52 protein-coding genes, 3 tRNA genes and 2 pseudogenes (1 of these 57 running past the window's edge) are annotated in these 53,423 nt (G+C 70.1%); 19 read left to right on the forward strand and 38 right to left on the reverse strand.

All coding sequences use genetic code 11. From position 1 onward, the window contains the following. Nucleotides 1-207, forward strand: partial view of a glutamate racemase gene (locus D473_RS0115915; protein ID WP_017610053.1) — the end only. 576 nt of this gene lie to the left of the window's left edge; 207 of the gene's 783 nt are visible here — the last part of the coding sequence; its start codon lies off the left edge, out of view; the stop codon is at nt 205-207. A 35-nt stretch (nt 208-242) separates the two neighbouring features. Here D473_RS0115915 and D473_RS0115920 read toward each other — a convergent pair whose 3' ends face one another. Further along, nucleotides 243-1,784 carry a COG5 family protein gene (locus D473_RS0115920; RefSeq protein WP_017610054.1) on the reverse strand — a complete coding sequence of 514 codons (1,542 nt, stop codon included), beginning with the start codon at nt 1,782-1,784 and terminating at the stop codon, nt 243-245. A 215-nt stretch (nt 1,785-1,999) separates the two neighbouring features. On the opposite strand from D473_RS0115920, the gene D473_RS0115925 reads away from it, so the two are divergent. Together D473_RS0115925 and D473_RS0115930 are read left to right on the forward strand one after the other, a co-directional pair. Then, a complete protein-coding gene (locus tag D473_RS0115925; protein WP_017610055.1) occupies nt 2,000-2,341 on the forward strand; it encodes a hypothetical protein in 342 nt (113 codons plus the stop codon). Nucleotides 2,342-2,505: 164 nt separating this feature from the next. Next, on the forward strand, nt 2,506-3,030 hold the full coding sequence (locus tag D473_RS0115930) for a DUF6315 family protein (protein ID WP_017610056.1): 525 nt from the start codon (nt 2,506-2,508) through the stop codon (nt 3,028-3,030). Between the two features lie 143 nt (nt 3,031-3,173). Here D473_RS0115930 and D473_RS0115935 read toward each other — a convergent pair whose 3' ends face one another. The 4 genes from D473_RS0115935 to glsA all read right to left on the reverse strand — a co-directional run bounded on the left by D473_RS0115935 (nt 3,174) and on the right by glsA (nt 7,672). Beyond that, nucleotides 3,174-5,267, reverse strand: coding sequence for an ATP-dependent DNA helicase (locus D473_RS0115935; protein WP_026127014.1), 2,094 nt, complete (start codon nt 5,265-5,267; stop codon nt 3,174-3,176). 196 nt (nt 5,268-5,463) lie between these two features. Beyond that, the gene (locus tag D473_RS0115940) at nt 5,464-5,937 is read right to left on the reverse strand and encodes an SRPBCC family protein (RefSeq protein ID WP_017610058.1); all 474 of its coding nucleotides are present in this window, start codon (nt 5,935-5,937) and stop codon (nt 5,464-5,466) included. Further along, nucleotides 5,930-6,280 carry an ArsR/SmtB family transcription factor gene (locus D473_RS0115945; protein ID WP_017610059.1) on the reverse strand — a complete coding sequence of 117 codons (351 nt, stop codon included), beginning with the start codon at nt 6,278-6,280 and terminating at the stop codon, nt 5,930-5,932. The genes D473_RS0115940 and D473_RS0115945 overlap by 8 nt, the downstream gene beginning before the upstream one ends. A 141-nt stretch (nt 6,281-6,421) precedes the next feature. Beyond that, nucleotides 6,422-7,672, reverse strand: coding sequence for a glutaminase A (glsA, locus tag D473_RS0115950; protein WP_017610060.1), 1,251 nt, complete (start codon nt 7,670-7,672; stop codon nt 6,422-6,424). A gap of 228 nt (nt 7,673-7,900) precedes the next feature. On the opposite strand from glsA, the gene D473_RS0115955 reads away from it, so the two are divergent. The 3 genes from D473_RS0115955 (at nt 7,901) to D473_RS0115965 (ending at nt 9,299) form a co-directional block, all read left to right on the forward strand. Then, the gene (locus tag D473_RS0115955; protein ID WP_026127015.1) at nt 7,901-8,122 is read left to right on the forward strand and encodes a hypervirulence associated TUDOR domain-containing protein; all 222 of its coding nucleotides are present in this window, start codon (nt 7,901-7,903) and stop codon (nt 8,120-8,122) included. Further along, nucleotides 8,119-8,691: a DUF488 domain-containing protein gene (locus D473_RS0115960; protein WP_017610062.1), complete on the forward strand. Its 573-nt coding sequence runs from the start codon at nt 8,119-8,121 to the stop codon at nt 8,689-8,691. The genes D473_RS0115955 and D473_RS0115960 overlap by 4 nt, the downstream gene beginning before the upstream one ends. A gap of 92 nt (nt 8,692-8,783) precedes the next feature. After that, nucleotides 8,784-9,299 carry a YdcF family protein gene (locus D473_RS0115965; RefSeq protein WP_241474805.1) on the forward strand — a complete coding sequence of 172 codons (516 nt, stop codon included), beginning with the start codon at nt 8,784-8,786 and terminating at the stop codon, nt 9,297-9,299. A 233-nt stretch (nt 9,300-9,532) separates the two neighbouring features. On the opposite strand, the gene D473_RS0115970 is transcribed toward D473_RS0115965, so the two are convergent. Continuing rightward, nucleotides 9,533-9,605, reverse strand: a tRNA-Ala gene (locus D473_RS0115970). A gap of 100 nt (nt 9,606-9,705) precedes the next feature. On the opposite strand from D473_RS0115970, the gene D473_RS0115975 reads away from it, so the two are divergent. After that, on the forward strand, nt 9,706-9,894 hold the full coding sequence (locus tag D473_RS0115975) for a hypothetical protein (RefSeq protein ID WP_017610064.1): 189 nt from the start codon (nt 9,706-9,708) through the stop codon (nt 9,892-9,894). Here D473_RS0115975 and D473_RS0115980 read toward each other — a convergent pair. Together D473_RS0115980 and D473_RS0115985 are read right to left on the reverse strand one after the other, a co-directional pair. After that, nucleotides 9,869-10,180 (reverse strand): ArsR/SmtB family transcription factor, encoded by a 312-nt coding sequence (locus tag D473_RS0115980; RefSeq protein ID WP_017610065.1) that lies wholly within the window; start codon nt 10,178-10,180, stop codon nt 9,869-9,871. The two genes, D473_RS0115975 and D473_RS0115980, sit on opposite strands and share 26 nt — an antisense overlap. Further along, nucleotides 10,177-10,983, reverse strand: coding sequence for an SRPBCC domain-containing protein (locus D473_RS0115985; protein WP_017610066.1), 807 nt, complete (start codon nt 10,981-10,983; stop codon nt 10,177-10,179). Before D473_RS0115985 ends, D473_RS0115980 begins: the two co-directional genes overlap by 4 nt. A gap of 94 nt (nt 10,984-11,077) precedes the next feature. Here D473_RS0115985 and D473_RS0115990 point away from each other — a divergent pair, with 94 nt between their 5' ends. The 3 genes from D473_RS0115990 (at nt 11,078) to D473_RS0116000 (ending at nt 12,928) form a co-directional block, all read left to right on the forward strand. After that, nucleotides 11,078-11,668: a GNAT family N-acetyltransferase gene (locus D473_RS0115990; protein ID WP_017610067.1), complete on the forward strand. Its 591-nt coding sequence runs from the start codon at nt 11,078-11,080 to the stop codon at nt 11,666-11,668. Between the two features lie 30 nt (nt 11,669-11,698). After that, entirely contained in the window at nt 11,699-12,304 is a 606-nt protein-coding gene (locus tag D473_RS0115995; protein ID WP_017610068.1) for a DUF998 domain-containing protein, read from the forward strand. A 153-nt stretch (nt 12,305-12,457) separates the two neighbouring features. Beyond that, nucleotides 12,458-12,928, forward strand: a complete 471-nt coding sequence (locus D473_RS0116000) for a hemerythrin domain-containing protein (RefSeq protein ID WP_017610069.1) — start codon at nt 12,458-12,460, stop codon at nt 12,926-12,928. A 266-nt stretch (nt 12,929-13,194) separates the two neighbouring features. Here the strand turns inward: D473_RS0116000 and D473_RS0116005 are convergent. Continuing rightward, nucleotides 13,195-13,267, reverse strand: a tRNA-Ala gene (locus tag D473_RS0116005). 268 nt (nt 13,268-13,535) lie between these two features. Between D473_RS0116005 and D473_RS0116010 the strand changes: the two genes are divergently transcribed. Continuing rightward, entirely contained in the window at nt 13,536-14,702 is a 1,167-nt protein-coding gene (locus tag D473_RS0116010; RefSeq protein WP_017610070.1) for an alpha-hydroxy-acid oxidizing protein, read from the forward strand. 21 nt (nt 14,703-14,723) lie between these two features. On the opposite strand, the gene D473_RS0116015 is transcribed toward D473_RS0116010, so the two are convergent. Next, a complete protein-coding gene (locus D473_RS0116015; protein WP_017610071.1) occupies nt 14,724-15,785 on the reverse strand; it encodes an FAD-dependent monooxygenase in 1,062 nt (353 codons plus the stop codon). 53 nt (nt 15,786-15,838) lie between these two features. Here D473_RS0116015 and D473_RS0116020 point away from each other — a divergent pair, with 53 nt between their 5' ends. Next, the gene (locus tag D473_RS0116020) at nt 15,839-16,390 is read left to right on the forward strand and encodes a TetR/AcrR family transcriptional regulator (protein ID WP_017610072.1); all 552 of its coding nucleotides are present in this window, start codon (nt 15,839-15,841) and stop codon (nt 16,388-16,390) included. On the opposite strand, the gene D473_RS0116025 is transcribed toward D473_RS0116020, so the two are convergent. The 3 genes from D473_RS0116025 to D473_RS0116035 all read right to left on the reverse strand — a co-directional run bounded on the left by D473_RS0116025 (nt 16,380) and on the right by D473_RS0116035 (nt 19,516). After that, on the reverse strand, nt 16,380-17,291 hold the full coding sequence (locus tag D473_RS0116025; RefSeq protein ID WP_017610073.1) for a carbohydrate ABC transporter permease: 912 nt from the start codon (nt 17,289-17,291) through the stop codon (nt 16,380-16,382). The two genes, D473_RS0116020 and D473_RS0116025, sit on opposite strands and share 11 nt — an antisense overlap. Then, complete coding sequence (locus D473_RS0116030; RefSeq protein ID WP_026127016.1) at nt 17,288-18,139, reverse strand: carbohydrate ABC transporter permease; 852 nt, start codon at nt 18,137-18,139, stop codon at nt 17,288-17,290. Before D473_RS0116030 ends, D473_RS0116025 begins: the two co-directional genes overlap by 4 nt. Nucleotides 18,140-18,208: 69 nt before the next feature. Then, nucleotides 18,209-19,516: an ABC transporter substrate-binding protein gene (locus D473_RS0116035; RefSeq protein WP_017610075.1), complete on the reverse strand. Its 1,308-nt coding sequence runs from the start codon at nt 19,514-19,516 to the stop codon at nt 18,209-18,211. Between the two features lie 237 nt (nt 19,517-19,753). On the opposite strand from D473_RS0116035, the gene D473_RS0116040 reads away from it, so the two are divergent. From D473_RS0116040 to D473_RS28720, 4 genes and pseudogenes are all read left to right on the forward strand, one after another. Continuing rightward, on the forward strand, nt 19,754-20,764 hold the full coding sequence (locus D473_RS0116040; RefSeq protein WP_033353471.1) for a LacI family DNA-binding transcriptional regulator: 1,011 nt from the start codon (nt 19,754-19,756) through the stop codon (nt 20,762-20,764). 22 nt (nt 20,765-20,786) lie between these two features. Continuing rightward, nucleotides 20,787-21,731 (forward strand): annotated as a pseudogene (locus D473_RS28775) (alpha-amylase family glycosyl hydrolase); the annotation flags it as partial. Between the two features lie 86 nt (nt 21,732-21,817). Then, nucleotides 21,818-22,186, forward strand: a pseudogene (locus tag D473_RS28780) (alpha-amylase family glycosyl hydrolase); the annotation flags it as partial. 81 nt (nt 22,187-22,267) lie between these two features. Continuing rightward, a complete protein-coding gene (locus D473_RS28720; RefSeq protein ID WP_394296770.1) occupies nt 22,268-22,459 on the forward strand; it encodes a DUF3459 domain-containing protein in 192 nt (63 codons plus the stop codon). Between the two features lie 369 nt (nt 22,460-22,828). Here D473_RS28720 and D473_RS0116050 read toward each other — a convergent pair. The 4 genes from D473_RS0116050 to nadD all read right to left on the reverse strand — a co-directional run bounded on the left by D473_RS0116050 (nt 22,829) and on the right by nadD (nt 24,669). After that, a tRNA-Ala gene (locus tag D473_RS0116050) sits at nt 22,829-22,901 on the reverse strand. An 83-nt stretch (nt 22,902-22,984) separates the two neighbouring features. Then, nucleotides 22,985-23,608, reverse strand: a complete 624-nt coding sequence (locus tag D473_RS0116055) for a histidine phosphatase family protein (protein WP_017610078.1) — start codon at nt 23,606-23,608, stop codon at nt 22,985-22,987. A 27-nt stretch (nt 23,609-23,635) separates the two neighbouring features. After that, entirely contained in the window at nt 23,636-24,034 is a 399-nt protein-coding gene (rsfS, locus tag D473_RS0116060) for a ribosome silencing factor (protein WP_017610079.1), read from the reverse strand. A gap of 17 nt (nt 24,035-24,051) precedes the next feature. Continuing rightward, nucleotides 24,052-24,669 (reverse strand): nicotinate-nucleotide adenylyltransferase, encoded by a 618-nt coding sequence (gene nadD / locus D473_RS0116065; protein WP_275040656.1) that lies wholly within the window; start codon nt 24,667-24,669, stop codon nt 24,052-24,054. Nucleotides 24,670-24,935: 266 nt separating this feature from the next. On the opposite strand from nadD, the gene D473_RS0116070 reads away from it, so the two are divergent. Then, a complete protein-coding gene (locus D473_RS0116070) occupies nt 24,936-26,015 on the forward strand; it encodes a M48 family metallopeptidase (protein ID WP_026127017.1) in 1,080 nt (359 codons plus the stop codon). Between the two features lie 258 nt (nt 26,016-26,273). Here the strand turns inward: D473_RS0116070 and D473_RS0116075 are convergent, their stop codons facing one another. After that, a complete protein-coding gene (locus D473_RS0116075; protein ID WP_026127018.1) occupies nt 26,274-27,239 on the reverse strand; it encodes a hypothetical protein in 966 nt (321 codons plus the stop codon). Between the two features lie 242 nt (nt 27,240-27,481). Beyond that, nucleotides 27,482-28,750 (reverse strand): glutamate-5-semialdehyde dehydrogenase, encoded by a 1,269-nt coding sequence (locus D473_RS0116085; protein WP_017610083.1) that lies wholly within the window; start codon nt 28,748-28,750, stop codon nt 27,482-27,484. A gap of 283 nt (nt 28,751-29,033) precedes the next feature. Between D473_RS0116085 and D473_RS0116090 the strand changes: the two genes are divergently transcribed. Beyond that, nucleotides 29,034-29,783 (forward strand): SDR family oxidoreductase, encoded by a 750-nt coding sequence (locus tag D473_RS0116090; RefSeq protein WP_017610084.1) that lies wholly within the window; start codon nt 29,034-29,036, stop codon nt 29,781-29,783. Nucleotides 29,784-29,792: 9 nt separating this feature from the next. Here D473_RS0116090 and D473_RS0116095 read toward each other — a convergent pair whose 3' ends face one another. From D473_RS0116095 to D473_RS0116180, 18 genes are all read right to left on the reverse strand, one after another. Beyond that, complete coding sequence (locus tag D473_RS0116095; RefSeq protein ID WP_026127019.1) at nt 29,793-30,680, reverse strand: alpha/beta hydrolase fold domain-containing protein; 888 nt, start codon at nt 30,678-30,680, stop codon at nt 29,793-29,795. 60 nt (nt 30,681-30,740) lie between these two features. Then, nucleotides 30,741-31,079 carry a MoaD/ThiS family protein gene (locus D473_RS0116100; RefSeq protein WP_017610086.1) on the reverse strand — a complete coding sequence of 113 codons (339 nt, stop codon included), beginning with the start codon at nt 31,077-31,079 and terminating at the stop codon, nt 30,741-30,743. A gap of 11 nt (nt 31,080-31,090) precedes the next feature. Further along, complete coding sequence (locus D473_RS0116105; RefSeq protein ID WP_017610087.1) at nt 31,091-32,206, reverse strand: WD40/YVTN/BNR-like repeat-containing protein; 1,116 nt, start codon at nt 32,204-32,206, stop codon at nt 31,091-31,093. A 147-nt stretch (nt 32,207-32,353) separates the two neighbouring features. Further along, entirely contained in the window at nt 32,354-33,517 is a 1,164-nt protein-coding gene (gene proB, locus D473_RS0116110; RefSeq protein WP_017610088.1) for a glutamate 5-kinase, read from the reverse strand. Nucleotides 33,518-33,615: 98 nt separating this feature from the next. Next, nucleotides 33,616-34,980: a GTPase ObgE gene (gene obgE / locus D473_RS0116115; protein ID WP_017610089.1), complete on the reverse strand. Its 1,365-nt coding sequence runs from the start codon at nt 34,978-34,980 to the stop codon at nt 33,616-33,618. 126 nt (nt 34,981-35,106) lie between these two features. After that, the gene (rpmA, locus tag D473_RS0116120; RefSeq protein ID WP_017610090.1) at nt 35,107-35,361 is read right to left on the reverse strand and encodes a 50S ribosomal protein L27; all 255 of its coding nucleotides are present in this window, start codon (nt 35,359-35,361) and stop codon (nt 35,107-35,109) included. A gap of 12 nt (nt 35,362-35,373) precedes the next feature. Then, nucleotides 35,374-35,685, reverse strand: coding sequence for a 50S ribosomal protein L21 (rplU, locus tag D473_RS0116125; RefSeq protein WP_026127021.1), 312 nt, complete (start codon nt 35,683-35,685; stop codon nt 35,374-35,376). A 376-nt stretch (nt 35,686-36,061) separates the two neighbouring features. Further along, nucleotides 36,062-39,214 carry a ribonuclease E/G gene (locus D473_RS26140; RefSeq protein WP_017610092.1) on the reverse strand — a complete coding sequence of 1,051 codons (3,153 nt, stop codon included), beginning with the start codon at nt 39,212-39,214 and terminating at the stop codon, nt 36,062-36,064. A 158-nt stretch (nt 39,215-39,372) separates the two neighbouring features. After that, a complete protein-coding gene (locus D473_RS0116135) occupies nt 39,373-40,335 on the reverse strand; it encodes a TIGR03936 family radical SAM-associated protein (protein ID WP_017610093.1) in 963 nt (320 codons plus the stop codon). 352 nt (nt 40,336-40,687) lie between these two features. Beyond that, nucleotides 40,688-42,625: a TIGR03960 family B12-binding radical SAM protein gene (locus D473_RS0116140; protein ID WP_017610094.1), complete on the reverse strand. Its 1,938-nt coding sequence runs from the start codon at nt 42,623-42,625 to the stop codon at nt 40,688-40,690. A gap of 117 nt (nt 42,626-42,742) precedes the next feature. Beyond that, nucleotides 42,743-43,924, reverse strand: coding sequence for a rod shape-determining protein RodA (rodA, locus tag D473_RS0116145; protein WP_017610095.1), 1,182 nt, complete (start codon nt 43,922-43,924; stop codon nt 42,743-42,745). Then, nucleotides 43,924-46,050: a penicillin-binding protein 2 gene (gene mrdA, locus D473_RS0116150; protein WP_017610096.1), complete on the reverse strand. Its 2,127-nt coding sequence runs from the start codon at nt 46,048-46,050 to the stop codon at nt 43,924-43,926. Before mrdA ends, rodA begins: the two co-directional genes overlap by 1 nt. 3 nt (nt 46,051-46,053) lie before the next feature. Continuing rightward, nucleotides 46,054-46,614, reverse strand: a complete 561-nt coding sequence (gene mreD, locus D473_RS0116155) for a rod shape-determining protein MreD (RefSeq protein WP_017610097.1) — start codon at nt 46,612-46,614, stop codon at nt 46,054-46,056. Then, nucleotides 46,611-47,510 (reverse strand): rod shape-determining protein MreC, encoded by a 900-nt coding sequence (gene mreC / locus D473_RS0116160; protein ID WP_017610098.1) that lies wholly within the window; start codon nt 47,508-47,510, stop codon nt 46,611-46,613. The genes mreD and mreC overlap by 4 nt, the downstream gene beginning before the upstream one ends. Nucleotide 47,511: 1 nt before the next feature. Further along, complete coding sequence (gene mreB / locus D473_RS0116165) at nt 47,512-48,546, reverse strand: rod shape-determining protein (protein WP_017610099.1); 1,035 nt, start codon at nt 48,544-48,546, stop codon at nt 47,512-47,514. A 273-nt stretch (nt 48,547-48,819) separates the two neighbouring features. Next, on the reverse strand, nt 48,820-49,224 hold the full coding sequence (ndk, locus tag D473_RS0116170; RefSeq protein WP_017610100.1) for a nucleoside-diphosphate kinase: 405 nt from the start codon (nt 49,222-49,224) through the stop codon (nt 48,820-48,822). Between the two features lie 186 nt (nt 49,225-49,410). Beyond that, the gene (locus D473_RS0116175; RefSeq protein WP_017610101.1) at nt 49,411-49,782 is read right to left on the reverse strand and encodes a DUF4233 domain-containing protein; all 372 of its coding nucleotides are present in this window, start codon (nt 49,780-49,782) and stop codon (nt 49,411-49,413) included. Nucleotides 49,783-49,813: 31 nt separating this feature from the next. Continuing rightward, a complete protein-coding gene (locus D473_RS0116180) occupies nt 49,814-51,202 on the reverse strand; it encodes a bifunctional folylpolyglutamate synthase/dihydrofolate synthase (RefSeq protein WP_017610102.1) in 1,389 nt (462 codons plus the stop codon). Between the two features lie 112 nt (nt 51,203-51,314). Between D473_RS0116180 and D473_RS0116185 the strand changes: the two genes are divergently transcribed. Beyond that, nucleotides 51,315-52,565 (forward strand): folylpolyglutamate synthase/dihydrofolate synthase family protein, encoded by a 1,251-nt coding sequence (locus D473_RS0116185; protein WP_026127023.1) that lies wholly within the window; start codon nt 51,315-51,317, stop codon nt 52,563-52,565. Between the two features lie 30 nt (nt 52,566-52,595). Here D473_RS0116185 and D473_RS0116190 read toward each other — a convergent pair. After that, nucleotides 52,596-53,423, reverse strand: an 828-nt coding sequence (locus D473_RS0116190; RefSeq protein ID WP_017610104.1) for an LVIVD repeat-containing protein, incomplete at its 5' end; no start/stop codon positions are given.

A 53,423-nucleotide genomic window follows, 5' to 3' on the forward strand; every position in this document is an offset into this window, starting at 1 on the left:
CTGGGTGAGGGCGTCGCACTCCACACGGCCGCCCACGCGGTGGCCGCCCAGACCCTGCGGCGGGTCGGCGACCTGCCCCATCAGGGACGCCCGGGCCGGGTGCGGGTCCTGGCCGGTGGACGCCCCGCAGAGCTGCCCGCGGCCGCCCTGACGTATCCGGCCGGGCGTGCCCTCGTGGCGCAGGAGAGCCCCGCCCGGTCGCTCTGAGGCCGCGCCTCGGCACGGTGGCCGGTTCCGGCCGTCTACCCCGGAGCCGGGGCCGAAGCTGCGGATGTGACGGCCGGGGCCGCAGGGGCGAGGTGTGCGGCGGCCGACGCGTCGCTCAGGGCACCGGCGGCCAGGGTACGCACCAAGGTCCGGACCCCTGCGGTGTCGTTGTCGTGCAGGAGGGTCTCCAGGAGCGACAACGCCGCCTTCTGATCGCCGGGGGCCTCGCGCACATGCCGCCACTGGGGTTCGGTGGCCGCGTCGGAGAGCATGAGCGTGCGCCCGACCTGCCCCAGCGCCGTCAGGAGCGGGGTGTCGTGCGGCAGGCTCGCCAGGGCGACATTGACCTGTTCGGCCTGGTGCTCGGGGTCGACACGGTCATGGGGCAGCGAACGCAGGTGGGTCAGGATCCGGTCGGCCGGGGCCTCGGGCGCCACCGGACGCATCGCCGCGATCATCGAACGCACCTCGCCCAGGTCACCGCGGATCTCCGCGGTCTTTCCCAGGTGGGCGATGAGCTCCTCGGCCCGCTGCGCCGAGCAGGCGGCCACCCAACGGGCGCCCCTGGCCGCGGCCAGACGGGCCGCGGCCAGGGCCAGTTCCGCGCCCCGCCCGGGCGCACCGACCCGCTCGAAGTAACGCGACCAGGTGGTGACCCGCACACCCAGGCGCCAGTCGTTGCGCACCGCACCCAGGCTCACCAGGTTCTCGGCCGCTTCCACCCAGGCCGGACGCAGGTTCGGGACCGCCTCGGCCTCCTCGACCGTGGGCAGGGTCTCGATCGCCTCGTTGGGCGAGCACACCCCCAGCCGGGCCAGCCAGGACAGCAGCCGAGCCTGCTCGAACCGCACACGGCGCCGCAGCGCGGGCTCTCGGGCCCCGCCGCGCCGTGCGCTCAGATCGGCGCCCAGACGGTCGATCTCGACCAGGGCCTCACGGTGCCGGTCCTGGTGGCGCAGGGCACGGGCGAGCGTGAAGACCCCGCCGGTGCCCAGGATCGCCGTTCCGGTGGCGGTGTGTTCGTAACGGCGCAGTTCGGCCTCGGCGCGGTCGGGTGTGCCCTCGTCGACGAGCAGGTCGACGCGGGCAAGGGTGAACCCCGGCCAGGCGGGGGTGCGTTCCCACCCGGCCAACCGCCGACTGGAGAGGAGTTCACGGCGCAGCCCGGTGGTCCCGCGTGCGTCGACGTTGGCGTGGCAGCGCACCGCATTGGCCAGTGCCGAGACCGGCAGCGGTCCCCGCGATTCGGGCCCGGGTTCGTCGGCGGCGGCCGCCTCGGCCTGCTTCAGGGCACGTTTGCCTTCCGCGAGCGCCCCGACCCGCACGGCCATGGGCCAGTGGGCCAAGAAGAACAGCATGGGTGGGCCGAAGAGTCCGGGAACCTCCGGTTCCCCGGTCCCGGCCTCGGTCACCAGTCGTCGTGCCACCCGCAATGCTGAGCGCGCCCTCGCCTCCACCCGCACCGAGTCACCCGACTCGCTCAGTACCGGCAGATCGGCCACGGCTTCGGCCAGCTCCTCCTGGCCGGCCTCGCGCAGCCTGCGTGCGGCTTCCCCCGTCCATGTCCACATCGGCATGTCATCTCCCCCTGTATGCGCCGCGTGAGCACCGAAGGTAGCAGCGCAATCACGGACACGTCCTGGGAATGCGCAAACCCGAGCCCTGTAACGCTTCGGCCCCCTGCTGAAGAACAGGAACGCCCGATACACTCGAAGCTCCCGGGTCCGATCGGCAGGACCGTCGGCCCCGGGCCGCTCCGGAACCGACAGAGTGTGAGGGGACGCGACCTCCGATGGGATGGCGAGACCGTTTCGGGCTCCGCAAGGCCAACCGCAAGAGCAAGGCCCGGTTCGACCGGGACTCGGAGGACGCCGACATGAAGGCCCTCATGGAGTTCGCCGAGTCCCGTGTGGGGGTGGAGTTCTTCGTCGAGCCGGAGACCTTCGCGACCCAGACGACGGCGGTCGCGGTGGCCACCGACGGTGAGTGGACCCGGCGCCGGTGCGGCTCCCCGGAGTCGATCCGCAAGCTCGCCAAGAAACTCGCCCTGCCCGCCTACGACGTGCAGATCGTCGGTTACCCGCAGCGGATGCGCGACTGGAACGCCCGCAACAAGGGTGACCGCTCCCTCTGAACCGGGTGTTTCCGACCACCCCGAAATACCGCGCGCAGGCACGGAAAGGCTGCTTCGCCCGCCGTTTGGGTCATTGATGACGACTCCTTGCCGCGACTTCCCGTCCCAACGGGTTCCCTAACCGCCTCGGTTCGTCGCATACTCACCTCGGAGGGGGGACTCTGATGAAGCAGGATCTCACGGCTTTGTGCTGCGAGTGCGGCACGATTCGCGGGGTGAGCGATTACCAGAGTGTCGGCGAGGCACAATCGGCCTACGGGTTGGCCCGCTGTGTCGTCCGGCGCAAGTGCCGGACCTGCGGATACCGCACCTACCATGCCTATCTCCGCGTCGACGAGGAACGCGACGAGTTGGAGGACGCCCTCAGGCTGGACGGTGCGCTCGCCGCCGAGGCCTTGGACGAAGAGGTGGATCAGCTACGCCTGTGCGGGGTGGAGATCGGGCACGCGCCCGTCCCCGCGATCTGGGACGGGCAGTCCGTGGGCATGGTGACCCAGCGCCTGACCGACCACACCTACTCGATCGTGCTCGATCCCGAGGCCTCGGTGGTCTCGCGGCTCAAGCTCATCGACATGATGTGGAACGAGCTGCTCGTGGGCGAGAACGAGGACCGCTGGTTCATCCAGGAATCGGAGGACGACTCCCCCGGTTACGCCGTCCGCCTCTTCGGTTACCGCAGCCGCGGCTGAGCACCCTCCTCGAACTTCGGAGCGTCCGAGCGTTCCGGGACGCGCGGGGACCGACGGACCTGGCCCGCCGGTCCCGGCGCGTTCGTCTGTGCACGGCCCCGGCTGCCGAGCGGGCTCCTGGTGCGCACGGGCCGGGGGCGGGTTCAGCCGATCGCCGCGGCCGCGGGTTCGGCGGAGGCCACGGCCAGCCGGCGCAGCGCGGACCGGGCCACCTCGGGATCGCTGGTGCCCCAGTACGGCGGGAGCGAGGCCCTCAGGAAACCGCCGTAACGGGCCTTGGCCAGGCGGGGATCGAGCACGGCGATCACACCCCGGTCCTCGGTGGTGCGCAACAGGCGCCCTGTGCCCTGGGCCAGCAGCAGCGCGGCGTGGGTGGCGGCCACCGAGAGGAAACCGTTGCCGCCGTGGGCGCTGACCGAGCGCTGGCGGGCCGAGGCGAGCGGGTCGTCGGGGCGCGGGAAGGGGATGCGGTCCACGATCACCAGGGACAGGGACGGCCCCGGCACGTCGACCCCCTGCCACAGCGACAGGGTGCCGAACAGGCAGGAGCGCTCCTCCTCGGCGAAGCGGCTCACGAGCCGTCCGGTGGAGTCCTCGCCCTGGCACAGGATCGGGTGGTCCAGTCGTTCGCGCAGCTCCTCGGTGGCCTGCTGGGCGGCGCGCATCGAGGAGAACAGGCACAGCGCCCGTCCGTCGGCGGCCTCGACGAGTTCGGCGATCTCGTCGAGGTAGGCGGGGTCGAGCCCCTCGCGGCCCGGCTGGGGCAAGTGGGTGGCGACATAGAGGATGCCGCGGCGTGCGTGCTCGAACGGGGAACCCACGTCCAGAGCACGCCATCGGGGTTCGCCCTCGGCGCGGTGGGGACCGTCCTCGTCCTCGCCCACGCCCTCGGTGCCCGTGCTGGGAACGGGATCGAGGCCGCGGGCGCCGCGGGCGGCGGCCTCCTCGGTGACCTCGCGGCCCAGCCCCCACTGCCCGGCCAGGGCACGGAAGTCACCGCCCAGGGTGAGGGTGGCCGAGGTCAACACGACCGTCCGGTCACCGAAGAGTTTGTCGCGCAGCAAGCCGCCGATGCTGAGCGGGGCGACGTTGAGCGAGGGCGGACGGGAGGGCGCCTTGGTGAGCCAGACGACCTCGGTGCGCTCACGCAGCGCCTTGTCGTAGGTCTGCAGAACCGAGACGGCTGCGTCGTGGACCTCGTTGAGGGCGGCCAGGGCCATACGGCGGTCACCGGCGGTATCGGGGTCCAGGTCGCCGGGTGAGGGGCCGATGGCGGTCACACACGTGGAGGCGGCGTCACGGATGGCGGCCACCGCACCGGCCAGCCCGTCGTCGATCTGGTCCAGGCGCCCGTCGGCAACCTCGGTGAACATCATCGCCAGACCTTCGGCGCACTCGGTGAGGCGCTCGCTGATCCCGGCCTCGACCAGGCGGGAAGCGCGTTTGGCGGCGGCGTTGACGGTGCGTTCGGTGAGGGTCTCGGTGGCCACGGAGGTGGCGCGGTCGACCAGTTCGTGGGCCTCGTCGATGATGATCGTGTCGTGCTCGGGCAGGAGATGGAAATCCTGCTGCATGTCGATGGAGAGCATCGCGTGGTTGGTGACGACGACGTCGACACCGCCGGCCGCCTCGCGGGCGAACTCGGCGAAGCACTCCTGGCCGAAGGGGCACACCCGGGCGCCCATGCACTCGTTGCCGCCCACCGAGACCTGGCGCCAGGCGAGGTCGCTCACTCCGGGATCGAGCTCGTCGCGGTCGCCGGTGACGGTCTCCTCGGCCCACTCGTGCAGGCGCGTGACCTGGCGGCCCAGGGAAGACAGCTGCCGGGGGTCGAAGAGCTCGGTGTCCTCACCCTCCTCGTCGGCGTTCTGGAGCCGGTTGCGGCACAGGTAGTTGCGGCGTCCCTTGAGGACCGCGAACGTGGGTTCGCGCGGCAGCATCGGTGCCAGGGTCTCGGCCAGGCGCGGAAGGTCGCGGTCGATGAGCTGGTTCTGCAGCGCGATGGTCGCGGTGGAGATGACGACCGTGGTCTCGGAAGCCATGGCGTGCCGGATGGCAGGCACGAGATAGGCCAATGACTTACCGGTGCCTGTGCCGGCCTGCACCACGAGGTGTTCGCGTCGGTCGACCGCTTCGGAGGCGGCGAGGGCCATGGCCGCCTGGCCCTCGCGGTGGGTGCCGCCCAGGGCGTCGACGGCCGCTTCGAGCATGGAGGAAACGTCCGGGAGATCTGCCACGGGACGACATTACCGTTCCGCGGTGACAGGAACGGGCGTTGTCCACAGGCCTCCGCCGGAGGAGGCGGGACGGGGGTCCTCGCACACGGGCGGGGGCCGGCCCCGGCTTCCGGGACCGGCCGCGTGGGCGAACGGGACAGCCGTGTGTGCGGGCCCCTCCGCGGTGTGGACGGGTTCCTCCGGGCCCGGAGCGCGGTCAGGCCTGTTCCGTGACCAGCTTCTCCAAGGCGTCCAGCGACTGCTTCAAGCCGGACTCCATACCGGAGGCGATCATGCCGTCACGGTCCTCCACGCTCTGGAACACCGTCACGGAGGTGTAGAGGGTCCGGTCCTCCCTCTCCTCCAGGGTGTAGGTGTCCATGGACACGTGCCCGGGCATCCCCTCGAACTCGAAGGTCTGCACGAGGCGTTCCGGGGCGACGATGTCGTGGAAAACACCGTGGAACCCGTACTCGGCGCCGTCGGGGCTGCTCTCCACGTACCGCCAGCGCCCGCCGGGGCGGGCATCGGCGACCTCGACGCGGGTGTCGGTCTCGTCCAGTCCCCACCAGCGGGCGATGGAGTCCGCGTCGGTCATGGCCGCGAAGACCACGTCGCGGGGCGCGTCGAACGTGCGTGTGATGACGATGTCCTGGCGTCCGGGTTCGGCGACGACCTTCAGATCACTCATGGCTCTGTTCTCCCTCGGTACCGTTCTGGATCCTCAGCAGTTCCTCGTCCAGGCGGGTGAAGCGGCCCTCCCACTGCTGCCGGTAACGGCCGAGCCAGTCGGAGACCTCCTCCAGCGGAGCGCTCTCGAGCGTGCAGGGACGCCATTGTGCGGCGCGTCCGCGAATGACGAGCCCGGCGCGTTCCAGGACCTTGAGGTGTTTGGAGACCGCCTGGAGGCTCATGGCGAACGGCTCCGCCAGCTCGTTGACGGTGGCCTCACCCTCCGCCAACCGGGCGAGGATCGCGCGGCGGGTCGGGTCCGCGAGTGCGGCGAAAGTGAGACTGAGCGGGTCGGTCGCCATCAGCGAATTCAACCTTTCCGTTGTTCAACCTCTAAGTTGATTAGATACCCATGGGTGGCCCGGGGTCAAGGGCTGGGAACGAGTCCGGGTGACTTTTGCCGGGGAGCGGAACCGTGCGGACCCTCCGGTGTCGAGACCGGTTCAGCCCTCGTCCGCCTCCCCGACCGTGCTCGGGTCGCTCATCGAGGCCTCCACCCCGGCGCCGTCGAGGTCGTCCAGTTCCGCGGTCAGCAGGGAGCGGGCGGCCTGGCTGAGCCCGGAGACCCGCTCGAGCTCGACCGTCACCGACGTGACCCGGGCGTCGTCCACGGCCTCCGCCAATCGGGAGACCACCTGTTCGGCGGCGAGGAAGTCGATGTCACCGCGCAGGTGCACGTCCAGGGTGCCCCCGGCGCGCGTCATGCTGTGCACGGGCGAGGGCGGCTCGGAGGGGATCCGGAGCATGTGCAGGTCGTAGTTCTCCGAAAGCCGTTCCAGGGCCGCCACCCCGCGCACGCTGTTGCCCGCGTGGTCCAGCGGCGGGCTGAACACACCCACACCGAAAGCGCCCGGGGCCGCCGCGAGGATGCCCCCGCTCACCCCGCTCTTCGCCGGGATCCCGACCCTCAGGGCCCACTCCCCCGCACGGTCGTACATGCCGCAGCTCGTCATGACCGAGAGGGTGTGACGAGCGGTACGGCGCGAGACCACCCGCTCCCCCGTCACCGGGTTGACGCCGCCCGAGGCCAGGGTCGAGGCCATGACCGCGAGGTCGACCACCGTGACGTTCAACGCGCACTGCCTGAAATAGTCCAGGACGGCCTCCTCGACCGAACCCTCCAGCACTCCCCCGGCCATGCTCAGGTGTCCCAGAGCCCGGTTGCGGTGCCCAGTCTCGGCCTCGGAGCGGTAGGAGTCCTCGTCCATGGACAGGTGACGGCCGGCGAAGGAGGAGAGCACGGCACGGATGCGCTCGAAGCGGCTGCGCGACTCCTCGCCACGGATCAGAGAGGTCGTCACGATCGCGCCCGCGTTGATCATCGGATTCTCGGGACGGCCCTGTTCGTCGAGGCTGATCGCGTTGAACGGCTCCCCGCTGGGCTCCGCGCCCACATGGGTGTGCACGTCGTCGAGCCCGCGCTCCTCGAGCGCCATCGCGTAGACGAAGGGCTTGGAGATGGACTGAACGGTGAAGGCCGCCTCGTCCTCACCCGCGGAGTAGCAACGGCCGTGCGCGCTGACCGCGGCGAGGCCGAAGGCGTTCGGATCGGCCTCGGCGAGTTCGGGGATGAAGCCGGAGACCCGCCCCTCACGCCTGGGTGCGACCTCCGCGCAGATGCGCTCCAGCACCGTCACGACGGGGTTGGTCTCCTCGGTCCCTCGCGGGTCTTTGCCGTACGCGCCGTCAACCATGCCGCCAGTGTAGGAACGCGTGGGGCTCAGGAGGCTTCCCGAGGCAGATGGCGCGCCAGGAGCGCGGAGACGTCGCCGGCGGGCCGGACGGGTCTTGCCGGCCGGCACCGGGCGCGGGAGCGGGCCCGGTGTGCGGGAAAGGCGGGCCGAGAAGGGGCACGAGCCCTTCTCCCGGGAAGACTGGCCGGAGACGGGGAACACGAGGACACGAGCACGGAGGTGATCCGGATGTCTCATGGATTCGAGGTCGGCGACCACGTGATGTGGAACTCGGAAGCGGGCCACGTCTCCGGCACGATCACGAAGGTGCACACCGAGGACTTCGAGTACAAGGGCCACACCCGGCGGGCTTCCCCGGACGATCCGCAGTACGAGATCAAGAGCGACAAGACCGACCACGTCGCGGCCCACAAGGGATCCACGTTGCGTCTGGCCGACGACGACCGATGAGCCCCCGGTTCTTCACGGTCGGGCACTCGAACCACACATCGGCCGAGTTCACGGCTCTGCTCAGCGCGCACGGGATCGAACTGGTCGTGGACGTACGCCGGCTCCCGGGGTCGGCCCGGTACCCGCAGTTCGACGAGGAGAGGCTCTCCTCGGCCCTCGCCGAGGCGGGGATCGGGTTCCGGCGTGCGCAAGGTCTGACCGGACGCCGCCCGGCTTCCGAGAACGTACCGCCCGAGGTGAACGGGTGGTGGAAGAACCGGAGTTTCCACAACTACGCCGACCACGCGCTCTCCGAGGAATTCCGCTGTGCCTTGGAAGATGTGCGCACCTGGGGGCGTCAGTACCGCACCACCGTCATGTGTTCGGAGGCCGTGTGGTGGAAATGCCATCGACGGATCATCGCCGACCACCTCCTCGCCCGCGGCGAGAAGGTGGTCCATCTCCTCGGCCGCCGACGGACCGAGGAGGCAAGCTTGACTTCCGGCGCCGTCATCGGCGGCGCCGGAGACGTCACCTACCCCGCCGCGCAACGGCACCCCCGGGATCGACTCGGAGTGAGAGAAACATGAGACCGATCCGGAACGGACGACGGCAACGGGCTCTTCAGCTCACCACGGCCCTCGTCCTGGCTCTCGCTCGGGCCGAGTGGAAATGCCGGCGTGTGTCTCGCCAATATCTGCCTGCGCACGCCCCGTTGCAGAACGGGAGCACGGAAGCAATCATCGTCCTCGGTTTTCCCAGCACCCCCGATGACCAGGTCAGCGTGGTACAGCGCTACCGCACCCGCGTCGCGGTGCGCTCGCGTGGCCGGAAGGCCGGCCGGAGCGTACTGCTGTTCACGGGGCGCAGCCGGGGGCGCGGGCGGAGCAGACGTTCCGAGGCCGCGGTCATGGCCGAGTACGCGATCCACGAACTCGGGATCGACCCAGCGGATGTGGTGCTGGAGGAAGAGGCCGAGAGCACCTGGGAGAACATCCAGAACACGATCCCGCTGATCGAGGGGTTCCCCGTGGTCAAGGTCGCCTCGAACACCTTCCATGCGCGCAAGGGCCGCCGTTACCTGTACGAGCAGGCACCGCACCTGGCCGCACGCCTGCGGCCGGCAGCGGACCATCGGATCGGGGAACTGCTGCACCCCAAGCCCTTCCTGGCCCTGTCGGTCCTGCTGCGCCGGTGAGAAGCTCGGGGCCGAGCGGGTCCATTCCCCGAAAAGAACAAAGACCCTGCGAAGGGGCCGCCAGGCCCCGAGCAGGGCCCAGCCCCGGAAGGGACCAGCGACGGTCCGACCACACCCGCCACAGCGTGCGCGAGCACAAGCGAGCGCACACCGGGGGGCACGGGGGGTCGTCCCCCCGAAAAGAACAAAGACCCTGCGAAGAGGCCGCCAGGCCCCGAGCAGGGTCTTTCCAGTGGAGCTATGGGGATTCGAACCCCAGACCTCCTCCATGCCATGGAGGCGCGCTACCAGCTGCGCCATAGCCCCGTGTCGGGTTCGCCGGAAGGCGATGTCTCAACTCTACCGGATCGGAGGGGGTGGATCGAACGGGTTGGTCGGTTGCCGTGCCAGGGGTAGGAAGGAGAGCATGGACGATCCCGTGGACAGACTCCTCCGTTGGGAGGAGCACGGCGGTACTTGGCGGGCCATCACGCACGGACCGGACGGGGTGACGGTGGAACTGTGCACCTGCACGGGCGGCGAGGCCGTCGACCGGTGGACCAGCGACGATCCGGACCTGGTCGCGCTGGTCAGTGCTCCTCCGCCGCTTCCTTGAGTGCGGTGAGCCGGCCCTCCCAGCCCCGACCGAGCCGTTCGAGGTCCCGGCCGAGCGCGCTGAGCCGTTCCCCCACCGCCACGTGCACGACCTCGCGCCCGCGCCGGCACGAGACCACGAGCCCGGCCCCTGCCAGGATTTCCAGGTGTTTGACGATGGCCTGGCGGCTGACCGGGAGTTCACGCGCCAGGACGGAGGCGGAGGCGGGTTCCTGTCCCAGACGCACCAGGACGTTCCAGCGCGTGCCGTCGGCGAGCGCGGCGAATGCGGTGGTGGGAGTGTTCACTGCTTCCCCCGGAGCCGTTCTGCGAGCGTGGTGAGGCCGCCTTCCCATCCGAGGCGTTCCATGGTGACGTCGTCGGCGGAGACCAGGCCGGTGTGCTCGACGGCCACGAGGCTGCCCGTTCCGGATGCGCGCACGGTCACACGGACCAGGGGCGCGTCGTCGTCGGGTTCGACGTCGGGTTCGCGTGCCAGGCGGAACGCGAACTCGGACGGAGCGGCCACCCGCTCGACCGTGCCCAGATGGATACCGTGCTCCACCCACTCCAGGCGCATCGGCGCGCCCTGCACCAGGGCGTAGGCCGCCCCACCGAACGCGTACCAGGAGGCGAGATCGGTGACCACGTCCCAGGCGCGCTCGGGCCCGACCGGGACGTGGACGGCGCATCTGATCCGGACCGGATCGGTGTGGGCGCGGGCGGTCGCGAGCTCCTCGCTCCATCCCTGGGCCTGCTGCTCGCGTAGTCGGCGGTCGGCGCCCAGGGCCTGCAGCCCGCTCTCGACGACGGTGAGCCGGACCCCTCCGGGGCGTTCCTCGAGGTGGAACTCCACCAGTGTGGCGGGGGCGTCCGCACCGGTTCCGCGGCACCAACGGAAGACTGCGCGGGTGTGCGGTTCGAGGGCGACCCGTTCGATGCGGAAGGACCCTTGGACGGGGTCCGTGACGAGGTGGACGCCGTTGCCGATCTCCTCGACGTCGTGCGCGATGATCTCACCATCGTTGACGAACCAGCCGGGGCGGGTGAGGAGCTCCCACACGCGCTCGGGCGGGGCGTCGATGTCCACGTGGCGTTCGACACTGTCCATACCCACCTCCTGTGCAACCCCACGATTGCACTTGGATGACAGAAAATGCAACCTTGAAGTTGCACTTGATGTCATTGCGAGCACGGAGCACCCCATGATCCGCGAGGCCACCGCCGAGGACGTCGAAAACGCCGCCGACGCCCTCACCGCCGCTTTCATCGACTACCCGTTCACCCGCCACACCATCGCCGGCGACGACCACGAAGTACGGCTGCGCGAGTTCCAGCGCCTCTTCCTCGCCGAGATCGGTCTTCCGCACGGACGTGTGTGGGTCAGTGACGGCCTGGAGGCGGTCGCGGTGTGGTCGATCCCCGACGGCGGCGCCGGCCCGGCCTTGGAACGCCTGCTGTCGCGCATGGTCAAGCTCGCCGGCGACCGTGCCCACGCGCACGCATCGGCCGAGGCCGCCATGGAACCGCACCGGCCGCAGGAGCCCGCGTGGTTCCTGGGCACCGTCGGCGTGCGGCCCTCGGCGCAGGGCCGGGGTCTGGGACGTGCGGTGATCGAGCCCGGTCTGGCCGCCGCGGACGCCGAAGGGGTCCCCGCGTTCCTGGAGACCTCGACCGAGGCCAACGTGAAGGTGTACGAGGCGCTCGGGTTCGAGACCACCGCCGAGTACGAACTTCCCGACGGCGGCCCGCGCACGTGGGCCATGCTCCGCAGGCCCACCCCGCTGAAGGGTTGATTCCCGCGCCGACCGGATTATCCTCACCTCATGTGGACCGACGCCGTCCTTGCCTTCCTCGCGTGGTGCGGAACAGCCGGAGCCTGGCTCTTCGTCCTGGTCTTCCTGGCCGACGGGGCCACACGTGCGGGCTATGACCAGGTGCGCCAACCGGTCAGCGCCCTTGCCCTGGGCCCCCGTGGCCGGGTACAGACCGCGAACTTCCTCGTGTGCGGCCTCCTGATCACCGCGGGGGCCTTCGCTCTCACCCCACTGCTGCTCACCGCGGCGGTCGGAGTTTTCGGTCTCGCCCTGGTGGCATCGGGCCTGTTCCCCATGGACCCGATGCGGGGCTACCCGCCGGGCACTCCCGAGGGCGACCTTCCGGAGCCGAGCCGTTCCCACGTCCTGCACGACAAGGCCGGTGCGGTCGTCTTCATGTCACTGCCCGTCGCGGCGCTCGTCGCGTCCCTGACGTCGGAGGCCCCCCTCTGGGGGTGGTACTCGGCGGTGACCTGTGCGGCCACCGCCGTGGGCGCCGGAGCGTTCGGGCACGCGTGGGAGAAGGACTCCCCACGTGCCGGTCTCCTGCAGCGTGCCACGATCGTGGCCGGCTGGGCCTGGCTCGGCCTGGCCTTCGCCGGCTCCAGGATCTGACCTCCACTCGGCCCCGACCTGCCCCTGGAACGCCCCTGCGGGCGGTGGTAGCTTGGCGCGAGCGTCGCGTGCCGGTGGCAGACCGTGTCAGGCATGGAGGCGCCGAATCACGAAGGAGCACGGCGATGAACACGCCGTTCCCTTCGCCCTTGCGTGGCTGAGGGCGACCAGACCAGGCTGATCGCCTGGGGGAACGAGATGCGCACGGTGCACGAGCGCCTGCGCGAAGCATTACGGGTCACCCGGGACGCCCTGCGCGAGGGCCGGTCCGGTGAATCCGCCACCCGCGACCTCCTGTTGTTCTGCCACGGGTTCTGCACCGCGCTCGACGGACACCACCAGAGCGAGGACCGCACTCTGTTCCCCGCGATCGCGGCCGCGTACCCGGAACTGCGTGGGACTCTGCGGCAGCTGGAACAGGACCACTCGATGATCTCCCACCTGCTCACCGGGTTGCAGGCCTCGGTGGACAGATCCGCCCCGCCGGACGAACTCGAACGACACCTCGAGGGGATCTCGGCGGTCATGGAGAGCCACTTCCGTTACGAGGAACGTCGGCTGCTGACGGTCCTCGGGACACTCACGCTGGACCGGGATCCCCGCGAGGCCCTGGGCCCGCTGTGACCTCTCGGATCGAGGCCCTTGCCTCAGGCCTCGAGCCCGAAGTACGTGCACGCCGTCGGTTCTTGCGCACTGCGCAGCGCAGGGTTCTCCGGCCATGGGGCCACACCGCGGGGCCGGGGCGACGGAACGACCAGAGCAACCACGCGGAACGTGCGCGAGCGAGCGCACACCGGGGGCACGGGGGGTCATCCCCCCGAAAAGCACAAAGACCCTGCGAAGGGGCCGCCAGGCCCCGAGCAGGGCCCTTCCGGGGGCCCGGGGGGNGGTGGAGCTATGGGGATTCGAACCCCAGACCTCCTCCATGCCATGGAGGCGCGCTACCAACTGCGCCATAGCCCCTTGTGTGCCGGGCGGTTTCCCCGCTCGGCCTGGTTCTACTGTACCGGATATTGGGGGTGCCTTGGCCAGCTGTTCACGTGTGAGGTGGCGCTCCCTGCCGGTGAAGACCGGGGGGTGCACCCCTCGATCCGACCAGGAGTGACCCCCGCCACATGACCCCCGGGTAACATCCGCCGCGGGGCCGGCCGGCGCGAACGGCTCCGCACCCTGCCGACGGACGTGTCCCTCGGGCACACGTCCGCGGCGCCCCGACACCTGTGAGGATGCCGTGAGCCACTTCGCCCAGTACCAGGACGGTGTGTACGCCGACGCCACCGAGGGCCGGTTGCCGAGCCTGCCCTACCACCACGAGCAGTTGCGGGACCTGGCCGCCGGGCGTATGGAACCGGGCCCGTTCGGTTACGTGGAGGGCAGCGCGGGGCGCGAGCGCACCGCCGACGCGAACGTGGACGCCTTCGCCCGCTACGCCCTGCGCCCGCGCAGCCTGCGGCCCGGCGCGGAGCACTCCGGGGACCTGGGGGTGAGGCTGTTCGGGCGTCGGTACCCGAGCCCGCTGTTGACCGCCCCGATCGGTGTGTTGGAGCAGGTGCACGAGGGGTCCGAGCTCGCGGTGGCCCGGGGTGCGAACCCGGTCGGGGTCCCGATGGTGCTGTCCACTGCGTCCTCCACCCCGATCGAGGAGGTCGCGGAGGCCGCTGACGAGTGGTGGTACCAGCTGTACTGGCCCAGCGACGACGAACTCGCGGAGTCCTTCGTGCGCCGGGCCACGGCGGCGGGGGCGAGCGTGATCGTGGTCACCTGCGACACCAAGCGGCTCGGGTGGCGTCCGCGGGACCTCTCGCTGGGGCATCTGCCGTTCCTGCGCAGCCAGGGGACGGCCAACTACTTCTCGGATCCCGAGTTCCGGTCGCGGCTCAAGGCCGACCCGGAGCCGGGCGGGGTGTTCACCGAAGCGGTCTTCCACTTCCTAGGCGCTTTCGCCTCCAAGGATCTGAGTACCGAGAACATCGCGCGGATCCGGCGGTGGACCGACCTTCCGGTACTGGTCAAGGGTGTGGTGCGCGGTGACGAGGCGGCCGACCTGGCCGATGCCGGTGTGGACGGGATCGTGGTGAGCAACCACGGCGGGCGCCAGATCGACAACGCGGTGGCGGCGTTGGACGCCCTCCCGGAAGTGGTGGAGGCGGTCGGCGACCGGGCCGCGGTGCTGTTCGATTCGGGTGTGCGCTCGGGCGCGGACGTCGCGGTGGCGATGGCGCTGGGCGCGCAGGCGGTTCTGCTGGGCCGTCCGTGGGTGTACGGGCTCGCGGTGGAGGGCGCTGCCGGGGTGGAGCACGTGCTGCGAGCCACCCTGGCCGAGCTGCAGATCACCGCCGAGCTCATGGGCAAGGACGTCGCCGATCTGGACGCCTCCGACGTCACGCGAGGGCCCTGACCGGGTTCGCGGACCAGGGGTTCACGGCCTCCGCACCACACGCTCGCGCGCCTTCAACAGGGCGCCCGCGGCGCTGAGGGCACTGTCGCGGACCCGGGCGTACCGTCGTGCCGTGGCCACCCCGTTGACCAGACGGGAGGCCCGCACCACGCGGCCGGACGGCCGGCGCCGGACACGGTCGTAGCGGGCCAGGGCCCGTTCGACCGTGGGTTGCCCGGTGAGCGCCGTGGCCAGGGCCGCGGCGTCGCGCAGGGCCTCACAAGCACCACGGCCGAGGTTGGGGGCCATGGCGTGGGCGGCGTCCCCGATGAGGACGTGTTTGCCGCGCGCGTACGAGCTCAGGGGAGGCAGGTCGTACAGTCGGCGCCGGTCCACGCCGTGGTCGGGCAACAGATCCAGGACATGGCCTACGCCGGGATGCCAGTCGGCGAAGAGTGTCCGCACGGTTGCGGCGTGCCCGAGGTCCTCGTGGCCGTGCAGGAGTTCGGTGCGCACGGCCGCGAACCAGTTGGTCCTCTCGGCGTCGAGCGGGGTGGCCCCGAAGAGTTTGCCGCTCCCCCAGGTCTCGGTGACGGTCTCCATGGGCCCGGGCACACTGCCCCGGAAGGCGACCGTGCCCAAGGGACGGGGTTCGGGGACTTCCGGGAAGACAGCACCGCGCACGAGGCTGTGGAGGCCGTCGGCCCCGACCACGACGTCGAAGCCGTGTCCCTGGACATCTGCCCGTGCCACCGGCTCGCCCCAGCGCAGGCGGTCGGCCGGCACACCGTCGACGAGCACGTCCAAGAGCGCGGAGCGGGAGACGAGGTGGGCCGGCTCGACGGTCGCTCGGGCCATGACCGTTCCGTCGGCCCGGGCCACACTCATGCCGGAGCGTTCCTCGGCGTCGGCCCTGACCTGGTCACCCAGGCCGAGGTGATCGAGTGCGGCCATGGCCGGAGGCCACATACCCAACGCCCCGCCGGTGTCGGGCGGGCCGTCGGAGCGTTCGCGGACCTGCACGTCCCAACCACCGCGCAGCAGACCCCGGGCGACCGCGAGTCCGGCGATGCCCCCTCCGACGACCAGTGCGTTCCCGTTCATGGCTCCAAGTTACTACGTTCGTAGTGAAATGGGACTATGGTTATAGTAACCGCATGGCACGGATCAGGGAACGGGCAGCGGACGCCGCCATCACCCTCCTCGGCACACGGGGCCTGCACGCACTGACCCACGGGAAGGTCGACGCCGAGGCCGGCCTGCCCAGGGGTTCGGCCTCCAACCACTTCCGCACCCGCGCGGCTCTGGTCCGGGGCACGGTCGAACGTCTCGTGGAGCGCGACCGGGAGATCCTGGAACGCTTGAACACCATGGCACCCGACACCCCGGGGCGCCTGGCCGATCTGCTCCTGGCCTTCGTCGAGGCGGTCACCACCGACGAACGGGAGCTCACGGTGGCCCGCTACACGCTGGTCATGGAGGGCGCACACGAACCCGCGGTGCGCGCCGACCTCGCCGAGGGCTCCGACCTGCTCCTGGCCTGGGGAACACAGGTTCTCGCCGACCTCGGTTCGTCCCGCCCCGGGCCGGCCGCGCGAACCCTCATGGCCTACACCGACGGCATCATCATGCGCGCGATCACGCGGCCCGACCTCGTCGAACCGCGTGATCAGATGCTGCGTGTGGTCCGCGCCTGCCTCAGCCCTTGACGGCGCCCGAGGTCAGCCCGGCCACGATCCTGCGCTGCAGGATGAGGGCGAACAGGATCAGCGGGATCGAGACCAGCACCGAGGCCGCCATGACCTGGCCGATGGGATCCTCGTAGCCCACCCGTTCGAAGGTCCCGATGAAGACCGGCACCGTCTGCACGTTGAGGTCGGCCGGGGCGAAGGAGAACGCCAGCAGGAACTCGTTCGTGGCGTAGACGAAGGTGAGGATCGCCGCGGCCCCCACACCGGGTGCGGCCAGGGGAGCCACCACACGCCAGAAGGCCTGGAACGGGGTGGCTCCGTCGACCTTGGCCGATTCCTCGATCTCCTTGGGGATCCCGGAGAAGAACGTGGTGAGGATGAACGTGGCCAGCGGCAGGGTCAGCGCCACGTAGGGCAGGATCATCCCGGCGTAGGAGTTGAGCAGGCTGAGCCCGATGAGCCCGTCCAGCTCCAGGTAGACCTGGTAGAGCGGATTGACCAGCGCCACCGGCGGGAACAGCGTCGCGACCAGGGTCAGGGCCAGGATCACGAACTTGCCCGCCAGGGGCAGGCGCGCGAGTGCGTATCCGGCCAGGGACGCCACCGGGATGCAGATGAGCGTGGTCACCGTCGCGACGATCAACGAGTTGCGCAATGCGAACTGGAATCCCAGGTCCACGACCTGCTCGTAGCTGTCGAGGCTGAAGGGACCACGCAGGATGTTGGGCTCGGTGAGGGCGTCCGCGCCGGTGCGCAGGCTGGTCATGCCCATCCACAGGAACGGGAACAGGCACCAGAGCACGACCACGGCCAGGCCCAGGACCTTGAGTGCGGCCACGACCCAGGGCGGTGTGCCCTTCCGGGGGCGGCGGGGCGCGGGTGCTGCCGGGCGCGGGGCCCGCACGGTCTGCTCGCTCATGCCCTCTCCTTCCGCGGTGCGGCGTCGCCGACCAGCTGTCGGCCCATCCGGCTGATGAAGGCCAGGCCCACGAGCATGACGATGACGAACGTGACGGTGGACAGGGCGTTGGCGTAGCCCAGTTCCGGTTCGGCGACGAGGTAGCGCTGAGCGTAGACCGACAGGGTCGCCAGGGAGTTGGAGTACCCGGCGAAGACGTAGGCGAAGTCGAACATGCGCAGGGCGTCGACGGTACGGAACAGCAGGGCGACGACGATGGCCGGGCGCAACAGCGGCAGGGTGATGTACCAGAACCGCTGCAGGGCGGTGCAGCCGTCCACACGCGCGGCCTCGTAGTAGTCGCGTGGGATGGTCTGCAGCCCGGCTAGGAGCAGCAGCGCCACGAACGGGGCGGTCTTCCACACGTCGGCGCTGATCATGCCGACCATCGACCAGGCCGGGTCGCGCAGCCAGTTGATCTCCGTGCCCAGGACCGCGTTCACGAACCCGGGGTTGTGGTCGAACATGTACCGCCACACCTGGGCCGCCACGGCGGTGGGCACGACCCAGGGCACGAGGATGATCGCACGGGTCAGGCCCCGGCCGACGAAGGCCTGGTGCATGATGAGCGCGAACGCCAGCCCGATGACGAACTCCAGGGACACCGAAGCGACCGTGAAGATCAGTGTGTTGAGCGCGGCGTTGTAGAAACCGCCGTCGCTGAGGGCCGTCAGGTAATTGCCGAGGCCGACGAACTCCTGATCGAACCCCTTGATCCGGTAGAAGCTCATCCCGATGGCGTAGAACACCGGGAAGAACGCGATGAGCGCCATGAAGGTGAACGACGGGGTGAGGAAGATCCGCCCCATCGCGCGTTCACCCAAGCCGGTACCGCGGCGGCGGGCCGCGGTCGGGGCCTTGTTCGCCGTCATGGGCGCCTACTCCCCCTCGAGCGCTTCTTCTGCAGCCTGGTCGACGGATTGCAGGGCGGTCTCCGGGTCCTGCTGTCCGAGGAATGCGGGATGCAGGCTGTCCTGCATGGCCAGGGACAACGAGTTGTAACCGGGCACCGGCGGGCGGGCCTCGGCGTCGGCGAGGATGCCGCCGAGCATCTGGAAGTCGGGGTCCTCGGCGTCGTCGTAGATGCTCTGCATGGTGGGCGGCAGGCTGTGGCCGATCAGGATCTCTTGGGCCTCCTGGTCCGTGGCGGCCCAGGTGACGAACTCGCGGGCCAGGTCCTTGTTCTCGCTGAGGGAGCTGACGGCGTTGTTGAGGCCGCCCAGGGCACTGGTGGTGCCCTCACCGTCGAAGGTGGGCAGCGGGGCGACCTCGAAGTCGTCGGCCACAGCGCTGTCCTCTTCCTCCTCCCCGGCCAGGAGCGGGATGGCGTAGGGCCAATTGCGCATGTAGACGGCCTCGCCGGACTGGAAGAGGGCGCGGGCGTCGTCCTCGACCATGGAGTCGTAACCCTGGGCGAAGAACCCGGACTCCTGGGCCTCGACCATGAAGTCGAGTGCGGTCTCGGCGGCCTCACCCTCCAGGAAGGTGCTGTTCTCCTGGTCGTCGTCGAAGAGCTGCCCGTCGGCGGCCCAGAAGAGCTCGAGGTAGGAAGCAACGAACCCTTCGTACTGGTCGCCCTGGCCGACGAAGGCCTCGATCCCTTCCTCCTCGGCCGCCTCGGTGCCGCTCTCGTAGAGCTCCTCCCAGGTCGAGGGCGGTTCGTCGATGAGGTCGCTGCGGTAGTAGAGGAAGGCGCCGTTGGAGGAGTAGGGCAGTGCGTAGAGCTCCTGCTGCCACTGGGCGCTGTCGACTGCTCCCTCGAGGCTGGTGTCCTCGACCTCGGGTCGCAGGTCCTCGAGGTTCTCGACGTAGCCGTAGTCGGCGAACTCGCCGGTCCAGATGACGTCGAGACCGAGGACGTCGAAGTCCCCGGCCTGGCTCTGCAGGTCCTGGAACATGGCCTGGCGCTGCTCGTCGGCGGTGGGGGCCAGGAAGAAGATGTCGACCTGCTGGTCGGGGTTGTTCTCGTTCCACAGGCGGGCGACGTCCTCGTGGACCTGGCGGTCCGCGCCGGTGACGGCCCACACGAATGCGGGGTCATCGGTGAGGCCGGCGCTCTCGCCGTCACCGTCGGATTCCTCCTCGGGCGGTTCACCGCACGCCGTCGCCATGGCCAGTCCCAGCACGAGGGCACCGGCCGCCCAAGCGCGGGCGGTGTATCCGGTGGGGCGTGGTTCTTCGGGCATCGCTCTCTACCTCCTCGCCCCCGGCGCCGTCGGGCCCGCGGCGTCGCAACGTGTCGTGGCAGTCCCCCGAAGCTGTGCGAAAACGATGTCATCACAGATGTGACCAAGTCAACATGTGACCAAGTCAACATCCCCCTCGCCGGGCTCGGCGGGAATACGCGTCAAGCAGGACGGCCCGCCGACACCACCGCGTGAAAACGTTGCCATGACACACATCACACCTCTACCGTGGGCCGCATGCCGAACCGGCCCGCCAGCATGCGCGACGTGGCCCGTCGAGCGCAGGTCTCGCTCTCGACCGTCTCCCGTGTGCTCCGCGGATCCGCGGGGGTGGCCCCGGAGGTGCGCGACAGGGTGCGGACCGCCGCCGACGAGCTCTCCTATGCGGTCTCGCGCAACGCCTCCGGCCTGGTGACCGGCCGCACCTGCCGTGTCGCGGTCGTGGTGCCTTCCCTGTGCCCGTGGTACTTCGCATCGGTGGTGTCCGGACTCGGCCACGCTCTGCACGAGGTGGGACTGGACATGCTCGTGCACCAGGCCGGGCTCCTGGAGGACTGGACCCGCGCCCTGCCCCTGCGCCACAACAGTGACGCCCTCGTGGCGGTCGCCCTGGAACTGACCGAGGAGCAGTGCGCCCACGCCGCGGACATGGCCGGTCCCGTGATCCTGGTCGGCGAGCGCCTGCCCGGGCGGGCGAGCGTGCACATCGACGACCACGCGGGTACCGCGGGTGCCACCCGCCACCTGCTCAACCTCGGACACACCCGCATCGCCTACATCGGTTCCCAGACCGAACGGGGCATGAGCCTCAGTTCGGCCACCCGCATGACCGGGTACCACGAGGCCATGGCGAAGGCGGGCCTGGAACCCTGGACGGTGACCAAGACCCCCGGGCCGGAGGGCGGTGAACTCGCCGTCGGTGAACTGCTCTCGCACCAGAGCCCGCCCACGGCCGTCCTCGCCGAGAGCGACGACGTCGCCCTGGGTGCGCACCGGGCGCTATGCCGTTCCGGGGTCCCCGTGCCCGAGACGATCTCCCTCATGGGTTTCGACGACCACGACGTGTCCTCCGTGCTGGGCCTGACCACGGTGGACCAGGCCCCGCAGACCCTCGGTACGGTCGCCGGCCACCTGGCCGCCGACCTCGTGCAGGGGCGGCGCCCGCCCGCCACCCGGGTGGAACTGCCCGTCCAGATCGTCCCCCGCCGATCCACCGCCGCTCCCCGAGAGCGCCGGACGTCCCCGTGAGGAACCGAACCGGAGGGCCCACATGCACCAATGGTGGCGTAACGCCGTGCTGTACCAGGTCTACCCGCGCAGCTTCACCGACTCCGACGGCGACGGGGTCGGCGATCTCGCCGGCCTCACCGCACGGCTCGACCACATCGCGGCCCTGGGGGTGAACGGGATCTGGCTCTCGCCGTTCTATCCCTCCCCCTGGGCCGACGGCGGGTACGACGTGTCCGACTTCCGGGGCGTGGACCCGTCCCTGGGCACACTGTCGGACTTCGAGGCGATGGTGCGGGCCGCCCACAAGCGCCGGCTCAAGGTCATGATCGACATCGTGCCCAACCACACCTCGCTGGAGCACCCGTGGTTCCAGGAGGCGTTGAAGGCCGGGCCGGGATCGCCGGAGCGGGAACTGTACGTCTTCCGCGACGGCAAGGGGCCCGGCGGGGAGCTGCCGCCGACGAACTGGCGCTCGACCTTCGGCGGCCCGGCGTGGACGCGGGTGCCCGACGGGCAGTGGTATCTGCACATGTTCGCGCCCGAGCAGCCGGACCTGGACTGGGGCCACCCGCGTGTGCGCGAGGAGTTCCGCGGGATTCTCCGGTTCTGGGCCGGAAAGGGTGTGGACGGGTTCCGCATCGACGTCGCCTACGCCATGGCCAAGGACCTGAACGAACCGCTGCGGGACCTGGTCCAGGTCGAGGGCGGGCGCTTCGAGGACATCCTCGCCAACCCCGACCACCCGTTGCTCGACCGTCCGGAGGTGCACGAAGTACACCGGGACTGGCGGCGGGTGACCGACTCCTACGACCCGCCGCGCGCCATGGTGGGCGAGGTGTGGCTGCCCAGCGAGCGGCGGGTGCTGTACACACGCCCGGACGAACTGCACCAGGCGTTCAACTTCGATTTCCTGGAGGCGCCCTGGGACGCCGAAGCCTACCGCCGGGTCATCGATTCCTCCCTCGCCGACGCGCACGAGGTCGGGACCGTGCCGACCTGGGTCATCGGCAACCACGACGTGGTGCGGCCGGTGTCGGTGCTGGGACTGCCCGCCGGTACCGACCTGAAGGCATGGTTGCTCTCCGACGGGCACGAGCCGGAGCCCGACCCGGAGCAGGGGCAGCGGCGGGGCCCCNNGAGCCGGAGCCCGACCCGGAGCAGGGGCAGCGGCGGGCCCGCGCGTTGGCGCTCCTGGAGCTGGCGTTGCCTGGGTCGGCCTACATCTTCCAGGGCGAGGAACTGGGGCTGCCCGAGGTCGCGGACCTTCCCGCCACAGCTCTGGAGGACCCGCGCTGGGACAACAGCGAGCACACCGACAAGGGCCGTGACGGGTGCCGGGTCCCGCTGCCGTGGAGCGCGGAAGGGACCTCGTTCGGGTTCGGGCGCAACGGCTCGTGGCTGCCCCAGCCGTCCTGGTGGGGGCAGTACTCGGTGGAGGCGCAGGCCCGGCAGCGGGGCTCGATGCTGCGCCTGTACCAGGCGGCGCTGTCTCTGCGCCCGGACTGCAACGTCGACGAGGAGGTGAACTGGGATCCCGATCTGAACCGGGGGCAGCTGCTCGCGTTCTGGCGGGGCGGGTACGTGTTGGTACTGGTCAACACCGGCACGGACCCCGTTCCGCTCCCCGAGGGGGAGATCATGGTGGCCAGTGAAGCGCTGCCCGGCGGTGAGCTGCCGGGCGAAGCGGCGGTGTGGTTGCACCGGGAGCCCTGAGAGGGCGCGGCATCCGGGCCGGGCGGCCTGGGCCCCGTGGCTCGCCCCTCGTGGTTTCCTTGCCCGCCTCCTTCGGGCAGGGGCCTTCCCGCGGTCGAGCTCATACTGGCGTGCGGGCTCGGCCCCTCGGGCCCGCATGGTCGAGGGGCTCCGGGCGAGCAGAGACCGCGTAAGGAGGGCTGGGAGACCACCGCGCGACACGTGCCGAACAGAGCCGCTCCCCCGGAGCGGATCAGCGCCGGTCTGCCCACACCCGCCACAGCAGACCCCACGTGCGCGAGCGCACACCGGGGGGCACGGGGGCCGTCCCCCCGGAAAACACAAAGACCCTGCGAAGGGGCCGCCAGGCCCCGAGCAGGGTCTTTCCAGTGGAGCTATGGGGATTCGAACCCCAGACCTCCTCCATGCCATGGAGGCGCGCTACCAACTGCGCCATAGCCCCGTGTCGGGATCGGCGGGCAGTGCCCGTTCCGACCCCTGAACCATAACGGAATCCGGCGCTGACGTCGAAACGGGGGCGCCGGGTCAGGTGTCGTCGCTGAGCACGACCGGTTCGGGGAGGCTGGCGGCGTTGTGTTCCATGAGCCGCCAGGTGTCCCGTCGGCGGGCCAGCATCGACCAGCTGCAGTTGCTGATCGGGCCGAGGATCTCGCGCTGTTCGTCGGGCACACCCAGCATCCGGGAAAGGGCCATCCGCAGTGCCGCCCCGTGGCTGACCACGACGAGCAGCCCATCGGCCGGGGTGCGTTCCAGAGCCCGGTCGACGGCGGCTTGCATACGGTCGCCGACCTCGGCCACGTCTTCCCCGTCGGGGATGTCCATGCCCGCGTATTCGGCGGGCCAGCGCCGGGCGATCTCGACACCGGTGAGCCCTTCCCAGGAACCGCCGTACCGTTCCCGCAGGCCCTTGTCGTAATCGATCCTCAGGTCTGCGGCACGGCCGAGGTATCCGGCGGTGTCGGCCGCACGTTCCAGGTCGGAGGCGACGAGGAGGTCGGGGGTGAGTGTGGCGAGCAGGCCGGCGGCGCGCTCGGCCTGCGCGTGCCCGACTCGGTCGAGCCCGATGTCGGTCTGTCCCTGGAAGCGGTTCTCCACGTTCCAGGCGGTGCGCCCGTGTCGCCAGAACAGCACACGAAGGGTCTCACTCACGGGGTGTCTCTTCTTTCGGTCCGCGGCTCAGGCTTCGTCGAGCGGGGTGCGTTCGGCACCGCGCGCGTTGGCGGGCAGCTCGATCTCGGGGCAGTCCTTCCAGAGGCGCTCGAGCCCGTAGTATCCGCGTTCTTCCTCGTGCTGGATGTGCACGACGATGTCGGCGTAGTCCAGCAGGACCCAACGCCCGTCGCGTTCACCCTCGCGGCGCACCGGCTTGGCACCGGACTGCACTCGCAGCTGCTCCTCGACCTCGTCCACGACCGAGCGCACCTGGCGGTCGTTGGGCGCCGAGCAGAGCACAAAGGCGTCGGTGATGATGAGCTGGTCGCTGACGTCGTAGGCGACGATCTCCTGGGCGAGCTTGTCGGAGGCGGCCGCTGCGGCGACCTCGACCAACTCCAGTGCCCTGTCGGTGGCTGTCACGTTGTGCTTACTGCCTTTCAGGTCTCTAGGTAGAGCCCGGTCTTGTTGATGTAGCGGACGATCCCGTCCGGCACGAGGTACCAGATGGGTTCGCCCTTGCGGACACGCTCGCGGCACTCGCTGGAGGAGATCGCGAGCGCAGGCACCTCGACCAGCGAGACCTTGCCCTCGGGCAGTCCGGAGTCGCTGAGGTGGTGACCGGGCCGGTTACAGCCTACGAAATGCGCGAGGTGGAAGAGTTCATCGACGTTGTGCCAGCTCAGAATGGCGCCGAGCGCGTCGGCGCCGGTGATGAAGTACAGGTCGACTTCGGGCCCGTAGGAGGCGCTGAGCTCGCGCAGGGTGTCCAGGGTGTAGGTGGGCCCTTCGCGGTCGATCTCGATGCGGTCCACCCGGAACTGGGGGTTCTCCGCGGTCGCGATGACCGTCATGAGGTAGCGGTCCTCCGAGGGGGTCACCTTGGCGAGGTCCTTCTGCCAGGGCTGCCCGGTCGGGACGAAGACGACTTCGTCGAGCCCGTACAGGTGGGCGACCTCACTGGCGGCCACGAGGTGGCCGTGGTGGATGGGGTCGAAGGTGCCGCCCATGATGCCGACCTTGGTCGGTGAGGCGCCGCCCCGCCGTGCGGGGGAGATCCCTCCTTGGGACCCGCCTTTCACTGCGTGCGCCACTGTGCGCTCCGTTTCGCCGTGGACGTGGCCGTTGCCGGTTTCGGCCAACCGAGACTAGTCGACGTGCCGGCCACCGCAACGGTGCCCTCCCCCGTTTTCCCACCCGTACGCGGTCCAACGATCCTCGGCGGCCCACTCTTCCCGAAGCGCACGAGAACCTCGCGCAAACAAGTTATATCTCGTTGCCGGGAACCATGGCCAAGTCCCGGATCCCCGCATAACATGCCGATATGGCAAACACACCGGACCGCGTGCGCGTCCGACTCCCCGACCTGTCCTCCCGCGCCTACGAGCACCCGGCGGACCGCGGCGCTCTGGTCGCGCTGCGGTCGCTGAGCGGCTTCGACACTCTGGTCAAGAGCCTGTTCGGCCGGGTCAGCGAGCGCCAGCTGCGCCTGCTCTACCTCGCCAACTCCGTACGGGTGGGACCCACCCAGTTCCCCGAGCTCAACGACTACCTGCGCGACGCCGCCTACGTCCTGGACCTCAAGGAAGTTCCGGAACTCTACGTCAAGATGGACCCGGTTCCCAAAGCAATGGCGATCGGCCGCAAGAGGCCGTTCCTGGTGATGTCGACGGGTCTGTTCGACCTCCTCGACGCCGAGGAGAAGCGCTTCGTCATCGGCCACGAGGTCGGCCACATCCTCAGCGGCCACGCGATCTACCGCACGCTCCTGCTGCTCCTGGTGTGGATCGCGCAGAAGATCATGTGGATCCCGCTGGGCGCCCTGGCGATCCAGGCGATCCTGGTGGCGCTCAAGGAGTGGCACCGCAAGTCGGAGCTGTCCGCCGACCGTGCGGGGCTACTGGCGTGCCAGGACCAGGACGCCGCCAAGCGTGCACTCATGAAGCTGGCCGGGGGATCCAACCTGTCGGAGATGAACCCCGACGCGTTCATGGAGCAGGCCCGCGAGTACGACGAGGGCGGCGACGCCGTCGACAGTGTCCTCAAGCTCATGGCCACCCTGCCCGCCAGCCACCCCTTCGCGGTCGTGCGCGTGGCCGAGGTGCAGCGTTGGATCGACAGCGGCGAGTACCAGAGCATCCTGGACGGCCGGTACCCGCGGCGCAGCCAGGACTCCGACGCCAATGTCAGCCACGAAGCCGGCCGGGCCGCGGGCTCCTACCGCGATGACTGGGGCCGCAGCAAGGACCCGCTGGTGAACGTGGTGCGCGACGTCGCGGGCGGCGCGGCCGGGGCCGGCGGCCGTATCTTCGACTCGGTCGCCGAGCGTTGGCGCGGCGGCGGCCAGAACGGCAACGGGGAGCAGAACGGCAACAGCGACAACGACGGCAGCGGCCGAGGCTGAGGCCCTCGTCCCGGGCCCGGACCTCGCCCGGTGACGGCCCCACACGGCCCGCAGCGGTCCCGGTGGACGGCAGCCCCGGCCGTGGTGCGGGTGCCCTGTTCCGCAGCGTCCAGCACACGCGCCGCCGCCGTACACCGAGGGCGCACGGCGGCGACATGTACGACAGGGATGGCCACCTCGTGCCCCGGAACGCACCCTGCGGTGGAATCCGCCGGGGATCAGACCGAGGGCCGCTCCGGGACCACGCCGGCCACGGGATCAGAAGGCGGGGCCGGCCTCCATCGCCTCCTCCACGGTCTCGGTGCGCTTCTCCTCGACCTCACCGGTCAGGTTCTGCTCGTGCGCCTCGAACTCGCCGGTGACCTCGGCGCCGAAGGTGCTCAGGGCGGCCTCCTCCGTGTCGACGTCGCCACGCACGCGGTTGTCGTCACCGATCTCGGCGGTCGGGGAGTTGTCCGCGGCGACGAGGGACCCACCGACGATGTTGTTGTCGATGTAGGCGCCGCCGGAGACACCGGTGACGCTCAGGTCACCGTCGACGTAGTTGACCGAGGAGCAGAAACCGTCCTCCTCCCCGGCGCCGACGGCCACGGGGCCCGCACTGCCGCTGTAGGCCACCGAGCCGATGACCTCGCTGTCGCAGAGGATGCCGCCGCTCTCGGAGTCGGTCACCGACAGGTCCCCGCGCAGGACCGAGTCGACGACGTCGGCGTACTCCACACCGGTGGCGGCGACACCGTCGCTGATGTCGGAGCCGACGACGTAGATGCCCCCGGCCTCGGAGTCGACGGAGTTCAGGGCGGAATCGACCACATAGACGAACCCGTCGTCGAAGCCCTCCGCGGGGGTCGCGGTGACGCCCGCGCCGTCGGAACCCTCCAGGTAGGTTCCGTAAGCTCCGGTGTTCGTGACTTCGCCATCGATGCCGGAGCCGGCGGAGTCGAAGTAACCGTCGGCCTCGACCGTCACCTCGCCCTCGAGCTCACCGTCGATGATGTGCAGGTTCGCGCCCTCTCCGACGGTGACGTCGCCCTGGACGACGGTGCCGTCCAGGTAGCAGCTGGCACCGGCGGGGACGGCGAGCGGGGTGGGCAGGGTCACGTCACCGCCGTGGCCTTCGCAGTGGGTGACGAGATCGGCCTGGGCGGGGGTGGCCATGAGCGCGAGGCCGCCTACGGCAAAAGCAGCCGTGGCAGAGGCCGCGACCGTGCTCCGGAGCTTCATACGGGGGGATTCCTTTCGTCGTGACCGTGGTGCGGGCGCTGCTCCTGCGGGCCCGGGGTCCGGGAAGAGACGCACACCACAGCGAAAGTACCGAGTCCGCCCCGGTTTGGGAATACGGTTTGTCCGAACTTTCGCTTCCCTCCAGGTGTCGGGCCGGAGAACGGCTCCGACATCCGGAAGCGGGCGTCCGGACCGACCACACGCCCCGGGCGCCCCGCCTCACACGGGGCACCCGGCCGGCATCAGCGCACGTGGCCGTCCCCGGTCACGACGTACTTGGTGGAGGTCAGCTCCGGCAGCCCCATGGGGCCGCGGGCGTGCAGTTTCTGGGTGGAGATGCCGATCTCCGCGCCGAACCCGAACTCGCCCCCGTCGGTGAACCGGGTGGAGGCGTTGACCATGACCGCCGCGGAGTCGACCCGGGCGACGAAGTAACGGGAGGCCTTGAGCGAGTCGGTGACGATCGCCTCGGTGTGCTGGGTGGAGTGCTTTCGGATGTGGGCGAGCGCGGTGTCGATGTCGGGTACCACCCGTACGGCCAGGTCCAGGGAGAGGTACTCGGTGGACCAGTCCTCGTCGGTGGCGGGCACGACCTCGACCGGGGTCCCGGCGGCCGCGGCGGCCACCTTCTCGTCACCGTGCACGGTGACCCCTTCCCCGGCCAGTTCCTCCAGGACCCGGGGCAGGAAGGCGTCGGCGACGTCCTGGTGCACCAGGAGGGTCTCGGCGCTGTTGCACACCGAGCAGCGCTGCACCTTGGCGTTGGTCGCGATCGCGAGGGCCTTGTCCAGGTCGGCGTCGGCGTCGACGTAGACGTGGCAGAGTCCTTCGCCGGTCTCGATGACCGGGACGGTGGAGTCGCGCACGACGGCCTGGATCAGGGAGGAGCCCCCGCGCGGGATGAGCACGTCGACCAGCCCGCGGGCCCGCATGAGCGCCGCCGAGGAGTCGCGGCCGCGCCCGGGCACCATCTGCACTGCGTCGACGGGCACCCCGGTCTCGGCCAGGGCATCGCGCAGCACCTGCACGATGACGGCGTTGGAGTCGTAGGCCGAGGAGGACCCGCGCAGCAGCGAGGCGTTCCCGCTCTTGAGGCACAGCGCCGCGGCGTCGACGGTGACGTTGGGACGGCCCTCGTAGATGATGCCGATGACACCGAGCGGCACACGGATCTGGCGCAGGTCGAGCCCGTTGGGCAGCACACCGCCGCGCACCGACTCCCCCACCGGGTCGGGCAGGTCCGCGACGGCGCGTACGGCGTCCGCGATCTGCTCGATACGGGCGGGGGTGAGCGTGAGCCGGTCGATCATCGACGGGGAGGTCCCCTCGGACCGGGCCCGTTCGACGTCGCGGGTGTTGGCCTCGGTGATCTCGTCGGCCCGCTTGACCAGGGCGTCGGCGAGGGCGTGCAGCGCCGTGTCCTTCACGCCCCGGCTGAGCGGGGCCAGGTCGGCCGCGGCGTCCTGGGCACGTTCGGCGACCGCGCGGACCTCGCGCTCGGTGTCAGTCATCGCGTTCTCTCTCGTCGAAGATCGCTCCCCGCTTCGGGCTCCCTGCAGCGTCGTAGGGCCTACGGGGTCGGTGTCCCTCCACTTTAGGCGGTCGAATGTCGCGGTGGAGGGTTGTCCACAACACCTTTCCGACGGCCCTCCGCGTTCCCCTTCCGGCCGGTGCGGAAGTTCCCCGAACCCCGTTCGGTCCCGGTGCTCTCCGTCCCCGTAGGGTCGGTGGGCATGACCGGTCCCCTCGACGGCCGGTCGCCCCCACGGCACCACAGGGAAGAAGACGGCGAAGATGAGCAAGGGAACGATCGTCATCACCGGCGCCAGCGCCGGGTTGGGCGCGGAGATGGCCCGGCAGTTCGCGGCCCTGGGGTATGACCTGGGTCTGTGTGCGCGGCGGGTGGCCAAACTCGAGGCCCTGCGGGAGGAGATCGCCGCCGCCCACCCCGAGCGCCGCGTGGAACTGCGCACCCTGGACGTGACCGACCACGAGGCCGTCCTCGCCGTTGTCCGGGACCTGGCCTGGACCTTCGGCACCCTGGACCGGGTCGTGGTCAACGCGGGCCTGGGCAAGGGTGTGGCGCTGGGCAAGGGAAGTCCCGACGCCAACCGGGAGACCGCCGTGACCAACTTCGTGGGCGCGCTCTCCCAGGCCGAGGCGGCGCTGGAGGTCTTCCGGGCCCAGGAGCACGGCCACCTGGTGATGGTCTCCTCGATCTCGGCCCTGCGGGGCATGCGCAAGGCCATGACGGTCTACGCGGCGACCAAGGCGGGCGTGGCCTCGCTCGCCGAGGGGCTGCGCTCCGAGAGGATCCCGGGCCTGGACGTGTCGGTGATCTACCCGGGCTACATCCGTTCGGAGATGAACGAACACGTGGCCCGACAGCCCCCGTTCATGGTCGACACCGAGCCCGGGACCCGAGCGATGGTCAAGGCGATCGAGAAGCGCAAGGCCAAGGCCTACGTTCCGGCCTGGCCGTGGGTTCCGCTCGGGTTCCTGCTCAAGAGGGCTCCGCTGTCGGTGGTGCGCCGCATGACCTGAGGCCGGGGATCACAGCCTGCGCAGGGACGCCAGGATCCGCATACGGGCCCGGCGCCCTTCGGGACAGGGCACGAGGGGATACACGTGGCAGGCCCCGGGACAAGTGATGAGGTCGGTCCGGGCCCCGGCCGCCAGCCGCCGCTCGCGCAGGCGCCTCAGGTCGGGCAGCAACAGATCGTGTGTGCCGACGTAGACGTCCATCGGCGCGGTCCCCTCGTGTGCCCCGTAGAGCGGGCTCAGGCGCGGATCGGCCGGGTCGTCCCCGCCCGCCCAGGCCCGTACACACTCGTGCAGCCCGATCGTGGCCAGCCAGGGGTCGTGGGGCTCGATCCCGGCGATACCGGGGTCGGTCAGAGTGGCCTCCACACACGGGGCGAGCAGGATCATGCGGGCCGGCCCCTCCTGTCCCCGTGCGGCCCGGCGCTGGTCCAGGGCCACGGCGAGCCCTCCCCCGGCCGAGTCACCAGCCAGCACCGTGCGGGAGGCCGGGACGTCGGCCACGAGATCGGCCCAGGCCCGGTCCAGGAACGGGTGCGCCTCCCGGTGGGTGTGGCCCGGCGCCAGGCCGTACAGCGGGACCTCGACGCGGCACCCCTGGTCGGCCATGAGAGCGATGAGCCTCCAGTGCCAGGGGGTGATGGAGCTGACGTAGGCACCGCCGTGCAGGTAGAACACGGCCCTCCGGGGGTCGGGCCCGCCGGAGGGCCGCACCGTGTACACGGGGAACCCCGCCACCCGGCGTTGCGTGACTCGGTACCGGTGGCGCAGCGGCGCCGGCGGGGCGGAGTCGTCCTTGGGCGCGGCGATACGCTTGCGGGCCCGTTCGACGGTGCTCAGCTGCCGTTTGCGGGTCACGCGGAAGAGCAGGGACAGGGCGTGCATGGTCACGCTGGGCACGGGTGTCTCCTTCGGCAAGGTCGGACCCGAGCTTTTCACACGGTCCCGGGTCCGCAGTCCTCATCCCCCCGCCATCGCACCCACGACCATGAAGGGCTCCGCGCCCGAGGCCACACTGGCGGGCAGTTCATCGTCCGGTGGTTCGTGGGAGAAGTCCTCCTCGCAGGCGAAGAAGCGCAGGTAGGCCCGGCGGCGCCCACTGGTGTGGTCGCGGATCGTGCCTTCGAGCACGGGGTAGCGCTCTTCCAGCGCGTCCAGTACCGAGCGCTGGGTCACCGGGCCCGCCACCCGCACCACGACCTCCGAGTCGAGGCGGGCGAGATGGCGCAGGTGGTAGGGCAGCCTGACCCGTACCTCCCGGGCTTCGCCGACGCTCTGCGGCACGGCTTCGGAGTCCATCGGATCCCCCTTCACGCCAGGGTCTGCACTTCGACGGACAGCACGGACGGCAGTGTGTGCGCCGCGGTGGTCCAGCTGTCGCCGGAGTCGGAGGAGACGTAGACCTGGCCGCCGGTGGTGCCGAAATACACCCCGCAGTCGTCGAACGTGTCCACGGCCATCGCGTCACGCAGCACGTTGACGTAGCAGTCCTGCTGCGGCAGGCCGTCGGTGAGCGGTTCCCACTCCCGGCCGCCGCTGCGGCTGCGGTAGACCCGCAGCCGGCCGTCCGGCGGATAGTGCAGCGAGTCGCTGGTGATCGGTACCACGTAGACGGTCTCGGGTTCGTGGGCGTGCACCGCGATGGGGAAGCCGAAGTCCGTGGGCAGGTTCCCGCTGATCTCCGTCCAGTGCTCCGCGCCGTCGTCGCTGCGCATCACGTCCCAGTGCTTCTGCATGAACAGCACGTCCGGCCTGGAGGGGTGCATGGCCAGGTTGTGCACGCAGTGGCCGGCCTCTGCGTCGGGGTCGGGGATGCCGTCGGTGAGCAGGCCGCGGTTGGCGGCGGTCCAGTTCTGGCCCCCGTCCTCGGAGCGAAAGACCCCGGCGGCGGAGATCCCGGCGAACATCCGGCCGTTGCCGCGCGGGTCGAGCAGGAGCGTGTGCAGGCACAGTCCGCCCGCCCCGGGGTTCCAGCCCGATGCGGTCGCGTGGGTGCGCAGCCCGTCCAGTTCCTGCCAGCTCTGTCCGCCGTCGGTGGTGCGGAACAACGCGGCGTCCTGGACCCCGGCGTAGACGGTGTCGGGATCGTCGGGCGAGGGTTCGAAGTGCCAGACCCGGGTGAACTCCCACGGGCGAGGGGTGCCGTCGTACCAGGGGTGGGTCCCGACCTCACCGGCGTACTCGAACTTGTTGCCCACCGGCTCCCACGTCCTGCCCCCGTCGTCGGAGCGCTGGACGACCTGGCCGAACCAGTCCATGGACGGCGCTGCGTACACCCGGTCGGGGTCGGCCGGGCTGCCCACCATGTGGTAGACCTCCCACCCTCCGAAATACGGGCCTTCGATCTGCCAGTCCTTGCGTGCGCTGTCCGAGGTGAGAACGAAGGCGCCCTTGCGCGTGCCCACCAGCAGCCGTACGGCGGTCATGTGCGGTCCTCCCACGTGCCTGAACCGGGTGATCCGGCTCTCACACGAGTAGACCGCGCGGCACCGACAGAATGAGCGGCCTTCGGGAGGATTTCCGAAACTCTTTGCCTCATCTGTAAGAAGCAGCCGCACCGCCGGTGAAGGGGCTCAGTGCCCGAGCAGCACCAGGTCGTCGCGGTGCACGAGCTCGCGCTCGTAGGAGGGCCCCATCTCCCGCGCCAACCAGCGCGTGGAGCGGCCCATGAGGTCGGGCACCTCGACGGCGTCGTAGTTGACCAGCCCCCGCGCCACCACGGCGCCTTCCTCATCACGCAGGTCGACCGGATCGCCGGCGCTGAACTCGCCCCGGACCTTGACGACCCCGGCCGGAAGCAGGGAAGCTTTCTCCTGCACCACGGCCCGCACCGCACCCGGGTCGAGTACGAGGCTGCCGCGCCCGGCGGTGGCGTGCGCGAGCCAGAGCTGGCGTGCCGAGGGGCGCCGTCCGCCGGCGGGAGCGAAGAAGGTACCGACCCGCTCCCCGCTCAGGACGGCCCCGGCGTTGCCCGCCGAGGTCAGAACGGTGTGCACCCCGGCCTGGCTGGCGATGCGCGCGGAATCGACCTTGGTGACCATGCCGCCGGTACCCACACCGCGCTTGCCCGTGCTGCCGATGTCGAGCCCCGCCAGATCGGTGGGGTCGCGTACCAGGTCGACCACGGACGTGCCGGGGTCGGAGGGTTTGCCGTCGTAGAGGGCGTCCACGTCCGAGAGCAGCAGCAGCGCGTCGGCACGCATCAAGTGCGCCACCAGCGCGGCGAGCCGGTCGTTGTCGCCGAAGCGGATCTCGTGGGTGGCGACGGTGTCGTTCTCGTTGACGATCGGGAGCGCGCCGATGTCGAGCAGGCGCCGCAGCGTGCGTTGGGAATTGCGGTGCTGGACCCGGCGCATCATGTCCTCGACCGTGAGCAGCACCTGGGCGGCGTTGACGCCGTACCGGGCGAGCTCGGCGGTGTAGGCGGCCAGGAGCAGGCCCTGGCCCACACTGGCGGCGGCCTGCTGGGAGGCGAGGTCGTGCGGGCGGTGCGTCATCCCCAGAGGCGTCATGCCCGCGGCGACCGCGCCGGAGGAGACCAGGATGACCTCCTGCCCGGCGGTGCGCCGTACGGCGAGGACGTCGACGAGGTCACGGATCCGGTTGGCGTCGATCCGGCCCTCCGGGGTCGTCAACGACGACGACCCCACCTTCACCACGATCCGGCTCGCGGCGGCCACCGCGGCGCGTCCTTCGGCCTCCAGGGCGTCGATCTTGTCACTGCTTGCGCTGTGCACCGTGCGAGGAGCTTTCCATCCGTGGCGCGGCGCGCCGGCGCCGCGCGTGTACCTGACGAGGGTCCGGCTGGTCTCGGGAGATCGGGTCCCCGCGCGGTTCAGCCCAGCCGGGCGTCGGTTCCGCGCGGGCCGGACGGGACCGCCTCGGCGTTGGAGGAGGGGTCCCAGTCGAAGACCACGGAGTTGTCCTCCGGACCGATGTAGACCTCCGCGCCCTCGGCGGCACCCAGCTTGGCGAGCTCCTCCTCGATACCGAGGCGGTTGAGGCGCTCGGCGAGGTAACCGACGGCCTCGTCGTTGGAGAAGTCGGTCTGGGAGACCCACCGGGTGGGCTTGTCGCCGCGGACCCGGAAGACGTTGTCACCCAGGGAGGCGACCTCGAACGGGGTGTCGCCGATGACCTTGGGACGCAGCACGACACGGGTGGACTCGGGCGCGGGCGCACTGGCGCGTGCGGCGGCCACCTGCTCACCGAGTGCGTAGGAGAGCTCCCGCAGGCCCTCGCGGGAAGCGGCCGAGGCCTCCAGGACCCGGTAACCGCGCTCGACCAGTGTGGGTGTGACCATCTCGGCCAGCTCGCGGGCGTCGGGCACGTCGACCTTGTTGAGCACGACCAGGCGCGGACGGTCGGACAGGTCGAGGCCGGTGCGCTCACCGTAGGCGGCGACCTCGGCCTCCAGGGCCTCCAGGTCGCTGAGGGGGTCGCGGTCGGATTCGTAGGTGGCGCAGTCCAGCACGTGCAGGAGGGTGGAGCAGCGCTCGATGTGGCGCAGGAACTCCAGGCCCAGGCCCTTGCCGTCGCTGGCGCCGGGGATCAGACCGGGAACGTCGGCGACGACGTACTGCACGGCGCCGGCCTCGACCACACCCAGGTTCGGGACCAGGGTGGTGAAGGGGTAGTCGGCGATCTTGGGACGCGCAGCGCTCATCGCGGCGATCAGCGAGGACTTGCCCGCGCTGGGGAAACCGACCAGGCCGACGTCGGCGATGGTCTTCATCTCCAGGCGCACGTCGAGGGCCTCGCCCTCCTCGCCCTTGAGGGCGAAACCAGGGGCTTTGCGCTTCTTGGAGGACAGTGCGGCGTTGCCGAGGCCGCCGCGGCCGCCCCGGGCCAGCACCAGGCGGGTGCCGTGGCCGACGAGGTCGGCGATGACCTCGCCGTCCGCGTGGGTGACCACGGTGCCGTCCGGCACGTACAGCACGAGTTCCTGGCCGTTGGCACCGGCGCGGTGGCCACCCTGACCGGGTGTGCCGTTCTGCGCCGCGCGGTGGGGACGGCGCTTGTAGTCGAGCAGGGTCGCGCTCTGGGCGTCGACCTCCAGGACCACGTCGCCACCGCGACCGCCGTTGGCACCGTCGGGCCCGCCCAACGGCTTGAACTTCTCCCGGTGGACGGAGGCGCAGCCGTGCCCGCCGTTCCCGGCTCTGATGTACAGAGCCGCCTCGTCGACGAAGTCAGGCATTGTTCTCCCCGTCACTCATCGGGCCGCTTCTGCGGTCCCGCTCGTTCACGCGTGTCACCTGTGACAACGCAAGAGGCGGACCAGTGTTCCTGGCCCGCCTCCCGAAATCCGTCTCGTTCGCGGAACTCAGCTCGCGGGAACGATGTTCACAGCCTTGCGGCCCCGGAAGCTGCCGAACGCGACCTCGCCGCCGACGAGCGCGAACAGCGTGTCGTCGCCGCCACGGCCGACGTTGTCGCCCGGGTGGAACTTGGTGCCGCGCTGACGGACCAGGATCTCACCGGCAGCGACGTTCTGACCCCCGAAGCGCTTCACACCGAGGCGCTTGGAATTGGAATCGCGACCGTTCCGGCTGGAAGAAACGCCCTTCTTACTGGCCATGTCCGAGTCCTCCTACTTCGCCGAAATACCGGTGACGCGCACCTGGGTGTGCTTCTGGCGGTGGCCCAGACGCTTCTTGTAACCGGTCTTGTTCTTGTACTTGACGATATTGATCTTGGGGCCCTTGGTTTCCCCGAGGACCTCGGCGGTGACCGAGTAACCGCTCAACTTGTCGGCCTCGGCGACCACATTGCCGTCCTCGACGACGAGGATGGGCTGCCACGTGATGGTGGCGCCGGTCTCCTCGGTGACCTTGTCGATGTTCAGGACGTCATCGACGGACACCTTCTCCTGTCGGCCGCCCGCTCGCACGATCGCGTACACCGGGTAACTCTCTTCCTGCTCGCTGACGAATACTGCGCTCGGGACCATCCCCGGGACCATCCCCTGCTCGGGGCCCGAGACCCGGGGCCCTGGGTCCGGCCGTGCCCTTTGCAGGCCTGACCGGGAGGAATCACCCCACCGAGGAGTGGAGGGAAGCCTCATTCCACGATCCACTGATCGCCTGTAGCGGGGCGCGGGGATCTGAGGGAAACAAACCCTGCGTGGAGAGCACTTCGATGTCGGGGCGCGCGTTCACGTAGAGCGCGCCGACGCACCGTCCACCAGGTTACCACTGCCCTGCCACAGGACCGCACATCAGGCCTGTGCCCGGACCGGGTTCACGCCCGGTCCGGACCTGGCCGTCTCCCGCGCCGGATCAGTCGGCGTCCGCGGCGGTTCCGGCCGATGCCGCTGCCTTGGTACGCCGGGTACGGCGCCGTTTCGGCCGCTCTGCGGCCTCCTCGTCGCCCTCCGGCGTCGCGGGGTTCTCGGAGACCGGTTCCTCGGTCTCTCCCGAGCCCGCACCCTCCTCGGCCGCCCTGCGGGCGGACGAACGGGTGGTGCGCCTGCGGGTGCGCTTTGCGGGCGCCTCCTCGGCCTTCTCCTCGGCCGGGGCCGCGCCCTTCTCGGAGCTTTCCTCCGTGACCTGCTCGGTCTCGGCCGTCCGGCCGGCCTCGGCGGCCTTGTCGGCCCGTGTGGAGCGCTTGCGGGTGCGCTTGGCGGGGGCGGCCTCGGCGGACCCGGCCTTCTCCGCCGACCCTTCACCGCCCTGCCCACCAGCGGCCTCACCCGACGTCTCCCCAGAAGTGCCGGCGGCCTTCTTGCCGGCGCTCTTGGCCGCCTTGGCCCGGCCCTTGGACTTCTTGCCCGAGGGCGCCTCGTCGGCCTGGTCGGCGGCCCCGGACTCCTCGGCCGCCTTCTCGCCCTTGTCGTCCTTCTCGGACTTGTCGGCCTTGGCGCTCTTGCCACCGGACTTGTCCGAAGCCTTGTCGGGCTTCTCACCCTGGTCGGCCTGGTCCTTACCGCCCTTGTCGGCCGAGGCGTCGGTGTCACCCTTGCCCTTGTTCTTCTTCTTACGGCCGTTGCCGTTGCCGTTGCCGCCCTTGTTCTCGACCGGCTCGTCGGCGACCAGCAGGCCGCGCCCGCTGCAGTGCTCACAGGTGTGCGAGAACGCCTCCAACAGCCCCTGTCCCACACGCTTGCGGGTCATCTGCACCAGGCCCAGCGAGGTGACCTCGGCCACCTGGTGCTTGGTGCGGTCCCGGGAGAGGCACTCCAGCATCCGGCGCAGCACGAGATCGCGGTTGGTCTCCAGGACCATGTCGATGAAGTCGATGACGATGATTCCGCCGACATCGCGCAGCCGCAGCTGGCGCACGATCTCCTCGACCGCCTCGAGGTTGTTCTTGGTGACGGTCTCCTCGAGGTTTCCGCCCTGGCCGGTGAACTTGCCGGTGTTGACGTCCACGACCGTCATCGCCTCGGTGCGGTCGATGATGAGCGAACCGCCGCTGGGCAGCCAGACCTTGCGTTCCAGGGCCTTGTTGATCTGCTCGTCGATGCGGTAGGCGGCGAAGACGTCGCTGTCCTCGGTCCAGTGCGAGAGACGGTCGGCGAGGTTCGGGGCGACGTAGTCCACGTACTCGTGGACGGTCTGCCATGTCTCCTCACCGGAGATGACCATGCTGGAGAAGTCCTCGTTGAACACGTCGCGCACGACCCGGATGGTCAGGTCGGGCTCGCTGTTGAGCAACGCGGGCGCGGTGTTGGACTTCGACTTGCGCTGGATGGAGTCCCACTGCTTGGCCAGGCGCGAGATGTCGCGCTCGAGCTCTTCCTCGCTGGCCCCCTCGGCGGCGGTGCGCACGATCACGCCGGCGTCGGCGGGCATGACCTTCTTGAGGATCTGCTTCAGGCGCGCACGCTCCTTGTCGGGGAGCTTTCGGCTGATCCCGGTCATCGAGCCGCCGGGCACGTACACGAGGTAGCGGCCGGGCAGGCTGATCTGGCTGGTCAGGCGGGCGCCCTTGTGGCCGATCGGGTCCTTGGTGACCTGCACCAGCACCGACTGGCCGGACTTGAGCACCGACTCGATGCGTTTGGGCTGTCCCTCGACGCCGAGCACGTCCCAGTTGACCTCGCCGGCGTACAGGACGGCGTTACGGCCCTTGCCGATGTCGACGAAGGCGGCCTCCATCGAGGGCAGCACGTTCTGCACCCGGCCCAGGTACACGTTCCCGACGTAGGAACGGTGGGTCGCCCGGTCCACGTGGTGCTCGACCAGGACGTCGTCCTCCAGGACCGCGATCTGCGTGCGGTCGCCGGTGCGGCGGATCACGAGGTCGCGCTTGACCGACTCGCGCCGTGCCAGGAACTCCGACTCGGTCACGATCGGGGCACGGCGCCGGCCCTGTTCACGGCCCTCGCGGCGGCGCTGCTTCTTGGCCTCCAGGCGTGTGGAACCCCGGACCGCCTGGACCTCGTCCTCGATGGGCTTCTCCGGACGCGGTTCACGCACCTTGACGACGGTGTTGGGCGGATCGTCGTTGGTGGACCCGTCACCGCCGTTGGCACCGGACCGGCGGCGGCGACGGCGGCGACGGCGGCTGCCGCCCTCGTCCATCTCCTCGTCCTGAGCGTCCTGGTCGGGGCCGGAGCGGTCCTTCTTCTCGCCGGAGCCCCGCCCGTTCTCGGCCTTGCCGTTCTCCTGCGGGACCGGCTCGTCCTCGAAGTGCTCCTGGCCGTTGTCACTCTCCGCGGTGCGGGAGCGGCCGCGGCCCCGTCCCCCACGGCGGCGACGGCGGCGGTTCGGGCGGTCCTCGCCGTCGTCCTCGTACTCGGTCTCGGCAGAGCCGGTGTCCTGTTCGGTGTCCTCGTCCCCGCTGTCGTCCTCACGGGTCCGCTCGGCGGCGGTAGCCTTGGCGGACTGCGCCTGGACGATCGGCGGCTGGAACAGGGTGCTGGGCGGTTGGAACAGGCTTCCGGGCTGTGCGGAGGTGTCCTCCGAGGGCTCCTCGGTGGTCTCCTGCCGGGGCTCGGCGGCCTGTTCGGCCTCCTGCTCCGCCTTCTTCCCGGTCTTCCTGGCCGGCTTCTCGCGCTGCGGCTTCTCGGAACGCCGCGCCTTGTCGGTTCCGGTCCGCGACCTGGTGCGCCCGCCGCGGCCCCGGGTCTCGTCCTCATCGGCCCGGTCCCCCTCGGTGGAGACCTCCGACCGGGCCGGGACAGGTGCATCGGCGGGGCTCCCGGCGGCGCGCACGGTGCGCTTGCCCGAGGCCGGGGTGCTCACCGCGGTCTTGACCGTGCCTCCCTCGCCGGAACCGGCGAGGGAGGTGACACGGTCGCTCGACGGCGGCGAGAAGATCTCGTCGGGTTCGGGGGGCGGTCCCGCGGCGCGGCGTGCGCCCTTGGCCGTCGGCGGCGTCGAGACACGCACGCCTCCCCCTGTGGCGGACTCCACCGTTTCGTGGTCGGTCGTTTCGGTCGTACCCGCGGTGCCTTCGGCACCGTTCGTGGGCTCGTTGTCGAGCATCCGGGCGGTCTCCCGTCAAAGTTCCCGGGCGCGCAGCGGCCTTTCGGTCGCTGCGCCGCCTCACGAGAACTGTCGTCGCTGTGTCAGCGCCGGCAGCACCTCGGTGCCACCGGGCAAAGTCCTGTGGTCACGTCCACGTTCCCCTTTCACGAGGCCGCTCATCGTGAAGGCCCCGCCGTGGACGCCGACGGCTGTGGTGCGTTGTCGCGCCGCTCTTCGGCGTACGGGTCCGCAGTACCGGTGCTCGTTGCCTGAGCGTCGGTCCGGTCCACGGTGAGCGGATCAGCGATCGCACCTGTAGCCTCGTCCAGCGGCCCCTGCGCCAGCCGGGTCACCGTTGTCGATGACGGCGGCGCGAGGTCGGCCACGTGGTGGAGGCCGGTCAGCACGTCGTTCGGTCGGACGGCAGGTTGCATGTGCCGAACGACCATATGAAGTATGGCATATGCCGCGTGTCGTCCCTCTGGCTCCGACTCGGCGGTGTCACCCGACACGTCGATGTGTACCACCGCCGACCGGGTGTCGAAACGGCGGCGGCCCTTCTTGGTCACCCGTTCCACCTCGACGCTGTCGGCGGCCAGATAAGTGGCCACCGCCTCGGCGGCGTCGTCGGGGCCGACTCCCGCCAGTTCCACCGACCAGAGTGATGCCTGCAACCGATCGGCGAGCCCGGATCGGCGCGCCTCGACGACCTCCACGACATCGATCCCGTCGGGCATCGCCGTGTCGAGGCCGGCGCGCACGCCCTCGGGCGGTCGCTCCTCGGTCAAGGTGAGTTCGAGGTACTCGGCCTCACTGGCCACGCCGGTAGGTGCCGCTCCGGTGTAGGAGATCTTGGGGTGAGGTGAGAAGCCCTGGGAGAACGCCACGGGCACGGCAGCCCGACGCAGGGCGCGTTCGAGCGCCCGGGCGATGTCCCGGTGGCTGGCGAACCTCATGCGCCCGCGCTTGGCGTAGCGGACACGAAGCCGGTGTCCGGGTGTGGTGGTGGAGGGTGAGGTGATGCCCTCGGGTGCGGGGGGCAGCTCAACTCCTTTCTTCGTGCCCGCTCCGTGAGGCCGTCCGGCGACCTGAAGGGGCTGTTCCTCGTCCTGTTCAGCGTACGGGGCACCGCGGTGCACATGCGCCAACAGGACTACGCATACCGGTATCTCCCCACTGACCTGGGATCGAAAAGTCCTCCGACGTCCTGGGCCGGGTTCGAACCGGTGTTCACCACCTCAACGCGGGGGCCGCGGAAAAAAATCCGAAGAAAAATCTGCCGAGGATGGCAACCCGCGAGGTGACCCGCGAGTCTTACTACATGTAAGGCCCGGCGCGAGCGGGGCGCCGGGCCTTACCCTTCCTCTTCGCCCTGCCTCCCCGTGAGGGTCGGGCGGGCTTCAGAGCGCGAAGTCTACAGCTTCGGCGCAAAACGGCGAAGGCCTCCCGGTCCGACGGACCGGGAGGCCTTTTTCGTGTGTGCCACGGGTTTCACACGACCGTCAGCGGCAGCATCGGCCTGCCCCCGGCGGGGGCGTTGATCTGGATCTCCGTACCCATGCTGGGGCACACCCCGCAGTCGTAGCAGGGGCTCCAGCGGCAGTCATCGACCTCGAGGGACTCCTCGCCGTGCAGGGAGTCCTGCCAGTCCTGCCACAGCCAGTCGCGGTCGAGCCCGGCGTCCAGGTGGTCCCAGGGCAGGATCTCGTCCTCGTCGCGCTCACGGGTGGTGAACCAGTCCAGGTCCACCGGCTGCCCCTCCAACGCGGTCTCGGCGGCCTTCTCCCAGAGCTCGTAGGAGAAGTGCTCGCTCCAGCCGTCGAAACGGCCGCCGGCGTCCCAGACCTCCTCGATGACGGCCGAGACGCGGCGGTCGCCCCTGGAGAGCAGGCCCTCGACGATGGAGGGGCGTCCCTCGTGGTAGCGCAGGCCCACCGACTTGCCGTACTTGCGGTCGCCGCGCAGGACATCGCGCAGTTTGCGCAGGCGGGAGTCGACGTCCTGGTAGGGGGTCTGCCCCGCCCACTGGAACGGGGTCTGGGGTTTGGGCACGAACCCGCCGATGGAGACGGTGCAGCGGATGTCCTTGCGCCCGGTGACCTCCCGCCCGGCACGGATGACCTCCGTGGCCAGGTCGGCGATGGCGAGGACGTCCTCGTCCTCCTCCGTGGGCAGGCCGCACATGAAGTACAGCTTCACCTGGCGCCACCCGGCCTCGTAGGCGGCGGTCACGGTGCGGATGAGGTCCTGCTCGGTGACCATCTTGTTGATGACCCGGCGCATGCGTTCACTACCGCCCTCGGGTGCGAAGGTCAGGCCGGAACGCCGCCCGTTGCGGGTGAGCTCGTTGGCCAGGTCGATGTTGAAGGCGTCCACCCGGGTGGAGGGCAGCGACAGGCCGGTGTTGGTGCCCTCGTAGCGGTCGGCCAGCCCTTTGGCGATGCCCCCGATCTGGCTGTGGTCGGCGCTGGAGAGCGACAGCAGGCCGACCTCCTGGAACCCGGAGTTCTGCACACCTTCCTGGACCATGGACGTGACGGTCTCCTGGCTGCGCTCACGCACCGGACGGGTGATCATCCCCGCCTGGCAGAACCGGCACCCGCGGGTACAGCCGCGGAAGATCTCCACGCTGTAGCGCTCGTGCACCGACTCGGCGGTCGGCACGACGGGTTTCTTGGGGTAGGGCCACTTGTCGAGGTCCATGACGGTGTGCTTCTGCACGACCGAGGGCACCCCCGGGCGGTTGGGGACGTACCCGGCGATGCGGCCGTCCTCGTGGTAACCCACGTCGTAGAACTGGGGAACGTACACGCCTCCGGTCTCGGCCAGGCGCAGCAGCAGGCCCTCGCGGCCGCCGGGTTCGCCCTCCTCCTTGAACTCACGCACGATCTCGGTGATGGCGAGGCTGATCTCCTCACCGTCGCCCAGCACCGCGGCGTCCAGGAACGGAGCGATGGGTTCGGGGTTGAAGGCCGAGTGCCCGCCGCCGAGCACGACCGGGTGTTCGGCGGTGCGTTCGTGTGCGTAGCGGGGGATCCCGGCCAGGTCCAGCGCGGTGAGCAGGTTGGTGTAACCCATCTCGCTGGCGAAACTCACCCCGAGCAGATCGAAGGAGACGACTGGTCGGTGGCCGTCCACGGTGAAGTGCGGGACGCCGTGCTCGCGCATGAGCTGCTCCATGTCCGACCACACCGCGTAGGTGCGCTCGGCCAGGACCCCTTCCTGCTCGTTGAGGACCTCGTAGAGGATCTGCACACCCTGGTTGGGCACACCCACCTCGTAGGCGTCCGGGTACATCAGCGCCCAGCGGACCTGGGCCTGGTCCCAGTCCTTGACCACGGAGTTGAGCTCACCGCCGACGTACTGGATCGGTTTGCTCACCTGGGAGAGCAGAGGTTCCAAACGCGGGAAGAGGCTTTCGACGGACATGGTGTGAGCCTTCGTTCGGCGGACGTCGTGCTTCGTCGGGTCCCTCAGGGTACCGACGCGTCGGGTTCCTCCCCGGGGATTTTCCGGGAAGAGCCTCGACGGGAGTACGCGGCCGGGTCACTCGAACCCGCGATCACGCGAGTTGACACCCAGTACCAGGCCGAGCGCGATCATGTTGGCCATGACCGCCGTACCTCCGTAGGAGACGAAGGGCAGCGGGATACCGGTCACCGGCATCATGCCCAGACACATCCCGATGTTGACGAAGGACTGGAACCCGAACCAGGTCGCCACCCCGATGCACACCAGGCGCGGGTAGGGCAGGTCGCAGGCGCGGGCGATGCGCAGGATCCGCCACAGGATCGTCGCCATCAGTCCGATGATCGCGAACGCCCCGAGGAAGCCGAGCTCCTCCCCCGCGACGGTGAAGATGAAGTCGGTGTGCTGCTCGGGCACGAACCGTCCGTGGGTCTGTTCCCCCTCGAACAACCCGGTGCCGTCGAACCCGCCGGAGCCGACGGCGATGAGGGCCTGGGCGGAGTTGTACCCGGCCCCCTGCGGATCAGCCGCCGGATCCACCAGGGTCGCCAGGCGCTGCATCTGGTAGGGCTCGAGCAACTCGAAGACCCACACCGCGGCCACCGCCAGGGCACCGCAGGCGAGCATGCCGACGACCCAGATGAAGGACGCGCCCGAGAGAACGAGCATCCCGAGGAAGATCGCGACCAGCACCAGGGCGGTGCCCAGGTCGGGTTGCAGGGCCACCAGGGCCAACGGTGCGGCCACCACGAGCAGGCAGAAGAGCACGTCACGGCTCATCGGCCGGGTCTCGTCGTCGCGCGGTTCTGCCAGCAGGGTCGCCAGCACCACGATGATGCCGACCTTCATCAGTTCACTGGGTTGGTACTGGAACCCGGCCACGACGATCCACCCGCGGGAACCGTTGATGACCGCGCCCAACGGGGTGAGCACGAGCACCAGGCCCGCAAGGGTGAACAGGTACACCAACGGCGCGTAGGCGCGGACGGTGCGGTAGTCCACCGAAGCGATCGCCAGACCCACCACGAGTGCCGCGGCCAGGTGTGCCAGGTGGCGTGTCAGGTGCTCGGTGGACTCCATCGGGTCGCCGCCGTCGCCGGGCAGCGTCGCCGCCCAGACCAGCAGCGCGCCCATCACACACAGGGCCACGACGGCGGAGATCAGGATCCAGTCCAGGCGGCGGGCCCCGCCGACCGTGCTGTTGACGGTCCTGCGCAGTTCGAGGGGCCGCCGGGGCGGCCTTCCCATCTCGTTGAGCATCAGGGCTCCAGCGTCTCGATGGAACCGTCGTCACGGATCGTCGGGAGCTCGTCGTGCGGCACGCCGTCCGGCAGGACCGGCTCGCCCTGCTCCACTTCCTCGGAGTCCTCGGTGGGTGCGAACCCGTAGATGCCCTTGTAGATCTCCGAGGCGATGGGAGCGGCGGTCTCACCACCGGTACCGCCTTGGGAGACCATGACGGCGACCGCGTACTGCGGGTCGTCGGCCGGCGCGTAGGAGGCGAACCACGAGGAGACCTCCCGCCCCTGGGCGTCGGCACTACCGGTCTTGCCGGCCACCGAGACCCGGTCCTGCGGGAAGTCGGCGAAGGCCCCTCGACCCGTACCGGACTTGGTCACCTCGGTCAGTGCCTCCTGCAGGTAGGAGAGAGTCTCGTCGTCGGCGGACAGTTCGCCCTTGACGGTCGGTTCGACCTCCTCCATGCCGGAACCGTCGGCCTCGGCCAGTGCGCGCACCACCCGCGGTTCGTAGACGGTGCCGCCGTTGGCGATGGAGGAGTAGGCGGTGGCGAGCTGCAGCGGGCTGACGAGTACGTCGCCCTGGCCGATCGCGAAGTTGATGGCCTCGTTGGCGCGCCACTCGAAGCCCTCGACGCAGTGTTCGTGGGCGAGCTGTTTCATGTAGGCGGCGGCCGAGGGGTCCTCGACGTCCGGGTACCCCTTCTCCGCACGCTCGCAGTTGACCTCTCGCGTCTCCTCCCAGAAGGTGCGCTTCCACTCACGGTCGGGGATGCGCCCGCCGGTCTCGTAGGGCAGGTCGATACCCGTGGGCGAGCCGAAGCCGAGCTCGCGCGCGGTCTCGGCCATGGTCTCTTCGGGTTCGCCCTCCGGGTGGAGGCCGCCGTCCTTCTGCCACATCTGGTAACCGAAGTTGTAGAAGACGGTGTTGCAGGAGGCCACGATGGCCTGCTTCAGGCTGATGGTGCCCTGAGCCGACCCCTCGTAGTTCTCGTAGCTCTGCCCGGCCAGGCTCACCGAACCGGGACAGGCGTAGGTCGAGCGCAAGGACGCCCCGTCCTCCACGGCGGCCAGCATCGAGGCGACCTTGAAGGTGGAACCGGGCGGGTAGGTGCCCTGCACGGCGCGGGAGAGCAGCGGTTCGCCGGCCTCCTCGCTGAGGATCTCGTCGAAGGTCTCCTGGTCGACCCCGCCCTCCCAGATGGTCGGATCGTAGGTCGGCAGACTGGCCATGGCCACGACCCCGCCGTTCTTCACGTCCAGGACCACGGCCGCGCCGGAGTCGGCGATGTTCTTGGGCCGCGCGTTCTCCATGCCTTCCTTCAGGGCCTGCTCCGCGACCTTCTGTACGTTCATGTCCAGGTGCGTGATCAGGTGGCGCCCGGCGACCGGGTCGCGTTCGGAGATGAGGTCCATGACCTCGCCGTGGTTGTTCACGCCGAGGGTGCGCAGTCCCGGGGTGCCACGGAGTTCTTCGTCGTAGACCGCCTCCAGGCCGTCCCGGCCGACCTGGTCGATACCGGTGAACTGGGTGCGCAGCTCCTCGCGGTCCTCCAGTTCCTCCTGGGTGACGGGCTGGAGGTAGCCGAGGATCTGGCCGGCGTGTTCCCCGTACGGGTACTCACGCAACGCCTGGGCCTGGGCGGTGATCCCCGGGAAGTCCTCGGAGCGTTCCATGATCTGCAGGGCCACGGGCGCCTCCACGTCATCGGCCAGGGTGACCGGTTGGTAGGGAGAGCCGGGCCAGCAGGGCCGCTCCACCTCGGGGCCGCACAGGCGCATGCGCTGCTTCAGGTCCTTCAGGGGCACGTCGAGGACCCCCGAAAGTTCGGTGAGGACCTTCTCTCCTCCGTCGTCCATGCCCTGGAGTTCGTGGTAGTCGGCCGAGACCACCAGCTCGGTACGGTTGTTGACCATGGCGCGGCCGCTGGAGTCGAGGATCTGCCCGCGGGTGGCGGGCACGACGAGCTCCTGGTGGTGGTTGGCCTGGGCGAGCTCACGGTAGTGGTCGGCCATGGGCACCTGCAGGTACCACAGGCGTGCGCCCAAGGCGGCGAAGAGAGCCACGACCACGACCTGGGCGAGGATGAGTCCGAGTCGTCCCAGGCGCGGTCCGGGCAGTGCGGGGTCGACCGGTGGCTTGTGCACGGGTCACCACCCCCTTGGTGTCATGGGCCCTTGGACGGTTGCGAAGTCGATCTCGGCGAAGGCGTTGCGCGTCCACAGGATCGGCAGGACGACCAGGGGCGAGGCGATCACGGTCGCGAGCGTGCCCAGAGCGACGGTGACGGCCGCGTCGGTCAGGTCGACACCCGGGTCGCCGGTGAGCAGGCCGATCGCCGCGAAGCTGAGCCCCATACCCAGGGCCGTCACCGCTGTCACGCCCAGAGCGGTCCAGGCAGAGACCCGGCTGTCCAGGCCCCCAGGGGCCCCGGTGTTTCGGTACAGCAGCGAGACGACGTAACCGGCCGCGCACATCAGGAGCGCGTGGGTGCCCAGCGTGTGTTCGGCCGGAGGCAGGGCGTCCAGGGCCAGCCCGGCGGCGAACCCGCAACCGGCGGCCGCGGCCGGCCCGGTGGTGAGGGCGACCACGACGACAGCTGCCACCACCAGGTCGGGGCCGGCGACCCAGTCGAACGGCAGCCGGTTGACGACGGTGGTCTGCGCCAGGACAACGATGGTCACCATGGCGAACGTGAGAGCTGCCCTCATCGGTCCCCCTCGGGGTCGGGTTCGGGCGGCAGCAACGAGTCACGCGGATCGTCGTCGGGACCGCCCACGACCACCCCGACGGCGTCGAGCGAGGCGTGGTCGACAGCGGGTTCGATGGCCGCGACCCGGCTGAGCGCGCCCGGCGAGACGTGCACCTCCTCGACGGTGCCGATCGGCACCCCGGGCACGAAGGGCGCGCCCTCGTGGGAGCCCAGGGTGACGATGCGGTCGCCGGGCTCGATCTGGGCCTCCATGTCGAAGAGCTCGTAGGTCAGGTCGGCTTCGGGTGCGCCGGGCACCCGGGCGCCGCCGACGACGCCGATCTTTCCGGAACCCTCCAGGCGTGCGCCGACCGACGAGCTGTGGTCGGTGGCGAGCTGCACGGTGGAGGTGCGCGCTCCGGCCTGGACGACCTTGCCGACGAGGCCTCGGCCATTGACGACCGTCATGTCCTTCTCGACGCCGGAGCCGGTACCGGCGTCGAGGGTGGCGGTGTGCTCGTAGCCCTGCGAGGTGACGTGCGTGATGGCCTGGGCGGGCACGATCTCGTACCCGCCCAGGCCGGACAGATGGAGCAGGTCCTCGAGTTGTTCGGCCCGTCCCTCGTCGAGCTCGGCGGACCGGAGCTCGGACTCGAGCCCGGCGTTGGCCTCCTCCAGCTCGGCGATGCGCTCGGCGGCCCCGGGCCCCTGCCGTACGCCCTCGTACGCAGTGGCGACCGGCCCGGTGACCCGGCTCACGCCGTCGGCGATCGGGGCGAAGGCGAGTTCGGCCCCCGCCCGGGCCGTGCCGGTGACGGGATCGGTGCCCGCGCGCCCGTCCAGGACCAGCAGGACCACGGCCGCGGCGACCAGCGCGAGCAAGGTCAGCCGGGACCTCGAAGAATCGCGGAACATGTCACCGCCGCCGTTCCGTGACGAGGACCTGGTGCAGACGTTCGTAGTTCTCCACGCACGTGCCCGACCCGACCGCGACGGAGTCCAGCGCGTTGTCGGCCAAGTGGATGGGCATTCCGGTCTCGTGCAGGAGCCGGTCGCCGAGCCCGCGCAGCAGTGCACCGCCGCCGGTGACGGCGACCCCGCGGTCCATGACGTCACCGGACAGCTCGGGCGGGCACTTGTCGAGGCTGGTGCGGACCGCGTCGACGATGGCGGTGACCGATTCCTCGATGGCCAGGCGCACGTCGGACTCCGACATGACGATGGTCTTGGGCAGGCCGCTGACCAGGTCGCGGCCGCGCACCTCGGCGTGCACCTCCTCGGCGGAGGTGGGGTAGGCCGAGCCGACCGCCATCTTGATCTCCTCGGCGGTGCGCTCCCCGATCATCAGGGAGTACTCCTTCTTGACGAAGGTCGTGATGGCCTGGTCGAGTTCGTCTCCGCCGACACGGATGGACTGGGAGGTGACGATGCCCCCCATGGAGATGACGGCGACCTCGGTGGTACCGCCGCCGATGTCCACAACCATGTTCCCGGTGGGTTCGTGGACCGGGAGCCCGGCGCCGATGGCAGCGGCCATGGGCTCCTCGATGATGTAGACGCGGCGCGCCCCGGCCTGGTAGCCGGCTTCCTTGACGGCCCGGTGTTCGACCGAGGTGATGCCGCTGGGCACCGCGACGATGACACGCGGTTTGGCGAAGTGGCGGCGCCGGTGGATCTTCTGGATGAAGTAACGCAGCATCCGCTCGGTGATCTCGAAGTCGGCGATGACGCCGTCCTTGAGTGGGCGGATGGCGGAGATGTTGGTGGGCGTGCGGCCGATCATCTGCTTGGCCTCGATGCCGACCGCGACGATCTTTCCGGTGGCCGTGTTGACCGCGACGACCGAGGGCTCGTTCAGAACGACGCCGCGCCCGCGCACGTACACGAGCGTGTTGGCGGTGCCAAGGTCCACGGCCATGTCCCGGCCGAGAAAAGCAAGGTTGTTCGGCATGTAACGTCCTCAGAGGCGCCGTGTCGGACGTGGTTGCACGGTGCGACCATAGGTAGTCGATCCGGCACGTTGGGTGTTGATTCCCACATATGGTAACGGTCTGCACTTAGACCGTTACGCAAACACTCCGAATTGTTGCCCCGTACTGAGGACGTGGCCGTCGGACGGGCCGTGGCCCGAGACGACTCGGCCGGGGCGTGGTCACCACGCCCCGGCCGGCTCACGATCCGCCGCTGGGCGGCGGTCACACGGCCCAGCGGGCCGCGTTCCGACCTACAGGTCGGGGAAGAACAGCTTGATCTCGCGCTCGGCGGAGTAGGTCGAGTCCGAACCGTGCACGAGGTTCTGCTGGACCTCCAGCGCGAAGTCACCGCGGACGGTGCCGGGCGCAGCGGTGACCGGGTCGGTCGCACCGGCCAGGGACCGGAAGGCCTCGATGGCCCGCTCGCCCTCGACGACCATGGCGACCAGCGGACCACCGGTGATGAACTCCACCAGCGACCCGAAGAACGGGCGGGAGGAGTGCTCCTCGTAGTGGCTCTTGGCGGTGTCGCCGTCGAGGGTGCGCATGTCCATCGCGACGATGTTCAGGCCCTTGCGCTCGATGCGCGAGATGACCTCGCCGACGATGTTGCGGCGGACACCGTCGGGCTTGATGAGAACGAGAGTGCGCTCCACGTGCGTGTCAACTCCTCACTGGTGACTCCCCGCGTGGCGCACATGGGCGGTTCGGCCCACGGCGTCGTACGCACGCGGAAGAAGGAAGGGATCGGCTGGGTCCACAGGCCCCGACGGGACGCGGGAAGGGGTGTCCACCGCGCCGGTCGCCCAGGACCCGCGACCGGCGCCAGACTATCGCGTTTCCTACTGCGAAGTGCTGGAGACAGAGGCTCCGGCGCCCTCTTCCGACGCCGCCCGCACGGCCGCGGCCCGATCGTCGGTGCGGCGGCCCATGATCACACCGACCACCCACAGCGACACGAACACGATCGCCGCCGGCAGCATCCCGTCCACCCAGAAGGAGCTGAACAGGACGGCGGCCTGCAGCGCCCAGGCGGCGTAGTGCCCCGAGGTGAAACGCTGCAGACCCGACAGGACCAGCGCGGCCAGGGCCATACCGCCCCACAGTCCCGCGGCCAGGCCGGGTGCGATCCCGCCCAGGTTGATGGCCACCGGGACGGCCAGACCGATCACGATGGCCTCGAACACGAGGACGACAGCGGCGACAGTGCGCACGGGAGTTCCCTTCGTCTGTTGGTGGGGGCCGCTAGGAGTCGGGGTCGCCGCGCCTGTTCGAGGCGCGTTCTTCGGCCGAGCCGCGCAGCAGGTGCACAGCATCGCCCGAGGTGACCACCGAGCCCGTGATGAGCACACCGGCGCCGCCGAACTCCCCGTCGTCCTCGGCCCGGCCCACGGCCAGGTCGATGGCGTCGTCCAGCCGGGGCGCGATGTGGACGCGGTCCTCACCGAAGAGCTCCTCGGCGACCAGGGCCAGACGTTCGGGGTCCAGCGAGCGCGGTGATGAGTTGCGGGTCACGACGAGCTCGTCGAGGACGGGTTCGAGGGGGACGAGAATCCCCTCCACGTCCTTGTCGGCCATGATGGCGACCACACCGACGAGCCGGCTGAAGGAGAAAGCCTCCTCCACGGCCTCGGCGGTGGCGATCATGCCGGCCGGGTTGTGCGCCGCGTCGGCCAGGATGGTGGGACTGGTGCGCACGACCTCCAGGCGTCCGGGGGCCTCGGTCCCGGTCAGGGCCTCCCCCACGACCTCGGGGTCCAGGGCGGGCCCGTCGCCGCTCCCGGCGGAGAAGGCCTCGACCGCGGCCACTGCCACGGCCGCGTTGCTCGCCTGGTACTCACCGAACAGCGGCAGGAACACCTGGTCGTAACTGGCGGTGATCCCTCTGAGGGCGACCTGCTGGCCCCCGACGGCGACCTCGCGCGAGGCCACGCCGAACTCCAGACCCTCGCGGGTCACGGTCGCGCCGATCTCGGCGGCCTGCTCCATGAGCACCTCGGCGATCGGCAGGGGCTGCTGCGCCACCACAGCGATCGAGCCCGGCTTGATGATGCCGGCCTTCTCCTCGGCGATTCCCTCGGGGGTGTCGGGCAGGTATTCGGTGTGGTCGACCGCGATCGGGGTCAGGACGGCCACGTCGGCCTCCACGACGTTGGTTGCGTCCCAGCGCCCGCCCATACCGACCTCGACGACGGCGACCTCCACGGGTGCGTCGGCGAAGACGGCGTAGGACATGACGGTGAGGATCTCGAAGAACGACAGCCGGGTCTCACTCATGGAGTCGGCCATCTCCACGAAGGGCCGGATCTCCTCGTAGGCCTGGACGAAGGCCTCCTCCGAGATCGGTTCCCCGTCCACGACGATGCGTTCGCGGATGGTGCGCAGGTGCGGGCTGGTGTAACGGCCCACCCGCAGACCCCGCGCCCGGACGAGGGCGTCGATCATGCGGGCCGTGGAAGTCTTGCCGTTGGTGCCGGTGACGTGGATGACCCGGAACGAGCGCTGCGGTTCACCCAGCAGGTCGAGCAGGGTGCGCACGCGTTCCAGGGTCGGATCGATCTCCGACTCGGGCGCGCGGGACATGATCTCCGCGGTGACCTCGGCGTAGCGCTCCTGAGCGCTCGGTTCGGTCATGGTTTCTCGATGATCGTCGGCGTGTACACGGGCGCCAGTTTACGTGCCACCACCTGGGACCCCGCCCGGGGCACGGGTTCGGTGGCCGATCTCGCACCGTCATACTGGGCCCATGCCGCGACTCGATCCGTTCTTCGCCGAATGGTCCGCCCGACGCCCCGGACAAAGGCGCTCCCTGAAACGTGCTGCCGCGCTCATGCGCGAACTGGAGCTGGACCGGCACAAGGTGCCGGTGCTGGGGGTGGTCGGTTCCAAGGGCAAGGGCACCGCCGCGACCTACGCCGCGGCAGCACTGGCCGCATCAGGGACCGGAACGGTACTGGTGACCGGGCCGAGTTTGCGTTCCTACCGCGAGCGGGTGCGCCGGGACGGCTCCTCGATCACCGAACAGGAGCTGGCCGGCCTGGCGTCGGCGTTGGAGGAGGCCCGCCGCTCACTTGCCCCGGTCTCGGAGTTCGACGGGTATCTGGCGCCCAGTGGGATGTTCCTGATCGCGGGACTGCTGCACGCGCGCGACACGGGGGCGCAGGTGTGCGTGCTGGAGGCGGGCATGGGCGGCCACCGCGACGAGCTGCGTCTGATCGGGCCGGAGGTGGTGGCGCTGGGCAAGGTCTTCGGCGAACACCTCGGTGTCCTGGGTGGGACGGTGCCCGAGATCGCGCGGGAGAAGGCCCGGGTGGCCGGAGCGCACACCCGGAACCTGGTGAGCCTGCCGCAGACACCCGAGGTGGAGGAAGCGGTCGGCTCCGCACTGACCGAGGCGACCGGGGACGTGGTGCGGGCCGAGACGGTCGATCCCGGCTCCGAGGGCGCTTGGCCGCCGCCGGATCTGCGGCCGCCCGGGTTGTCGGCGGCCTCCGGGGTGCTGGGGGTCGCCGCGGCCGAACGCATGCTCGGTCTCATGGGCAGAGAGAGCGCCCCGGCCGACCGGCTCGCCCGCGTCCTGGGCGGGGTGAGGCTCCCGGCCCGCCTGTCGCGGCACGCTGTGCCCGGGCACAGCGGCGAGATCATCGTGGACTCGGCGATCAACGGCGAAGGGGTGGCCGCCGCGCTCGCCCACGCCCGCGAGCTGTGGGGCGGGGTCGACCACGTGCTGCTGTGCCTGCCCGACCACAAGGACGTCGACGGGGCCGAGGCGGCGCTCACCGGGGTCCCGGTCACCGCCGTGCGGTTGCCCGAGGCGCACCTGCGGTTCGACCACGCTCTGCCCGACCACTGGGCGCGCACCGACGCCGACCGTGTCACCCCGGAGACCGTCTCGGCGCTGGGCGAGCGGGTCCTGGCGCTGGGCACGGTCTACTTCACCGGCAGGGCCCTGGAAGCGGTGGAGGCCGCCACCGACACCCTGTTCGAGCAGGGGTGAGCCCGACGCGGGCCCACCCCTGCGGTCATCTCAGCGGCTCGTGTCGTAGATCGGCTGGGACTGCGGATTGAACTCGTCGTAGGTCACGTTCTCCGCGGGGCGCAGGCGCGGGTCGTCGAGCTCGAGCACGTCGAGTCCTCGGGCGATGTCGGAGGAGTAGACGTGGCCGTTGTAGTAGTAGGCCGACCAGGTGTTGCCGTCCTGGACGTCCGGGTCGATGCGGGAGTCGGGGTCGAAGTAGCCGATCTCGCGCGGGTTCTGCGGGTCGTTGAAGTCGATGACCGAGACGCCGCCGGTGTACCAGGACTGCACGAAGAAGTTCTGCCCGGGCACGGGGACGAGCGAGCCGTTGTGGGCCACGCAGGTCTCCTCGCCCTGGTGCCGGTCGATCTTGAAGTAACTGGCGAACTCCAGGGTCGGGTCGCTGAGCTCGCCTTCGATGGTGTAGACGGCGTCGGCGCCGCGCTCGGGGCCGATCTCCTCGGTGCAGGTGGGTGCGCCACCGCCGCCGAGCTCGTCGGTGAACAGGACGGTGTTCGCGTCGTTGGTGAACGTGGCCGAGTGCCAGAAGGCGAAGTTCTCGTCCTGGATCACCTCGGTCACCACGGGTTCGACCGGGTCACTGATGTCCATGAGGATGCCGTCACCCATGCACGCGCCTGCCGCGACGTCCTCCGAGGGCAGCGCGGTGATGTCGTGGCAGCCCTCGGTGGGGCGCAACAGGTCCTCCTGGTCCTCGTTTCCGCCGTCGGGGAAGAGCACCGGCTCGTTGACGACGGCCGCGGAGGCCGGGTCGTCGAGCGGGACCTCGATGATCGAGATCTTGTCGTGCGGGGGCTGACAGTTCGGGAACTCCTC

Source organism: Nocardiopsis xinjiangensis YIM 90004 (assembly GCF_000341145.1).
Classification (GTDB): Bacteria; Actinomycetota; Actinomycetes; order Streptosporangiales; family Streptosporangiaceae; genus Nocardiopsis; species Nocardiopsis xinjiangensis.

Bases quoted from the DNA above. Each gene is read 5' to 3' on its own strand.
- D473_RS0115960 (WP_017610062.1), top strand. From the start codon at position 8,119: ATGAGCCCCCGGTTCTTCACGGTCGGGCACTCGAACCACACATCGGCC.
- D473_RS0116140 (WP_017610094.1), bottom strand. From the start codon at position 42,625: ATGTCCGTCGAAAGCCTCTTCCCGCGTTTGGAACCTCTGCTCTCCCAG.
- D473_RS0116035 (WP_017610075.1), bottom strand. From the start codon at position 19,516: ATGCCCGAAGAACCACGCCCCACCGGATACACCGCCCGCGCTTGGGCG.
- D473_RS0116185 (WP_026127023.1), top strand. From the start codon at position 51,315: ATGCCGCGACTCGATCCGTTCTTCGCCGAATGGTCCGCCCGACGCCCC.
- D473_RS0116085 (WP_017610083.1), bottom strand. From the start codon at position 28,750: ATGACTGACACCGAGCGCGAGGTCCGCGCGGTCGCCGAACGTGCCCAG.
- rodA (WP_017610095.1), bottom strand. From the start codon at position 43,924: ATGCTCAACGAGATGGGAAGGCCGCCCCGGCGGCCCCTCGAACTGCGC.
- D473_RS0115985 (WP_017610066.1), bottom strand. From the start codon at position 10,983: ATGGACAGTGTCGAACGCCACGTGGACATCGACGCCCCGCCCGAGCGC.
- rpmA (WP_017610090.1), bottom strand. From the start codon at position 35,361: ATGGCCAGTAAGAAGGGCGTTTCTTCCAGCCGGAACGGTCGCGATTCC.
- D473_RS0116040 (WP_033353471.1), top strand. From the start codon at position 19,754: ATGCCGAACCGGCCCGCCAGCATGCGCGACGTGGCCCGTCGAGCGCAG.
- D473_RS0115945 (WP_017610059.1), bottom strand. From the start codon at position 6,280: ATGGCGACCGACCCGCTCAGTCTCACTTTCGCCGCACTCGCGGACCCG.
- D473_RS0115955 (WP_026127015.1), top strand. From the start codon at position 7,901: ATGTCTCATGGATTCGAGGTCGGCGACCACGTGATGTGGAACTCGGAA.
- D473_RS0116075 (WP_026127018.1), bottom strand. From the start codon at position 27,239: ATGAAGCTCCGGAGCACGGTCGCGGCCTCTGCCACGGCTGCTTTTGCC.
- mreD (WP_017610097.1), bottom strand. From the start codon at position 46,614: ATGAGGGCAGCTCTCACGTTCGCCATGGTGACCATCGTTGTCCTGGCG.
- D473_RS0115975 (WP_017610064.1), top strand. From the start codon at position 9,706: ATGGACGATCCCGTGGACAGACTCCTCCGTTGGGAGGAGCACGGCGGT.
- D473_RS0115925 (WP_017610055.1), top strand. From the start codon at position 2,000: ATGGGATGGCGAGACCGTTTCGGGCTCCGCAAGGCCAACCGCAAGAGC.
- D473_RS0116105 (WP_017610087.1), bottom strand. From the start codon at position 32,206: ATGACCGCCGTACGGCTGCTGGTGGGCACGCGCAAGGGCGCCTTCGTT.
- D473_RS0116070 (WP_026127017.1), top strand. From the start codon at position 24,936: ATGGCAAACACACCGGACCGCGTGCGCGTCCGACTCCCCGACCTGTCC.
- D473_RS0116090 (WP_017610084.1), top strand. From the start codon at position 29,034: ATGAGCAAGGGAACGATCGTCATCACCGGCGCCAGCGCCGGGTTGGGC.
- mreC (WP_017610098.1), bottom strand. From the start codon at position 47,510: ATGTTCCGCGATTCTTCGAGGTCCCGGCTGACCTTGCTCGCGCTGGTC.
- D473_RS0116015 (WP_017610071.1), bottom strand. From the start codon at position 15,785: ATGAACGGGAACGCACTGGTCGTCGGAGGGGGCATCGCCGGACTCGCG.
- D473_RS0115940 (WP_017610058.1), bottom strand. From the start codon at position 5,937: ATGAGTGATCTGAAGGTCGTCGCCGAACCCGGACGCCAGGACATCGTC.
- D473_RS0115995 (WP_017610068.1), top strand. From the start codon at position 11,699: ATGTGGACCGACGCCGTCCTTGCCTTCCTCGCGTGGTGCGGAACAGCC.
- mreB (WP_017610099.1), bottom strand. From the start codon at position 48,546: ATGCCGAACAACCTTGCTTTTCTCGGCCGGGACATGGCCGTGGACCTT.
- D473_RS0116030 (WP_026127016.1), bottom strand. From the start codon at position 18,139: ATGGGGCGGATCTTCCTCACCCCGTCGTTCACCTTCATGGCGCTCATC.
- D473_RS0116180 (WP_017610102.1), bottom strand. From the start codon at position 51,202: ATGACCGAACCGAGCGCTCAGGAGCGCTACGCCGAGGTCACCGCGGAG.
- glsA (WP_017610060.1), bottom strand. From the start codon at position 7,672: ATGGTTGACGGCGCGTACGGCAAAGACCCGCGAGGGACCGAGGAGACC.
- D473_RS0116100 (WP_017610086.1), bottom strand. From the start codon at position 31,079: ATGGACTCCGAAGCCGTGCCGCAGAGCGTCGGCGAAGCCCGGGAGGTA.
- D473_RS0115920 (WP_017610054.1), bottom strand. From the start codon at position 1,784: ATGCCGATGTGGACATGGACGGGGGAAGCCGCACGCAGGCTGCGCGAG.
- D473_RS0116025 (WP_017610073.1), bottom strand. From the start codon at position 17,291: ATGAGCGAGCAGACCGTGCGGGCCCCGCGCCCGGCAGCACCCGCGCCC.
- obgE (WP_017610089.1), bottom strand. From the start codon at position 34,980: ATGCCTGACTTCGTCGACGAGGCGGCTCTGTACATCAGAGCCGGGAAC.
- D473_RS26140 (WP_017610092.1), bottom strand. From the start codon at position 39,214: ATGCTCGACAACGAGCCCACGAACGGTGCCGAAGGCACCGCGGGTACG.
- D473_RS0115930 (WP_017610056.1), top strand. From the start codon at position 2,506: ATGAAGCAGGATCTCACGGCTTTGTGCTGCGAGTGCGGCACGATTCGC.
- D473_RS0116020 (WP_017610072.1), top strand. From the start codon at position 15,839: ATGGCACGGATCAGGGAACGGGCAGCGGACGCCGCCATCACCCTCCTC.
- D473_RS0115990 (WP_017610067.1), top strand. From the start codon at position 11,078: ATGATCCGCGAGGCCACCGCCGAGGACGTCGAAAACGCCGCCGACGCC.